Source organism: Meiothermus cerbereus, assembly GCF_051297115.1.
Taxonomy (GTDB): Bacteria; Deinococcota; Deinococci; order Deinococcales; family Thermaceae; genus Meiothermus; species Meiothermus cerbereus_A.
On sequence record NZ_JBEVAL010000005.1, the window covers coordinates 1 to 53,312 of the forward strand.

Here is a 53,312-nt window from a genome sequence, read left to right on the forward strand (position 1 = left end):
TCGCCACGGCGAGGCGGCCATCCCTGAAGGGGGTGGGTTTTATAGCTCCCCCACACCCCCTCGCTTCTATAACCTGCAAAGCAGCAGCCCCTCGAGCTGCCCTCATCCAATGCAGCATCCCACCTGCCGCACAGATGCTCAAGCCTGCATGGGTTTTTGGGAAGATTCCTCGCCCGGTTCTTCCCAGGCCAGCTCAATCAGATCGATCAGCTCCTCTACCGGAACGCTATAGCGGCGGGACATCCGGGTAATTTCATGCCCCAGCCGTTTCAACTGGCTCACATACTGCTGGGACACCTCACCCGGCTCGGCCTCGAGGTCTTCCACAATGCCGATGAGCCAGCCCAACAGCTCGCTGGCGTCTTCGTCAGAAAGCCCATCGGTTAGGGCTTCGTCCTCGAGGAGCAGTTCGGTTAGCCGTTCAAGCATATACGGCCTTCATACTATGCCGAACCGCGTTGGAATTGAATATAAGCGCCGCGCTTACATTTGCAATCAGAGGACTAGTTTGAAGGAGGGCTGGCAGGAAGCGTTTTCAGCAAAAGCAGCTCGTCCTTATGAACATAACCCATTTGGCGAACCAATCCTTCGCGGTAGCGCGGGTCAGCGGCAAGCTCCAGCTCTTCGCTCAGTTTTTGATTGCGCAGCTCGAGCTGCTCCAGGCGAACCCGGGCCTGCGAGATTTGATTGCGAATCTGCACATTGCGCTGAAGCTCCAGCGTAATCAAAACCAATAAATGCAGTGTCCCCAACGCAAATACCAGATGCAAAAAGCGATAAATTGGCTTCTCCACAGTACAATTAGTATATCATTTTCACGCCTTGCCTGCAGAATTTTATCCACCAAAACCCGGTCGCCTACCCTCAGGCTGTTTTGGTTGCATCGCACAGCTCAGAGCGGCCCAGAGCAGCGTCGCTATGCGATAAATATCGCAACAATGTATTTTTTCTATAAATGTTTTATAATATTGTAACCTGCGCGCGGGGGTAAAAATGGCAAAGACCAAAGAGCGGGAAAGCTATCGGTCGCGTCTAAAAGCGGTGGGATTGCGCCACACACTGCCCAGAGAACGAATCCTGGCCTATCTCGACCGCAAAAACACCCACCCGACACCCGAAGAGCTGTATCTGGGCCTGAAAAAAAAAGGTTACAACATAGGGCTTTCAACAGTCTATCTAAACCTTCAGGTGTTGCGTGAAGCTGGCTTATTGTGGGAATTCAAGGACCAAAAAGGCAACACCCGTTATGACGGTTTCAATGAACGTCACCACCATCTGTTTTGTTTGCAGTGTGGAAGCATTGAGGACTTGTCGGATACAGATTTGCCTGAATTCGACCAGGAGCCCATCAAAAAAGTCGTGGAAGCCAAGAACGGTTGGTTTGTAGAAGAAGCCCACCTGGAGCTGCGCGGAGTTTGCCCTAAGTGTCAGTAGTCCCTAGCTTTAAAACCCTCGCTACGGGGAAAGCCCGGGGTCATACGTTCGGGCCCCAGCCAGCGGGGCTACTTGATTACGATTTTTTCCAGACCAATCTGGGGCTGGGGGTACTGCATCCGGAGGCCCTCGAGGGTTTCTATCAGGATGCTGCTGACCAGCCAGTTGCGGTACCAGTTCTTGTTGGCCGGAATCACGTACCAGGGGGCATACTCACTGCTGGTTTCGCGGATAGCAACCTCGAAGGCTTCCTGGTACTGATCCCATAGCTGACGGTCCTCGAGGTCGCCCTTGCGAAACTTCCAGCGCTTCTCGGGGTTGTCCAGGCGTTCCTGCAGGCGTTTGCGCTGCTCTTCTTTGGAGATGTGCAGGAAGAACTTGAGAATGATGGTACCCTCATCGGCCAGCATGCGCTCGAACTCGCGGATGTGGTGGTAGCGCTTTTGCCAAACCTGCTGGGGCACCAGGTTTTTGACCCGCACCACCAGCACGTCCTCGTAATGGGAGCGGTTGAAGATGACCAGCTCGCCCTTGCGCGGCACCTGCTGGTGCACGCGCCAGAGGTAGTCGCGGGCCAGCTCGTGCTCGGTGGGTACGCCAAAGCTGGCTACCCGTACCCCGCTGGGATTTACCCCATCGAAAACCACCCGGATGGTGCCATCCTTGCCACCCGCATCCATGGCCTGCAACACCACCAGCACTTTATGCTTACCTTCCGCATAGAGCAGCTCTTGCAGCGTTTCCAGGCGCTTGTTGAGGCCGGCCAGGGCTTCCAGGGCTTCCTGTTTGCCGCCCTTGAAGGCGCTGGTCTCGTCCGGGTCAAAGTCCTTCAGGCGAAAAGAACCATTGGGCTGAATGCGGTATTTGTTCATGCAGGCTCCCGCTGGAATTCTATGCCAGGGCGCCAATCTCTGCCAAAGACCCCAGCCCGGCCTCACCTTTGCATTTTTGCAAAGTCCAGTAGTCTATAGCCGTGCACAGGTGGATTGGTTGGCTCGTATGTTTTTCGCTGGCGCTGGCCCAGCAGCCGCAGCAGCTTCTGGTGGGACATCGGGCGCCGGTGGGCGCAGTTGGCTTCGGCCCTGGGGGCATGCTGGCCCTGGGCGCCGATAGCTATATTCAGCTGTACCGCGCCGATGGGGTTTTTTTGCGTACCCTAAGTGGACACGCCGACACGGTGCGTGCGCTGGACTTCGCCCCGGATGGCACCCTGCTCAGCGCATCATCCGACACCACGCTGCGGCTGTGGAACCCCCAGAGCGGTCTGCTGAAGGGTGTGCTGCAAGGCCACCGCGACCAGGTCTGGTCGGCCCGCATCAGCCCAGATGGTCAGCAGGTGTTGAGCGGCAGCGCCGACGGTGAGTTGCGCCTGTGGGACGCCCAGGGCTCGAGCCAGTCCATCTATATGGGGCGCGGCTGGGTGTACAGCGTCGGGCCTGGCCCCAGGGAAAATCTGTGGGCTGCCGGTGGACAGGATGGGGTGCTTTTGTGGAACCCAAAATCCGGCTACCGGCTGCCGCTTTTGGGGCAGATCTCGGTGCGGACTGTGGCCTGGGGGCCGAAGGGGCAGCTGGCCAGCGGCGACCGCGACGGACAGATACAGCTTTGGGATGCTGAGGGGCGCTTTGTGCAGCAATGGAAAGCCCATCGCCTGGCGGTGGGGGCCCTGGTCTGGAGCGACGATGGACAGCTCATCAGCGGGGGACAGGACGGCCAGATTATTTTCTGGAATAGCAACAGACCCCTAAAAAGCCTGCAAACCGCCTCGGTGCTGAGCCTGGCGCTGGCCGGAAGCCAGCTCTTGAGCGGACACGACGATGGGCAGGCCCGGCTGTGGAGCCGGGAGGGGGAGCTGTTGCAAACCCTAGAGCCCCCCGCCGCCTCGGTCACCACCCTGGCCTACAGCCCCGATGGAAGCTGGCTGGCCAGTGGGGGCTGGGACGGCGAGGTCTGGCTCTGGAACCGCCAGGGCCAGCCGGTGCGCCGGCTCACCGAGGCCACGCTGGAGGTGACCGCCCTGGCCTTCAGCCCGGACGGGCGACATCTGGCCGCAGGCAGCCGCGACGGCCTGACCCGCATCTACCAAACGGCCAGCGGGCGGCGGGTACAGACCCTCGAGGCCCACGGCAACGGGGTGGGGGCCCTGGCCTTCGCCCCCAACGGGCGGGCCCTGGCCACCGGCGGGCGTGACCGGCTTATTCGGGTTTGGGACTGGGCCAAAGGCCAGAAGGCGCTCGAGTTCCGCGCCCACGAGTCGCACCTGACCGGCCTGGCCTGGAGCCCCGATGGCCGCACCCTTTACAGCAGCAGTGCCGACGAAAGCCTGGCCTGGTGGGGCCTGCGCCCCGAAGGGGTAAGGCTCGAGCGCCGCATGATGGCCCATTCCAGGGGCATCTATGGCCTGGCCCTGAGCCCCGGCGGGGGCCTCCTGGCTACTGCCAGCCACGACCAGACCCTCAAGCTCTGGGATGCCCGCTCTGGCAGCCTGCTGCGAACCCTGCAGGGCCATACCGAGGCCGCCCAGGCCCTGGCCTTCTCGCCCGACGAAAAGCGGCTGGCTAGCGTGGGCTGGGACAAGACCCTGCGCCTGTGGAGCGTCCAGGGGCAGCTTTTACAAACCACCTCCGGTTTTGTACGGCCCCTTTACGCAGTGGCCTGGGCCCGCGACGGCAGGCTGGCTGTGGGCGGCGGCACCCTGCGGCAAGCCGGAACGATTGCGCTGTTCAGGCCATAGTTTTTACCACCTCAGCGCGGGAGGGCCGCCAAGCGCCCCTTACTTGCCGCACCGGACAGGTTCCGGCTTCGCCGTAATCGCGTAAGCGACTTTGCCTTGGGCGCGTCCGAGGGGCTCTATATTTGCTTTTTTGGGTCAGCTTTGAGCAGATTCGGTCGGTGTTTCCTGCCAGACCCGCCCATACGGGCGTACCTCGCCCTGGGGAAAGGCTTGCTGTAAGCGCCCCTGTAAGAACTGCCCCGCTGCAGGAAACAGCCCGGCACAGCCCTGGTTCACGTACACAAACACATAGCGGGGGGGCCGGGGGGACTGGCTGAAAGCCAGCGTCCCGGCGTATTCGGGGAAGGCCGCATAGAACACGGCCAGAAGCGCCTCCAGCCGGGTTCTGGCCTCGGGCAGGGGTTCTTCGCCCAGGGGCCGCACCCAGAAGGTCACCACCTTGAGGGGGGTCATGTGCGGCCTCCCTGCTGCCAGACCGGCACCTGCCGCAGCAGATCGGCCAGCTTTTTGACCCCCTCGGCCAGGCGCGGCCCCGGACGGCCCAGGTAGGCTTCTTCCAGGGCAAACACCTGCTTGTGCTTGAGCGCAGGAATCTCCAGCTTGCGGCGCAAAACCACCTCCGGACGCAGTTTTTTCGCCCCACACCACGAGACCGTAATCAGGTCGGGCTGGGCTTCCTCCACCTCGGCGGGGGTCAGGGGCTTGGAGCGCACCTCGAGGTGGGCAAAGGCGTTCTGGGCCCCCAGGGCTTCCAGCATCTGCGTGACCCAACTGTGTTTTCCTGCGGCAATCATGGGTTTGGGCCACCACTCCACCATTACCCTGGGCGGGCGCAGCCAGTGCGGCAGCGAGCCTCTGGCCTGGGCGATCATCTGCTGCATGGCCCGCACCACCTGCTGGCCCTGGCGCTCCACCCCCAAAGCCCGTGCCACCCGATAAATGTCCTGGTAGACATCCTGCAAGGTTTGCGGGTCGAGCACCAGATGGGGAATCTGGCGCTTTGCCAAGCCCTCCACCACCCGCTCCATCCCCGGCACGCTCAGGCTGGCCAGCACCAGGTCGGGCTTCAGGGCCTGCACCCTGTCCAGGTCGATCTGGAGGTCGGGCCCTACTCTGGGCAACTGGGCCACCTGGGCGGGAAAGTCCGAGTTGCTGTCCACCCCTACCAGCCGGTCAAGGCAGCCCAGGGCCCAGAGGATCTCGGTGTTGGAGCAGGTCAGGCTAACCAGGCGCATATCAGGCCCCTTTTATCGGCGCTTTTTGACCAGCCATTTCTCCTCGGCGAACCCTTCGCGCTGGTTGACCACTCGAGCCAGCGTGAAGAGCAGATCCGAGAGGCGGTTCAGATAGCGCATGGCCTCGAGGTTCACCTCTTCGCTGCGCATCAGCTCGACCACCCGGCGCTCGGCCCGCCGCACGATGGTGCGGGCCAGGTGCAAAGCTGCCGCGGCGGGGTGGCCGCCGGGGTGGATAAAGCCGGTGAACGAGGGGGCTTCTTCCTGGTAGCGGTCGATCAGGGCCTCGAGCTTCTCCACGTCGCTGGCGTCCATGCGGGCCAGGTTGCGCTCGTAAGGGCCGCCGGGCCGGGTTGCGAGGTCGGCCCCCAGGTCGAAGAGGGCGTTCTGGATGTACTCGAGGTCGGCCTGCACATCGGCATGGGCCAGAGGTAAAGCCGCCCGGGCCAGCCCGATGGCGCTGTTGGCCTCGTCCACCGTGCCGTAGGCCTCCACCCGGGGGTGGTCTTTGCCCACCCGGTCGGCCCCGTAAAGGCCGGTCTCGCCTCTGTCGCCGGTTTTGGTGTAGATTTTCATGCCTCTATTTAACCGCACAACCGCCCCATCGAATTGGGTTCAGGAAGACACGGGAAGCCATCCATCCACGCTCAGGCCACGCCCAGGCCGCCTGCAACACCAGCCCTTGGGTATTGCAACAAGCCTAGCCGTTCTCCGAAATGAGGGTTATGTTCTCGAGGAAGTCGAAGTCGCGGCGGTTGTGGGTTACCAAAGGGATGTCCAGCGCCCTGGCGGTGGCGGCGATCCAAGCGTCGCCCGCACCAATGGGTCGGCCTTTGGTCAGGGCCTCGCTGCGAACCCTGGCCCAAGCGGTGCAGATCTCGTCGTCGGTGTGAACCACCACGAAGCTACTGAGCAAGACCTCGAGGCGGCGCCGCTTGCGCTCGCCCCAGTTCTTGAACAAAGCCCCGAAGCGCAACTCGGCCACGGACTGGGCGGCCACCAGCAGTTGCTGGCCTTCCAAAATCGGCTGATAAACGCTCCACAGGCTGTGTTCGTTGTAGGCGTAACTGATGATGTTGGTATCCACCAGCAGGTTCATCTGGACACCGCACCCTTCTTGCGGGGCTTTTGCGGTTCAAAAAGCTCGAGCAGCCGTCGGTCGCGCGCTTGGCTCAGCTCGAGGTCGGTCTTGCGGGCCTCCTCGAGCAACCGCATGAACGCCTCGTTCTCGGCCTTTTCTTCCGGAGTTAGGGGGGGCAGATCCCTCTGAACCTCCTTCCAACAGAAGGGCTTGGCATCCTTCAGCAGTCGGGCCAGCCGCTCCTGCTTGGAGGAAGGGCGCTTCTCGAGAATTTCGTCGAAGCGCACGGGCCTGCCCAGGAGCTGCTCGAGGCCTGCCATTAGCTTGTCGAGGGTCTGGAGTTCCACCGCCTTGGCCTTGTTGTTGACCAGGTTGTACACCGTCGTCTTGGACAGCCCGCTGACCTGGGCCAGCGCCAGGGGGGTTTTCTTGTGCTGGCGCAGCAGGGGCTCGAGCTTGAACTGGGTGGTTTCCATGGGTCAAATTTTACCAGAAGTCTGGGAAATTTGGCTATACTCTTCAGAAAAACGGACGCAAGTTGGCCCGAAAGGTGGGTCGTGGCAAGTCGTGTGTATCTCCAGGGCATGCCCCCTAAAACCCGGTAAATAGCATGCTGAACGACCCAGCCTGGTAAAAGCCAGGCTGTACTATGGTTCCATGCGCAGGGGAAGTGTGCTGGCTATCCTGGAAGAGCGCCTTCCGGGTCTGGCCGCACGTTACCAGATCAAGAGCCTGTACCTGTTCGGCTCCACCGCCCGCGACGAGGCCGACTCGAGCAGCGACGTGGATTTTCTGGTGCGTCTGGAGCAGCCCACCTTCGAAAACTACATCGGCCTCAAACACCACCTCGAGGACATGCTGGGCAGCCCCGTAGACCTGGTGAGCGCTAAAAAAGTGCCAGCCGATTTGCGTCCGCACATCGAGACCGATGCCGTGCAGTTGATTTGAAAGGGGCTTATGCGCCACGCCAACACCCCCAACCCCCACCTGCTCATGCGGGTGCACCTCGAGCAGATGCAAGAAGCTGCCCAGCGCATCCTGGACTACACCGCCGGGATGGACTTTGCCACCTTCAGCGCCGACCCCCGCACTCAGGATGCCGTGCGTTACAACCTGCACCGCATGGGCGTTGTGGCCGCCGCCCTGCACAAAAGCGAGCGCGAAGCGCTGTCCGAACTCCCCTGGAGAAGCATCCTGGATCTGCCCGACCTGGTAACCCACCTGCACTTTGGCATCCAGGACGAAATTCTCTGGGATTTAGTCACCCGCACCCTGCCCTACTGGCTGGTGGTGCTGGAAGAGACCCTGGAGCGAACCCCCTGACCACGACCTCGAGAATATGCTGCGCGGTATACCCAGCTTTTTGGCTTTTTTCATCCTTACGGGAGGGGCCTCGGCCCAGACCATCTGCGTACCCCCGCCGCAGGCGCCCCACCCCAGCCGTCCCGTCACCGGCCTGAACACACCCAGCCTCGAGCCCTACGACCGGGTCATGCAGCGGCTGATGGAGCGCTACCATATCCCCGGCGCGGCCCTGGCGGTAGCCAAGGATGGGCGGCTGGTGCTCTCCAGGGGCTACGGCTGGGCCGATCTGCGGGCCAAAGAACCCGTGCAACCGGGCTCTTTGTTTCGGCTGGCCAGCCTCACCAAGCCCATCACTGCGGTAGCGGTGTTGCGCCTGGGCGAGGGCCTGGTGCTTCGGGGCGTCTACCCCAACCTGAACACCTTCCTGAGCCAAAAAGCCTTCCAGATTGTCCAGATCAGGCCCTATGGCGGGCAGATTGCCGACCCCCGCCTCGAGCGCATCACCCTGCGCGACCTCTTGCAGCATTCGGGGGGCTGGCACCGGGGCTGGGCCGGCGACCCCATGTTCCGCCCCACCCTGAGCGATATTGCCAGGGCCATGCAGCGACCCGAAACCCTGAGCAGCCAGGAGCTTATTGGCTTCATGATGAGCCGCCCACTCCAGTTTGCCCCCGGCAGCCGCTCGGCCTACTCCAACCTGGGCTATGCCGTGCTGGGACAGGTGATTGAGCAATTGAGCGGCCAGAGCTACCAAAGCTATGTGCGGGCGATGCTGCAACCGGCGGGCATTTACAGCCTGCGGGCCGGTAAAACCCGCCTGCAAGACCGCCTGCCGGGCGAGGTGCGCTACTACGACTTTCCCAAAGCCCCCCTGGTTCGGTCGGTACTGGACGGCAGCCTGGTCAACCGCCCTTATGGCGAGTTTTACCTCGAGGCCCACAGCGCCAACGGGGGCCTGGTGGCCTCGGCCCCCGACCTGGTGCGCTTTGCCGTGGCGCTGGAAGGCCTGCGCCCGCCTGCCCTGCTCTCGCGCGAAACCCTGGCCGAGATGTTCCGCCGCCCCAGGCTGGCCCAGTACGAGAAAACCCCGCGCTACTACGCCCTGGGCTGGTGGGTACGGGTACCCCAGCCCCAGGCCCTCAACCCACCCCCGACCAGGGCCAGCGGACAGGGCAGCAGCGAACCCCCCACCCCAGCGGGCCAGCCTCCCCTGGTGCTCACCTTGCCGTGGGAACAGCTCGAGTGGAGCCACGACGGGGCTTTTGCCGGAAGCCGCAGCCTGCTGCTGCGCCTGCCGGGCGGGGTGGTGCTGGCGGCTTTGTTCAACAGCCGCCCCTGGAACGACTGGAGCTTTATCGCCGAGCTGCGGCGGGGGCTCGAGAATGCCACCAGGGCCGTGCAGCACTGGCCCGATTACAACTGCTTCTGATTGCAGTTCTCAACTGAAGCTCGCTACCCCAGACGCTCGATAAATCGCGCAGAGGTTCTGGCCCTCACCTCTTCCAGACTGGCCCCGGGCATCAGCTCAATCAAGGTAAGTTGACCTGCGTCGAACACAAAAACCGCCAGGTCGGTGATGACCATATCCACCACTCCCGCTGCCGTAAGCGGCAGATCGCACGCGGGGACAATCTTGCTCGAGCCATCGGGGTTGGTGTGGGTCATGGTGATGATGAGCTTGCGGGCCCCAGAGGCCAGGTCCATGGCCCCTCCTACACCCAACAGCGGCTTTCCCGGCACCGCCCAGTTGGCCAGGTTGGCGTGTTCATCTACCTGTAACCCTCCCATGATGGCCACGTCAATGTGCCCACCGCGGATCATGGCAAAGCTGTCCGCGCTGTCGAAGTAGCTGCTGCCGGGCAGTGCGGTAACAGGAATCTTGCCAGCATTGACCGGATACTCCAGCGCACCTCCCTCTTCCGGGGAAGGCCCCACCCCCAGCATCCCGTTTTCGGTGTGCAGGATAATCCCCATCGCTGGAGTAATCAGATCAGCCACCAGCGTTGGAATGCCGATTCCCAGGTTAACCACATCGCCGGGCTTGAGTTCTTGCAAAGCCCGCCGGGCCATGTTCAGGCGAGTCGGGTCTGCTTTTTTGCTGCCTACCGAAGCCGAAGAGCCCAGGTCTTCGGGGGCCATCTTGGCTTCCACCAGATAGTCCACATACAGGCCTGGGGTGTGGATCTGATTGGGGTCGAGGCTGCCTACCGGCACGATTTCCTCCACCTCGGCAATCACCAGGTCAGCAGCGGTAGCCATCGCCTTGTTGAAGTTCTGCTCGGTCATGCGGTACACCAGGTTACCTGCCGTATCGGCCTTCCAGGCCCGAATGAAGGCCACATTACCCCGAATGCCCTTTACGAACACATGCTGCTTTCCCTCGATGCAGCGGGTCTCGGCCTCCCTGGAAAGCGGGGTGCCAGCAGCCGTTGGGGTGTAAAAGCCAGCAATACCCGCACCGCCGGCCCGCAGGGCCTCGGCCAGACTGCCCTGGGGCAGGAGCTGCACCTCGATCTCCCCACGCTGGGCTGCGGCAACTGCTTCGGGGTTGGAGGTAAAGTACGAGCCAATGGCCTTCTTGATCTGCCCGTTGCGCAATAGACGGCCCCCACCCAGCCCTGGCTCGCCCACATTGTTGGCTACGTACGTCAGGTCTTGGGTAGCGGTCTGGGCCAGCGCGTGCAGCAGGTGCACCGGGTTTCCGGTCATGCCAAAGCCACCTACCAGCAACACATCGCCACTTTTGACCAAGCGAGCGGCTTCCTCCGGGGTAATCTGCGGTACTTGCTTCATCCTGCTTTTCCTCTCGAAGTCTTTGCATCGCCGGTTGCGGTAGGGTGGCTCAGCTCCTGCCGGGCCTGCTCGAGCACCACCTGGATAAAGTGCTGGGTCTGACCCAGGTAGTGTTCTTCGCTAAGAGCGGCCCAGTCGAGGGGAGCTTTGGTGCGGCTTCGCACCAGCTCAACCAGGTTGACCCCTTGCTGCAGAGCATCTCTGGCCGCCTGCTGCACTAAGGTCTTGGCCTCGGCGCGGCCCAGATAGGGGCTCAAGGCCAGACTCAAGGCCTCGGCCAGCAGCAAGCCCCCCGTGGCCCGCAGGTTAGCCTCCATGCGGGCCGCGCTGACCTCGAGGTTTTCCCCCAGATACAGCGCCCGGTTAAGCGCTGCCCCGCTCAGGGCCAGCATCTGCGGCAAACACAACCACTCCAACTGCCAGCCGTGGGTCGCCCGTTCGTGCTCCTGAATCAGGGCCTGGTGCATTGAAGCCAGCAAAGCCGCGTTCTGCCGGGCCGCCGCCACCACCAGTTCGCTCTGTACAGGATTGGATTTTTGCGGCATCGTCGAGGAGCCGCCCCGGCCCTCCTCGCGGGATTCGCGCACCTCGGCCACCTCGCTTTGGGCCAGGAGCACGATGTCCTGGGCCATCTTGGCCAGGCTGCCGCTGAGCAAGGACAGCCAGCCCGCCAGCTCGGCCAGGTTGTCGCGCTGGGTATGCCAGGGAAGCAGCGGCACCCCCAGCCCCAGCTCCTGGGCCAGCGCTTCGGCCACCTCCTGTCCCCGGTCTCCCAGCGAGGCCAGGGTACCCACGGCCCCCCCCAGCTGCACCACCAGCAAGCGCGGCCTGAGCTCCCGCAAGCGTTGCAGGTCACGCAGCAGGGGCGCCAGCCAGACCGCTGCCTTCAGGCCAAAGGTGAGGGGCAGGGCCTGCTGGCTGTGGGTGCGACCGATCATCAGGGTGTGGCGGTGCGACTCGGCCAGACCCGCCAGCAAGCCTACCAGCCGCCGCAGACGGGCCTCGAGCCAAGCAAGCGCCTCGCGAAGCTGCAAGACCAGGGCCGTATCGAGGATATCCTGGGTGGTAGCCCCCCAGTGCAGGTAGGTTGCAGCCTCCCCTTCCAGGGCTTTACGCAACTGCTGCAACAACCCCACCAGCGGAAAGCCGTCCCGCTCGGTATCCGCCTGGAGTTGCACCCAGTCCACGGCAAGACCGGTAGCTGCTCTTTGGATTTGTGCGCTGCACCCCTGGGGAACCAGGCCGAGGCGTTCCTGGGCCACCGCCAGTGCAACTTCGACCTCCAGCAGCCGGGCCAGGTAGGCCTCGTCGCTGAAGAGGCGGGCTAGCTCGAGATCACCCAGAAGGCCCCCAAAGAGTTTTGTGTCACCTGGGAAAAAAGCCATGGCCTCTTACCCGTGCAGGTCGAAGAAAACGGTCTCGTCCGGGCCCTGTAAGCGCACATCCCAGCAGTACACCACACCCCCCGGCGCCTCGGTACGCAAGGCCAGCAGGGTCTTCTGGCGCGCAGGCGCTACGGCGGCAAAAACCGGGTCGGCGGCGTTGTCGTGGTCGGAAAAGTACAGCCGGGTCACGGCGTGAACCAGCATCCCTCGGGCAAAAACCCGCACGTTGATGAAGGGCACTGCCGTTCCGGGGATGACCCCTGGCTTGATGGTTCTGAAAGCAAAGCCTGCCCCGGCAGTGCCGCTACGACCAAAGCCACGGAAGTTGGGATCGGCACGAAGGTGGTGGGGGTCGGCTGGGTGAGCAAAGTAGCCCTGGGCATCGGCCTGCCAGATCTCCAGCAAGGCATCGTCTACCGGCTCCCCATCCCCATCCAGCACCCGCCCCCTAATCCAGATGGGCTCGCCCCAGGTGGTCTCATCCGCAAGGATGTGGGCATCCCCATGCAGCAAGCCATAGTGGAAAAACGGCCCCACGGTCTGGCTGGGTGATTGCAGCTTCATCAGCACCCTCCTTCGAAGTAGGTCTGGTCACGCCCAGCCAGCACGATGTCAAAGCGGTACCCCAAGGCCCACTCCGGCCGGGTATGCTCGAGGTCGAAACAGGCAATCAGCCGCTCTTTGGCTTTGATGTTGGGGATACCGTTGTAGATGGGGTCGTACTGGAGCAGCGGATCGCCAGGAAAGTACATCTGGGTTACCAGGCGCTGGGTAAAGTTTTGCCCAATGAGGGAAAAGTGGATATGGGCAGGCCGCCAGGCATTGGGGTGGTTCTTCCAGGGATAGGCCCCAGGCCGGATGGTAATAAAGGTGTACTCGCCCCGCTCGTTGGTCAGTACCCGCCCGGCCCCAACGAAGTTGGGGTCGAGTGGGGCTTCGTGCCGGTCGTTTTTGTGGATGTAGCGGCCAGCGGCGTTGGCCTGCCAGATTTCGATCAGGGTTCGGGGCACAGGTCTTCCACTCTCGTCGAGCACCTGGCCATGCACGATGATTCGTTCCCCTACTGGCTCGCCGTTTTTGGCGGCGTTGCGGGTGAGGTCGTGGTCGAGGGGGCCAAGGTCTCCCTCGCCGTACACGGGGCCGGTCCGCTCCGCGAGCGAGCTGGCCAGGGGTATCAGGGGGTGATGGGGGGCCCGGCGCACCGTAGCCACATAGGGGGTGTGCAGGTAGGGGGGCTGGATGCTCCAGTCCAGTATGCTGGTCCGACTCATAACTCCTCCTTGGGGGGGTTCTGTATCTGGGTATAGGCCTGTTTGGCAACCAAAAAGGCCTGGTTGGCGGCGGGAAGGCCCGCATAAATCGCCACCTGGAGCAGTGCCTCACGCACCTCCTGCGGGCTCAAGCCGGTCTGGGCCGTAGCCCGGATGTGCATGCCCAGTTCGTGCTCCTTGCCCAAAGCGGCCAGGATGACGATGGTCAGCAGGTGGCGGGTCTTTCGCTCGAGGCCTTCGCGGGCCCAGACCCCGCCCCAGGCATACTCGGTGATAAATTGCTGGAAATCTGCATCGAAATCGGTTTTTTGGGCTTCAGCCTGATCCACATGGGCATCGCCCAGCACCGCCCGACGGACTTTCATTCCCTGTTCATAACGCGACATAACCCAACTCCTGCAAAAAAACTCGGATCTGCTGCCCCACTTGCTGAGGCTGCTCGATACAGGGCAGGTGGGCCGCCTCGGGAATCAGCTCGAGGCGAGCCCCCAGAGCTCGAGAAAGCTCCTCCGATAGCGCAAGCGGGGTGGACGGATCGGCCTCGCCACACAGCACCAGGCTGGGCTGCTGGACCTGAGAGATATAAGGACGCAGGTCGGCGTCGCGCAGGGCCATGCAGGTACCGATGTAGCCCTCGACCGGGGTACGGCTCAACATGTTGTAGTAACCCCTGGCCTCGGCTGGGCGTTGCTGAAAAAAAGCCCGGGTAAACCAGCGCTCGATCACGCCCAGGGCCACCTCGTCCAGGCCCTGGCTACGAATGGCCTCGATGCGGGCGTTCCAGGACTCCACTGTGCCAATACGGGCCCCGGTGTCGCAGAGCACCAGGGCAGCCACCTGCTCGGGGCGGCTGCGGGCCAGCTCGAGGGCAATCATGCCACCCACCGAGATGCCCACCAGCACCGCCGAAGCAACCCCCAGGTAATCCAGCAAGGCCCCGAGGTCGCTCGCGTGGTCCTGCAAGGTGTAGGGGGCTGGGGGTGCATCGGAAAGGCCGTGCCCGCGCTTGTCATAGCAGATCAGGTGATAGCCTTCCAGGAATGAAAGCACCCCCTCCCAGATGCGCATATCGCTCCCGAGCGAGTTGATAAACACCACTGGCTGGGCTTTGTCCTTTCCTGCACACTGGTAGTGCAGGGTCAGGTTATTCACGTGTGCAAACATCCCACCCATCCCTCCCTTGGGTTAGGGTTCATTGTGAAAAGGTAAGCCTCCCCTGAAAACAGGGGTATTCGAAATACACGAATGCCCCTTGTTCTTTCGTAGCCCAAAGCCCATGCCCAGCTATCAGGCAAGCTATCGCACGCTGCACAACAATCAAACTTGGTAAGGGGCTCAATGATTATGAAGAGTGCTCTAGCTTCTAACCAGCCGCTCCTGGCCCTGCACCAGGTGCCATCTGGGAAATGGCTGGCTGGGATCGTAGCCGATAGCCAAGGATACGTCCTGGGCAGAGCGCACCACGGCGTCCCGCAACGCCCACTTACGGCGGTGAAAATCTTCAGTAGCAACCCGCAGCCCCAGCGCTGCAATCACCTCGGCATTGTGGTTGCGAATCGGGGCAGCCACTGCACAAAAGCCTTTTTCCTGTTCCTCAATCTCATAGGCGTAGCCCTGGGCACGCACCCGCAGGATCTCTGAGCGCAGTTCCTCGGGGGCGGTAATGGTGCAGGGGGTTCGGGCTTGTAGGGGGAGCTCGAGCAGCCCTTCCAGGGCCTTGTCGGGTTTTCCAGCCAGCATCACCTTGCCCAAAGCACTGCAGTGCACCCCCCACCCAGCCGCTAGCGGGAAACCCATCGGGGCGGGGTTCTGCTCCAGGCAAATCAGGGCTCCCCCATCATAGGCGGCTAGCTGTACCACCGCACCAGTACAGGCATGCAGGCGCACCATCTCGCGGTGCGCCACATCCCGCCAGGGGGTGTTGACCAGAAGGGTCTGGGCCAGGCTCAGCAGGCGAAATCCTAGCTTGTAGCGGCCCGTACTCATCCGGTGCAACAGGCCAATCTGGGCCAGCGACGAAAGCAGTTCGTGGGCAGTGGTGCGCGAAATACCCAGCGCTTTGGCCGCCTCGCTCACCCCCCACTCGGGGCTCTCCTGGGTAAAAAGCCCCAGGACCCTGCCCACGCGCGCTACGGTTCCTAACAAACCCCACCTCCTACTCAACTCGCCGAGGCGCTGATCAGCAGGGACTTAATCCGGGTAATGTGCAGCTCAATCAGTTCCAGGGCCTCGGCTTTAGCCCCTTCGATTAGAAGCTCTACCAGGCGCTGATGCTCCGCAATGCTCTGCTCGCGCCGGGTCGGGTGTTTCTGATAAACGCGGTGGGCCACCCGGTAAAGCATGTCCTGCTGGCGCTCGAGGGCCTGGGTGATCTGGCGGTTGCCCAGTGTGCTGGCCAGTTGCCGGTGAAAGGCCATGTCGGCATAGACCAGGGTTTCCGAGATGGTTTTGGGGTTCTGAGCCAGGGTCTGCTGCTGGCGGATGTGTTCATGCAGGACTTTGGCCTGGCTGCGGCTCAGGCTGCCCGCCAGGCGCTTGACCACGTAGCCCTCCAGCGCCAGGCGAAAGTCGATGTGCTCCAACACCTCCTCAAAGCTCAAGGCCAGTACCACAATGCCCTGTTGGGGCGAGACCCGCACGAAGCCTTCGTTCTCCAAACGGGCAATAGCCAGGCGAACCGGGGTCTTGCTCATACCGAGTTGCTGGGCCAGGCCTCGCTCCGATAGAAAGCTATTGGGCGGCAGCTCCTCGTTGAGGATGAGGCGTTTGATGTGCAAGTACGCCTGCTCTCGCAAGGGTAGCTCGTCCACATCGCCAGGCTGGATCATGGGGGTAGTCTAGCAAGCCCTCAACTAAAACTCAACTGAGATGCCAGTTGAATCTTTCTACAATCTGTGTTAGATTATCCGCCGTCTCCAAAAGACACTGCTATACGTCGATGGTAGAGAAGGCTTGGAGGGAGGAGTCTACATGAAGAAGGTCTTTGGCGTGCTGGCTATTGTGGCCGTCCTGGCAGTCACCTTGGTAGCGCTGGGGCAACGGTACCCCATTCGTCCCATCACCATGATCGTGCCCTGGTCGCCGGGGGGCAGCACCGACCTGACCGCGCGTGCGCTGGCCCCGGTGTTGAGCAACATCCTGGGCCAGCCGGTACAGGTGGTCAACCGCACCGGAGGTGGGGGTGCCATCGGGCACGGGGCCATTGCCCAGGGCGACCCCAACGGCTACACCATCGGGATTATTACTCTGGAGGTGGTGCTGCCAGCCTGGGTCAATCAGACCAAAATCGATGCCAGCGCCTTTACCCCCATCGCGCTCCTGGTGCTGAACCCAGTGGCCATCGTGGTGCGCAAGGATGCCCCCTGGCGAACCGCCCAGGAGTTTATCGCGGACATCCGGGCCAACCCCGGCAAGTACAAAGCCTCCGGAACCGCTCGAGCGGGCTCCTACGACTATGCCCGGCTGGGCTTTTTGAAAAAGCTGGGCCTTAAGGATTCAGCGCTGCCCTGGGTGCCCGCCCAGGGGGCCGCGGCTGCGCTGCAGGAGCTGATCTCGGGCGGAATCAATGTGGCTTTCGTCTCCATCGGGGAGGGCAGTGCCCTGGTGAAAGCGGGCGAAGCCCGTTACCTGGCCTTCATGACCGACCGCCGCTTCCCCGCGTTCCCGGAGGTGCCTACCCTGAAGGAGCTGGGCGTTGACTGGACGTTCGCCTCGTTCCTGATGGCCGCCGCCCCCAAACACACCCTGCCCTCGGTGGCCCGCCAGCTCGACGCGGCATTTGCCAAAGCCGTACAGGATCCCGAGTTTGTCCGGTTCATGAACAACGCCAACCTGGTCATCAACCATCTTAATTTCGACCAGACCAAGGCTTTCCTGGCCGAACGTACCCGGGCCATGGCCGACCTGGCCGATGAGCTAAGGTAGTCTCCCAGCGGCAACCTTACCAACAAACGGCTGAACTGGGCAGACACACGGTCTGCCCAGTTGGCTGAAAGAAGCCTATCTCAGCAAAGGAACACGCGATGGTGAACCCTGCCCGTCCCTTCGAGATGGTTGTTTGTTTGCTTGCGCTGGCCCTGGGGCTTGCAGCCTGGTTTCCGAGCAATGCCTTTCCGCGCACCGCCGAGGGCTACTTGGGGCCTGCGCTGTTTCCCAAGCTGCTGGCGGTGGTTCTGGTGCTAGCCAGCCTAACCCTGCTGTACCGCAACCTGCGTCAGGCCGGGCTTGGGCCCTCCTTTGCACTGCTGGCCTGGCCCAATCTGCTGCGCATCGGCGGCATTCTGCTGGCCTTACTGCTGGCCCCCTGGGCTTTAGGAAAACTAGGCCTGCTGGGCTCGGCTGGGCTACTGGTACTGCTGTCGTGCTTGCTGCTGGGTGCGCGCTGGCTCGAGGCCCTGCTCACTGCGCTTTTCATGGTGGGCTTCGTTTATCTGGTCTTTGTGCAGATGCTCAAGGTGCCCCTATGAGCTTTTTCAGCCCGGAGTCCTTCATCGCCATGATGCTGGGGGCTTTGTATGGAGCCCTGTTTGGCTCGCTGCCAGGACTTACCGCCACCCTAGCCATCAGCCTGTTCATCCCCATTGCCCTTTTTCTAGAGCCTGCGGTGGCTTTTTCAGCCATCATTGGCATCACCGCCACGGCCATCTTCGCCGGGGATATTGGTGCAACCGCCATGCGCATTCCCGGCACCCCGGCCTCGGCAGCCTATACCAACGAAATCCACCAGATCGGGCGGGAGCGCTCACCCGGCTATGCGCTGGGCATCTCGGCCCTCAGTTCGGCCCTGGGCAGCCTGGTGGGGGTGGTAATCCTGATTGGCGGCTCGCTGGGGTTGGCCCAGTTTGCCAAGCAGTTTTCCTCCTTCGAGTACTTCTGGCTGGTGCTTCTGGGCATCATCAGCGGCGTTTTCGCCTCTCCCTCCATGCCCAGGGGCCTGATCGCCTTTGGGGTGGGCATGCTGATTGCGACCATCGGCTACGACCCGGCCCTGGGCACCCCCCGCTTCCACTTTGGCAACCCCAACCTGCTGGGAGGGCTTTCCTTCATTGTGGCCTTGATCGCTTTTTTTGGTGTGGCCGAGGTGCTGAACAACATCTACGGCTACCAGAAAACCCCTCGAGAAGCCCCCAAACCCAACCCGAACCGCTCGGTGTTTGGGGAGTATTTTGGCGCGGGCGGGCGGCTGGTCTGGAAGGAACGCCGGCTGCTGTTGCGCTCGAGCTTGCTGGGCACGTTTATCGGCTTTCTACCAGGAGCCGGCTCCGATCTGGCCGCCTGGATCAGCAGCAACTTCACCCGGCTGCGCGGGGGCAGCAAGGAGCAGGTCACCCTGAGCGGGGCCTCCTCCAACAATGCTGCCGTGGCGGGCACCTGGATTCCGGCCCTTTCGCTGGGGATCCCCGGCGACACCCTGACGGCCATTGTTCTGGGGCTGTTTCTGACTATGGGGATCACCCCCGGCCCCGACCTGTTCGCCAAGAACCTAGGCCTGGTGGTACAGCTATACCTGGCCTTCATCCTGGCCAGCTTGCTGATGATGCCGCTGGTGGGGTATCTGGGGGCGGCCATGATCAGTACCCTGCTGCGGATTCCTTTGCGGCTGCTGCTGGGCGCGGTGATGGGGCTGTGCCTGGTGGGCACTTATGCCATCAACCGTAATCCCTTCGACCTGTACTTGTTGGTGGGGCTGGGTCTGCTGGGTCTGCTGATGCAACGCGGCGGCTTCCCGGTAGGGCAGCTCATTTTGGGAATGGTGCTGGGCCCGCTGCTCGAGCAGTACCTGATGGTCAGCCTGATCAAAACCCAGTGGGATCTGACCGCCTTCTTGAGCCGCCCGGTGGCGGTGGCGCTAGCTATCTGCAACCTGCTGCTCATCGGCGGCATGCTCTGGCTGCGCTGGCGGCAAAGCCGTTTACAACAGCGTTTAGACGAGGTGGCCTGATGCATGCAGTGGTATTGGAAGACTTCGGACGGCTGGAACACCGCACCCTCGAGGTACCCCAGGGCGCAGGGGTTCTAATCGAGGTGGCTGCCTGCGGCATCTGTGGCAGCGACCTGAGCGTGTACAAGGGCGCCCCAGCCATGCGCGCGCGCTGGCAACCCCCGCTGGTACTGGGACACGAGATTGCCGGTACGGTGCTCGAGGGCCCCCCTGAGTGGCTGGGACAGCCCGTGGCGGTCAACCCGCTGGTGCCGTGCAACCAATGCGACCCCTGCCGGGCCGGCCTGAGCAACCTCTGCCACAACCGCAGCAACATCGGCTTTCACTACCGGGGTGGGTTTGCCGAGCAGATTCGCGTGCCCCAGGCCCAGCTTTACCGCCTGCCCAGGGGGGTTCCTTTATGGAAAGGGGCCCTGGCCGAGCCCCTGGCGGTGGCCCTGCGCGCGGTGGAGCTGGCCGGGGGGGTGCTGGGCCGACGGGTTCTGGTGCTGGGCGGCGGCGCCATTGGCACCCTGGCGGCCTGGCTTTTATACCGGGCTGGAGCCCAGGCTACGGTCAGTGAGCTAAACCCCTTGCGTCGGGCCTGGCTACAGGAGCTGGGCTTTATCGAGGAGGTACTGCCCGCACCCACCGCCACCTACGACTGCGTAATCGAGACGGTGGGGGCCCAGGCCACCCTGGCCCAGGCAGTCCATGCCGTGCAGCCGGGCGGGATGGTGGTGCTGGTGGGGCTGGCCGACCTCGAGGCCTCCCTGCCGCTGCAGCGCACCGTACTGCAGGAGGTTGGCCTGCGGGGCTCGTATGTGTTCACCCATGCCGACTTTGCCCGCGCCACCGAGATGCTGGCCCAGCTGCCCGATGCCGTAGCCATTCAGCGACCCATCTCGATGGCTCAGGCCAGCTTCGAGGAGCTATTAGCAGGCCAGCTGCCAGTAGCCAAGGTAGTGCTGCTACACGGGAGATAGCCATGCGTAGATCGATTGCCACCGTATGCTTAAGCGGCGATCTGAAGGGGAAGCTCGAGGCCATCGCGGCAGCAGGCTTCGAGGGCTTTGAGCTCTTTGAAAACGATCTGCTCAGCTTCGAAGGCACGGCCAGGGAGGTTCGTCAGATGGCCCAGGACCTGGGGCTCTCCATCGTAACCCTGCAACCCTTCCGCGATTTCGAAGGCCTGCCCGAACCCCAGCGCAGCCGGGCCCTGCTGCGGGCCGAACGCAAGATGGACGTCATGGAGCAGCTGGGCGCCGATCTATTTTTTGTCTGCTCGAGCACCTCACCCCACAGTTCGGGGAGTCTCGAGCGCATCGCCGAAGACCTCTATGAGCTGGGCCAGCGGGCCCAGCAGCGGGGCTTCCGGGTGGGCTACGAGGCCCTGGCCTGGTCGAAACACATCCACGACTACCGCGACGCCTGGGAGGTGGTGCGCCGGGCCAACCACCCCGCAGTGGGCATTATTCTAGACACCTTTCACATCCTTGCCAGAAACCTTGATCTCTCGGCCATCGCCAAAATTCCCAAAGAGAAAATCTTTCTGGTACAGGTGGCCGACGCCCCTTTGCTGGAGATGGGGGTGCTGCCCTGGAGCCGACACTTTCGCAGCTTTCCCGGACAGGGGCAGTTGCCTCTGGCTCGCTTTATGCAGGTACTGGGCGAAACCCGTTACGATGGCTGGCTTTCGCTCGAGGTCTTCAACGACCAGTTCCGCACCACCCCCCCCAAAGAAACCGCCCTCGACGGATACCGCTCACTGGTTTACCTGCAGGAAAACCCCCTGAACAAGCTGCCCATCCAGACCGGCGGCGTGGCCTTTGTGGAGTTTGCCGTCAGCGAGGAAATGGCCCCTACCCTGGGTCGGTTCTTCCAGGCCCTGGGCTTCCAGCAGACCGGACAGCATCGCTCCAAGGAGGTCGGCCTGTGGCAGCAGGGGCAGATCAACCTGATCCTGAATGCCGAGCCTGGCAGCTTCGCCCAGGCCTACAACCAGGTGCACGGCACCTCGGTCTGTGCGGTGGCTGTTCTGGTCGACGAGCTTGACCAGGTCTTGCAGCGGGCACAAACCTATAAAGCCCCTATCTTCTACAGCCCCACCGGTCCCGGCGAGCACCAGATCCCTGCCCTGCGCGGACTGGACGGAAGCCTGTTGTACCTGGTTGAGGCCCACCAGAACCTGCGGGATTTCTGGGCGGTGGATTTCGAGCTGGCCGAAAACGCACCCCCGGCCGCTTGTGGCTTGCAGCGCATTGACCACCTGGCCCAGGTGATGCCGGCGGCTCAGGTGCACTCCTGGGTGCTGTTTTATCGCACCATTTTAGGTCTACAAACCTCCAACCTGCTGGAGATTCCCGACCCCGGCGGCCTGATTCAGAGCCAGGTAGCCGAAAGCCCCGACAAGTCGCTGCGGCTGGTGCTTAACGCTTCCCAGGCAGGGGGCACCCTGGCCTCGCGCTTCCTGAACGAGTATTACGGGGGTGGGGTGCAGCACATCGCTTTTTCTACCTCGGACATCTTCGCAACCCTCGAGCAGCTCCAGCAAAACGGGCTGCGCCTTCTGCCTATCCCGCAAAATTATTACGACGACCTCGAGGCCCGCTATGGTTTAGAACCCGCTTTACTCAAGCGCTTGCAGGCCCTCAATATCCTCTACGACCAAAGCCCCGAGGGTGAGTTTTTCCATGCCTACACCCAAACCTTCGACGATCTGTTTTTCATAGAAATTGTCGAACGCCGTGGCTATGACGGCTACGGCGCTGTCAACGCTCCGATTCGCATCGCTGCCCAGACCCGACTGATCAAGACCTCCTTAAAATCACTGCTCAACAAAGCTTGAGTGTAAATCCTGGAGGTTTTGACCTGCCCTATCGTGGTCTTCGCTATTTTTCCGCTGCACGAAGAGGGGTTTTCCCAGCGGCAAAAAATACGCCCGAAACAGTCTTCTTCTTGATTGGGAGTCTACTATTCTCTCTGAAGTGGAATCGGTTCGGGTTTGCTGGGGAAAAGCGGAAAATGCCTGAGGTGTGGCTTACCCCCAGTTCACCCCCCAACCGTTAGACTGACCCCATGCGTTACGGCATTTTCACCTTCGTAACCCTATGTTCCCTGGCTTTTGCCCAGGCCACCCATATCGTTCAGCCCGGCGAGACGCTCTACCGGATTGCCCGGCAGTACAACACCACCGTGGAAGCCTTGCAGGTGCTCAACCACATCAGCGACCCCACCCAGCTGCGGGTGGGGCAGGTGCTGCGGGTAAGCGGACAGCCCAACACCGCCCTCAACCGGCGCACCCAGGCCCCGGCCCCCATCAAGGCCCTCGAGTGGCCCCGTCAGACTGTGCAGGGCTACCTGGCGGTGATCCGCATTACAGCCCCCGAGCCGGTGCAGGGTGAGGTGCGATTTCTGAACAACACCTACCCCATCCAGCAAAACCGCGTTCTCTTGCCCGTACCGGCCCTGCAAGCCCCTGGGGTCTACCCCGCCCTGCTGCGGGTGGGCCAGGATGTGGTTCGGCTCGAGGTTCGGGTGGTGGCCGGAAGCTTTGGGCGCTTTGTGCTGCAACTGCCCCCCGACCGCCGGGCTCTATTGGTACCCGAGCGGCTGCGGGCCGAGCGCCTACAGGTGGTGGGCTCCTGCGACTTCAACCGGCCCCAGCAGTGGCGCGGCCCCTTCCGCAAGCCCATCCAGACCAACCGCATCACCGACCCCTTCGGCACCCGCCGCAGTTACGACCAGGGGCGCACCTACTCCTACCACGAGGGGCTCGACTACGGCGTGCCCGAGGGCACCCCGGTCTATGCCCCGGCCCCCGGGGTGGTGGGCCTGGCCGAGACGCTTTTTGTGCGGGGGGGCGCGGTTACGCTCGACCACGGGCTGGGGGTCTGCAGCGGCTACTGGCACCTTTCGCGCATTGTGGTGAAGCCAGGCCAGATCGTGCGGGCCGGCGACCTGCTGGGCTACTCGGGCAACACCGGGCTTTCCAACGGGCCGCACCTGCATTTTGAAATCCGGGTGCGCGGCATCCCCACCAACCCTGCCCCCTGGTTCTTGAGCGTTCCGTAATACCCGCTTCACGGAGATGCTACTGGGCCCACCGGACGAACCCCCTGCTCGGTCGCCAGAAACTGCACCGGCAGGTCCCAGGGGTCGTGGGGTAGCTCCGGCACAAGCAGCGCCTCGGCCACCAGACCCACCGTCAGGGTGCGGGGGGGTAGCCTGGCTAAAAAGCGGTCGTAGAAGCCCTGCCCATACCCCAGCCGGTGGCCCCACGGGTCGAAGGCCAGCCCCGGCACCAACACCGCATCCAGGAGGTCGGGCTCCACCCGGGGTGTCTCGGCGGCAGGCTCCCAGAAACCGTATTTGTGTTTGACCAGCTTGCAGGGCAGGGGGTGTACCTCCAGCTGGTAGGCTCTCGCCCTGGGCAGATAGTAGGTGGCCGGGTAAAGGCCTTGTAGCCCGGCGGGGTCGAGCTCGGAGCCAAAAGCACTATAGAGCAAAATGTGCCCGGCCCGATGTTCCTGCAAAAAGCGCGCCAGGTGCCGGTTGAGCTCTTGCGAAAGCGCCCCAAACGGAAGGTTTTTGCGCACTTCCTTTGCCCAGCGCCGGAGTTCAGCCTTGTTCATAGCAGTCAGTATTTCACCAAAAGCGGGCCTGCCCGCCAACGAAAAGTTATTGGGGCCATAACCAAACGCTGGTTGACAGTCGCAGGTGTTGTCTGTCAAAATCCTACCGGTGAGGGAGGTGACCCCTCGAGACAAATTTGTCCCACAGGAGTCAGCTATGCCCAGATACGTTTACCAGAACCTCGAGACCGGCGAACAATACGAGTTTGAGCAGGGTTTTCACGACCCCGCCTACACCCACCACCCTGAAACCGGCGCACCCATCAAGCGCCTCATCTTTGCCCCGGCAGTGGTGTTTAAGGGCTCGGGCTGGTATGTCAAGGATTCCAAGGCCTCGACCGCTTCTTCCTCGTCTAATGCCGGCTCGAGCTGTGCCACGGGTGCTTGCAGCACGGCAGCAGATTGAAACAACTCCAAAGCCAGCATAAAGCCACAGGCGCTCCAGAAGGCTTGTGGCTTCTTTCCTCTTTCATAACAGGCGTTCAATGCACCATACTGAATGGCGTGTGGTGAAAGAGGTGAGGTGTGTATGTTTTTACTCATAGGCGTTGTAGTAGCTATCCTGGGAATCGTTTTGCTGGCTCAACCGGGTGGTCGGCGCGCCCTGGGGGTGCCGCTCCTGGTCGCTGGTCTGGCCATTGCAGCCATATCTCAAAGCTTTGTGGTGGTTCCGGCGGGCCACGTGGGGGTGGTGTTCAACGTGTTTGGCGGGGTGCAGTCTTCTCCCCTGGGTGAAGGTTTTCGCATTGTGATACCCGGCATTCAAAGCGTAATTCTCTACGACGCCCGCTTAAAGGAGGTAACCCTGGCTAAGGGGCCAGCCCCAGCCGGTGCCAGCAGCCCCGGCGAGGACGCCATCAATGCGCGGAGTAAGGAAGGGCTGGAAATCGGGGTAGACATCACGGTGCAGTACCGCATCAAGCGCGACGAGGCCCCGCAGCTTCACCGTAACCTGGGGCCAGGCTACCTGGATACCCTGATCGTGCCGCAGATCCGCAGCAAGGTGCGCGACGCAGTGGGCCTGTTCAACGCCGCCGAGCTGATCAGCACCCAAAGAACCCAGCTCGAGGCCGCCGTAACCAAAGAGCTGCGGGAAGACCTGGGCGCCCAGCATATCGAGCTCATCTCGGTGCTGTTGCGCCGAATTGATATCCCGCCTTCGGTGGCCAAGGTCATCGAGGAGAAGCAGACCGCCGAACAGCAGGTACAGGTTGAGATTAACCGCCGCCAGCAGGCCGAAATTGCTGCCCAGCGGGTCGTGGTACAGGCCAAGGGCGAGCGCGATGCCGCCATTTTGCGGGCCGAAGGCGAGGCCCAGGCCATCCGCCTGCGGGGTGAAGCCCTGCGGCAAAGCCCACAGGTCATCCAGCTTACGGTGGCCGAAAAACTGGCCCCCAACATCAACACCATCATGGTGCCCACCACCGGCAACTTCCTGCTGGACTTGCGCAGCCTGCAAAACCTCAGCCAACCAGCCCAGCCTGCGCGCTAGGGGACAGCCTCGAGCGGCCTTACGCGTACTATAGCGCCAGACCCAATCCGGTTCTGAGCAAACCAGCCCTGTTTTACCTCGAGCACCTGCCTGTAAACCACCCCCGGCACATAGCTAGGGCAGCCTCGGCCCTGGGAAGGCACGGGGCAAGGCTCAATGTCCAGGATGGTCAGGACTTTACCCCGGCTATCCAGAAAAGCCACCGAGACTGGCGTACTAAGGCCCAGCCCCGTCCAGTCACCATCGCGGGCCTGCACAAAGCTATACAGAATGCCCCGGTCGGTCTGCGGACTTTGCCGAGGCAAGGCAACCCCCCTGGGGTTGATCAGCCTGTACACCGGCAGCTCCAGGGTTCCGCCAGGGCTGGTGATGCGCGCCACTGCTTTGGGTGTGAGCGGCATGCCCTTTGGCGGGCGGTTCAGGATTTGACCGGCCAAAAAGTAGCCCGTTGTGGATAGCGCCACCGCCAGGGCCAAAAGCCCCAGGCCGTAGCCTCGCACACGCCCCAAGCGGCTCATGGGTTCGACACCACTTCAATCTCGAACAAAAAGGGCCATAGTTTGCCAGTTACAAAAATACGCTGGTTCTGGCTGTCATAGGCAATGCCATTGAGCACCGCGTCGGGGTGGGGGTTGCGGGCCTGGGCCAGCAGGGAAAGCCCGGTCAGGTCGAGCCAGGCTTCCACGCTACCGCTCTGCGGGTTAATGATGGCGATGCGGTTGGTCATCCAGACGTTGGCCCAGATGCGGCCCTGGATGTACTCGAGCTCGTTGAGGCGGGTTACCGGCTGCCCCCCTGCCCGCACCGTGAGGGTGCGCTCGGGCCGCAGGGTACGCGGATTCAGGAAAAAAAGCTGGGCCGAGCCATCCGACATAATCAGGCGCTGCCCGTCGTGGGTGAGGCCCCAGCCCTCGGTCTGGTAGGTAAAACGCCCTACGGGGTTAAAGTTCAGGTCGTAGATAAAACCTTCCTGGTTTTGCCAGGTAAGCTGGTACAGGCGGTTTTGAAACAGGGTAATGCCCTCGCCAAAATACTTCTGCGGCAACACCCGGCTTTGCAGCACCCGCCCGCTCTTGAGTTCAACTTTGCGCAGGCTGGACTGGCCATAAAGGCCGGTGCCCTCGTACAAAAAACCCTGGTGGTAGATGAGCCCCTGGGTAAAGGCCTGGGGGTCGTGGGGGTAGGTGTTGACAATGCGGAAACCCCAGACCGGAATCTGGGGCTGGGCCTGGGCCATCCCCAGCAGGGCCAGGAGGGTGAAGAACGCTCGAGCCACGTCTTTTACCTTACCGCAAGCCCATAAAGATGAATGAGACCGGGGTCAAGGATTATCTGGTCCCGCCCCGGCCAGCAGGTTTTGTAGATGGCCCTTTAGCTCTTCGAACAGGGCCTCGAGAGGCTGGGTGGCGTCCAGCACCACAAAGCGCTGGGGTTCGGCCCGGGCCAGCTCGAGGTAGCCCCGTCGCACCCGCCGGTGAAACTCCAAAGGTTCGCGCTCGAGGCGGTCACGTCCTTCGAACCGTCGCAAACCCACCTCGGGGGGCAAGTCGAACAAAAAGGTCTTGTGGGGCTTTATGCCCTGGGTCGCGCCCGAGGCCACCGCCCGCAGCCAGCCCAAGTCCAGGCCGCGCCCATAGCCCTGGTAGGCCAGCGAGGAGTCCAGCCAGCGGTCGCACAGCACCACCCTACCCCTCTCCAGAGCGGGTCGAATGAGGGTCTGCATGTGCTCGGCACGGTCGGCAGAGTAGAGCAGGTACTCGGCCTCGTAGCACATGTGCTCCTGGTGGAGCAGCAGCTCACGGATGTCCTGTCCCAGCCGGGTGCCACCTGGCTCACGGGTGAGCACCACCTCGTGGCCCTTTTCCCTCAGCCACTCCGCCAGCAGCCGGGCCTGGGTGGACTTACCCGCCCCCTCCGGGCCTTCAAAGGTGATAAACAAGCCTTTCATAGGCCGGTCGGATGCTCGAGGAAAACCCACGAAAGGCCAAACTCCTCCTCCAGCCGGGCCGCCAGGGCCTTTACCCCGAAGGTCTCGCTGTCGTAGTGGCCCGCATAAATCACGTTGATACCCAGCTCGAAGGGCTCGTGGTAGTGGGCGTGCGAGGGTTCTCCGGTGATGTAGAGGTCGCAGCCCAGGGCTTTGGCCAACCCCACATCGCCCGCCCCGCCACCCGAGACGATGCCCACCCGGCGCACCTCGTCCAGCCCAGCCCGAACCACCAGGGGCTGCATGCCGGTCAGTTCGCCGATGCGCTCTTCCACCAGGGCCAGGGGCTGTGGCTCGGCAAAGTGTCCCACCCAGCCGATGTTGCCGTACTTCGGGTGGGGAAATGGCTCCAGGGCCTGTAGCCCCAGCTCGCGGGCCAGGACGGCGTTGTTGCCCACTTCGGGATGGGCGTCGAGCGGGAGGTGGGCCGTGTAAAGGCTAATGCCCGCCGAGAAAAGCCGCTCCAGTCGCCTTTTCTGGTAGCCCACAAGGGCAAAGGGCTGCCCCCAAAAGAGCCCGTGGTGGGTAATCAGAAAATCCACCCCGGCCTCGGCGGCCTTATCGAAGGTGGCCTGGGCAGCGTCTACCGCGGCCCCCACGGTGCGAACCTCGGCCTTACCCTCGACCTGCAGGCCATTGAGGGAGGGGTCTTTGAACTCGCCTATTTTCAGATACGCATCCAGCCAGCGAACCAGGTCATCGCGCCGCATGGCTTTAGTCTAACGGGTGGTCTTTTACCGGGCATACCCGCGCAGGCTTTCGGGATGCTCATGGGCCAGGGGTTCAGATGTCTTTCTGGGGAATACCCGGCAAATAGCGTCAGGTGGCCTTTTGCTCCTGCAGGGCCCGCTCTACTTCTTCCACCTCGTTCCAGGGGATGGCCTCCAGGCCCCGCTCGAGCGTGCGCTCGTGGCCTTTGCCGCTAAAGAGCAAGGTATCACCCGGCTGGGCTTCCCGCACTGCATAGCGGATGGCCTCGCGCCGGTCGGGTATCAGGGCAAAGCGGTGGGGGTCGCCGTGGGCCTGGGCCATGGTCTCTAAAATGGCCTCCAGCGACTCGGTGCGGTGATCTTCCTCGGTGAAGACAGCAAAATCGGCCAGCTGAGCCGCCACCTGGCCGATGCCCACACGCCGGCTGGGGTCCTGGTTTCCGGCAGCCCCAATCACCACCAGCAGGCGGCCCTGGGTGGTGGGGCGCAGGGTTTTGAGGGCCACCTCGAGGCTGGCCCCGGTGTGGGCAAAGTCCACAATCACCCGAAAAGGCTCGCTCTGCACAAGCTGCATCCGGCCCGGTACGCCGGGGAAGCCGGCCAGGCCCGCCTGGATCTGCTCTACCGAGAGGCCCATCCGGGCCGCAGCCGCCATCGCGGCCAGGGCGTTGTCGGCATTAAAGCCCCCCACCATCGGCACCCGCACAGCAAAAGTTCCAATGGGTGAGGCCACCTCGAAGTGCAGGCCATCGCTTCTTTGCACCAGGTGGTGGGCCCGCCAGTCGCCCTCTGCGCCATACGTCCAGGTATCGGGGCGTCCCGCCAGCGGCTGCGTCCAGGGGTTATCGCTGTTGACGATGGCGAACCTCGAGCGCTCCAGCAGCTTCTTTTTCTCGGCAAAGTAGTTTTCCATGCTGCCGTGCAGGTCGAGGTGGTCTTCGTAAAGGTTGGTGAAGATGCCCACCGCATACTGAAGCCCCCGCACCCGCTCCAGCGCCAGGGCGTGGCTGCTCACCTCCAGCACGGCCCGCTTACAGCCTGCCGCCACAAAGCGGTGCAGCATCTCCTGTACCTGCGGCGCTTCGGGGGTGGTGAAATGACCGGGCAGGAAAAGCTCTTCGTCGCCAATTTTGATGCCCACCGTGGAAAGCCGCCCCACCGGTGGATGGGCCACTTGCAGCAGGTGGTGCAGCAAGACCGTAACGGTGGTTTTGCCCTTGGAGCCGGTGACCCCCAGCAGCTCCAGCTTTTGCGCCGGGTACCCCCAAAACGCCGCCGACAAATCGGCCAGGGCAGCCCGCGAATCCGCGACCTGCAGGTAGGGTACATTCAGGCGCAAGGCCCGCATCCCCACCACCGCCACCGCCCCGTTCTGGATGGCCTGGGGAATGTAGTCGTGCCCGTCGAACGGCTTGCGGCTAGGCAGGGGCACGCCGGGAACGGCCACGAACACAAAACCAGGCTGCACCAGGCGCGAGTCGTGGGTTATACCCAGAACCTCCTGGGCGGGGGCGCTCTGACCGAATAGTGCAAACAGCTCTTTGAGGGTAGGCATCCAGGCAGCTCCCGCCTATGTTTTACCGGAAGTCGCCCCCATAAGCTACCCTGGGGGATTTTGCCTTCGCGTTATGGGAACATTCCGCAAATCTACATAGAGGTAGCCCCTGGCCGCTTTTATACCCATGCTGTTGGTTTACTCATCTGGGGTTGCTAGATTGAAGTCGACATGCGTGCTCTGGTTTTGTTTCTTCCACTGCTCCTCTCGGCCTGTGTGGTGGGTGTCAGGCCCGAACCCGCTGTGCGGCCCGCCCCCGCGCCCCAGACCTCCAGTTTCGTGCTCAACGCCCGGCTGGGCCTGCCGCCCTACCCCGGCAGTGTGGCCCTCAAGCACGAGCAAAAGGGAGGCTCGAGCGAGGCCGAGTTCGAGACCCGCGACACCCTGGACCAGGTCTACGCTTTCTTCCACAACTGGCTGGTGAACCGGGGCTGGGTGCGCACACGCCTGGAGTACAAAGGCCCTGCAATCAAGGTCGAGGCTGTTTATCAGCGGGGTGCCGAACGCTTCAAGCTCGAGCTTGACCAGCAGGGCCGGAGCGGACGCTACAAGCTCGAGATCGATTTTTGAGCGGTTCGGGCAAGCTCGAGGGAAAACTCGGCACCTGAAGCCGCGGTAAGCCGTGGCTACAGGCGGGGTCAGAAAAAAATGGATCCCCCCAGGACGGGGGGTAAATATACCTGGGCAAAATGCAGGGGGGAATTTGGTGCCAGGTCAGGTGCTTGGCCCTGAGGGGTTCCAATGGGAACCTTATGAGCAGGGGTGACTCAGGGCCAAGCAACAGTAGCCTAGCAACAGGTTGTGCAAAAGATATTGAAGCCTGTTCAAACCACATAACGCCGAAAAAGTCTGTGGCATCCTGAAAGCAATGTACTGCGCCTACTCTACCTCCCACTGTGTGCTCGAGCTGCCCGAATACCACCCGTTCCCAAAATACAAGTACGCCGGGGTGGCCGAGGCCCTGCAAAGTCACCTCGAGGTTCGGCCAGCCCCAGCCATCAGCTGGGAGACCCTGGCCCTGGCCCACAGCCAGGACTACCTGCAAAAGCTTCGCCTGGAAGGGCTAAGCCGCCAGGAGTCGCACAAGGTCGGGCTGCCCTGGAGCCAGAGCCTGCTAACGCGGGCCCTGCACGCGGCTGGGGGCACCCTGGCCGCTACCCTGGATGCCCTGCAAACCGGGCTGGGCTTCAACCTGGCTGGAGGAACCCACCACGCCTATCCGGATCGGGCCGAGGGCTACTGCCTGTTCAACGATGTGGCGGTGGCCCTGGCCCACCTGCGGGCCCAGGGCTGGCAGGGCAAGGCTTTAATCGTAGACCTGGACGCCCATCAGGGCAATGGCACAGCGGCCTTTTTTCGCGGCGACCCCACAGTGTATACCCTTTCGTTGCACGCCGAGCGCAACTACCCGCTCAAAAAAGAGCAAAGCGACCTGGACGTGGGCCTGGATGACGCGACGGGCGATGCGACCTACCTCGAGGCCCTGGAGCCTGCGCTGGAACGGGCTTTTAGCCACCAGCCCGACCTGGTCTTCTTCAACGCGGGGGTGGATGTGCTGCAAAATGACCGCTTTGGCCGCCTGGGGCTTAGCCTGCAGGGGCTGGCCGAACGCGACCGGCGCGTTCTGGAAAAAACCCAGCAGGCCAATCTGCCTTTGGTCATCGTGATGGGCGGTGGCTACAACCGCGACCCCCAGACAACCATCGCAGGCCATGCCCAAACCTACCGGCTGGCGCTCGAGGTTCTAGGAAGGCGCTAGACCACTTCGCTTAAACTGCCCCTATGCAACCACCCCACAACATCCTCTCTATTCAAAGCCGGGTCGTCTACGGCCATGCTGGCAATGCCGCCGCCTGGTCAGCGTTTCCCTACCGAGAAGGTGGTCTGAGTGCCTCAAAAGCGTGCCTTTGACCGCATCCGGGTATCTGGCCTTTAACCGGGCTCCAGGGTTTGCCAAGTTAGTGTCAGCCTAATCGTAGAAGTAGGCCCAGCCCGCTACCCGCACGGCGCTGTAATAAGCATAGGCAGCCGAGTAGCAGGCCGCACGGCTCAGAAAGCTCTTGGGGCGGCAGATGCTGTTCATGTTGACCAGAAAGTTGTCGTCGGCCAGACCGCGTCCGGTTTCGTTGTAAAGGGTGGGAAAGCGGGGAAAGTTGGCATAGCCAAAGTCGTGCACATCGCATGCGGGCCGGAAGGTCTCACGGTAGCCCAGGCCCAAACCCTCTGGGGCCGAGCAGCCATTGCGGCTCCAGTCAAACTGCGGGTAGATGGTTCGCGCAGCGTAGTAACCATCGTAGTTGGCTATGCTACCCAAGGCAATTGCCTGTACTAGTTGTAGGTCGCCAGCGCTCAGGCTTTCTACTGCCTGGCGAGCAGCGCGCAGGCTTTCGAGCGAGGCCTCATAGGCTCTAATGGCCTCAGGCTCAACTCCTAGCTGACGCATGTCCTGCAAGATTTCTTGTTCGGTAGAGGTCTGCACCTGTGTGGTCTGGCCGCACCCAGCCAACACCAGCAGCAACACCAGCCACCCAAATTGCCTTAACGTCTGCATAAACGACCTCCTGAGCTGAGCATATTGAACACCAAGACCGGCTGTATGTCCACAAGGCAAGGCTTCCTCAAACACAGCAGCCATCAAGTCGTGCTTGGGAGCAGCATACGCCCAAATTAGCTGGGGCTTTCAGCTTTCGCTATTGACAAGGGGGGCGATGCCCAAGTGATGACCTGGACAACCATTTGAACCAGCGAGCACCGGACGATGCTCTTTTCGCCAAACGGAGTGAGGGGCTTGCACCAGGCTCCACAGCGATGCACCATCATTGAAGTGTGCCTGCGCGAAGCCGACATTCCCGCCTCCAGTTCAAACTGCTTTATAACCCGCTCGCAGGGTGGTTCAGGAACGCCCCGAAAAACTTTCCAGCAACTCGGCTAGCCGGTTTCGGTTAAGGTAGTGTTGTTCTGCACTCTGCTTGAGCAGCAGCAAATCCAGCTTGTTGTTGAGCCCCGCGTCTATCAGGGGCTGCAGGAAACGGCGATCCCCCACGCTGGCACACACGGCCTCGGCAAGTTCGCGCGTTTGCCGCAACACCTTCCGGGCGCGGGCATCCCCCATCGCAGCCATCTGGGTAACGGTTTCAGCCAGGCTCATGGTCTTGCTAATTTAGCCCCTGGTGATAAAAAGTGAATTAACGCCAGAGCAAAATACTGGACGGCATGGGCGTAGCCAGTCCCTTGTATTCAGAGCGCTCTTCACAGTTGAGCTGCTTATAACTTTATTGCTTTGTCCTGTACAGCACAGTTGACTCCCAGATGGGAGGCCCCGTCTGTGAAGAGTGCGATAAAATCTGTATTCGTGAACCTTTTGAACGAAGCCGAAGTGCGGGTACTGGGCACCCTGATCGAGAAGCAGTACGCCACCCCCGACCACTACCCCATGACCGAGAATGCCATCCGGCTGGGGGCCAACCAAAAAAACAACCGTAACCCTGTCACCCACTTGAGTGAAGCAGAGGTGCGCGAAGCCCTCGACTCGCTACAGCACAAGCGGCTGTGCGGCATGTTCCGCGAGCATGGCGCACGAGCACCCAAATACCGGCAGTTTTTGGATAGGGAGTTTAAGCTCGAGCCCCCCGCCACCATCCTGATGGCCCTGCTGATGCTGCGTGGTCCCCAGACCTTAGGCGAGCTGCGGGCCAGGGCCGAGAGCATGAACCACAGGTTTTCTTCGTTACAAGAGGTTGAAGCGGTGGTACAGTCCTTGGTAAGCCTGGCGCCCCACCCACTCGTAATCCAGCTCGAGCGCCAGCCGGGCGAGCGGGAAGTTCGCTACGCCCACCTTCTTGCCGGAGCAGCGGCCCCCATCATTCGGGTGGAAACCAGAAGCGAGCTCGAGCGTCGCCTCGAGGCTCTGGAGGTCGAAGTGCGCGACCTGCGCATCCAGCTGGAAGAGCTCAAAAAAGCCCTGGGCGGCTAAAAATCCGGCAGGTCTTGGGGGCGGTTGGCATTCAAGAACAAATGGGGGCCAAAACGGGCCTCGAGCGCCTTCTTATCCAGCACCACCAGGGGGATGCTGCGCAAAAGGGCCTGCATTTTGAGCTCCCCCACCTCGAGCCGGCGCAAAACCTCGGGCTCGAGCGACTTGTGATAGAAAGCCCCCAGCGGCTCGAAAAAACTGCCTGAAGCTGCCACCACCGCCTGGCTGTCGGGCCTGGCCTGGCTCAGCATGAACTGCCAGAAGTCCTGTGTTAGAAAAGGTTGGTCGCAGGCCGCAATCGCTACCCAGTCGTACCTGGCGTGGGCCAAAGCCGCGTGCAGACCCGACAGGGTATCCCCCCCCTGCCTGAGGTCTGGATACACCGTCCCCAAGCCAGGGTAAACCCGATTAGCAACCACAAAGGACTCCGAGGCCCCTGCCATAGATTGCAAAACCCAGGCAATAAGGGGTTTTCCCCGGTACACATACATGGCTTTGTCCTGCCCAAACCGGCTGGACGCCCCCCCTGCTAAAATGGCCCCACTCCACCGCATTTGCAGTTAGCATAACCGATGGTTGAATTTTCCGTTGGTCATGAGTTTTTTGTGGTATTCCTGACAGTATCCTGACATGGGGCTGACAAGCTATAGGCGTTCGTGGTGCTGAAGCGCATCACAAATCGAACAGGAGGCGTTAATGAAAAAACTGCTAATAGCCACCACTGCACTCTTGGGTCTGGCCAGCTCCGGTCTGGCCCAGGTGAGCTTGACCGGGGCTGGGGCAACCTTTCCCTTCCCGGTTCTCGCCAAATACTTTGACGAATACCTAAAAGTAACCAACGGCCAGGTGCGTGTTAACTACCAGTCCATCGGCTCGGGTGGGGGGCAGCGTCAGTTTATCGAACAAACCGTGCACTTCGGGGTTTCCGATAACCCCTTCAACGACCAGCAGATGGCCGACATTCGCAAGAACACCGGTTCACCTGCACTCAACATCCCGTTCGTGCTGGGGGCCGTGGTACCCACCTACAACCTTCCGGGTGTAACGCAGCGTCTCGTCTTTAATGGGGAGCTATTGGCCGACATCTTCCTGGGCAATATCAAGACCTGGAATGACCCCGCCATTGCTAAGCTGAACGAAGGTGTGCGGCTTCCCCCTCTGCCAATCACCGTAGTACACCGCTCCGACGGCTCGGGCACAACCTTTGTATTCACCGATTACCTAACCAAGGTTTCACCGGAGTGGGCTCAAAAGGTGGGTCGCGGCAACAGCGTCAACTGGCTTGCACCCAATAAGGTTGGTGGGCGCGGCAACGAAGGGGTGGCTGGCGTGGTGCGGCAAACCCCCGGTGCCATCGGCTACAACGAAGTGACCTATGCTGTGCAGAACCGCATTCAGTACGGTGCCGTGATTAACCGGGCTGGCCGGGCAATTGTGGCCGATCTGCCATCCATTACCGCTGCCGCAAACGTGGTGCTGCCTGGGGATGCCCGTATCTCACTAACTGATACACAAGCCCCTGACGGGTACCCAATTGCGAGCTTTGCCTACATGCTTGCCTACGAAAAGCTGGACAAGAACAAGGCCTTCAAAAGCGAAGCGGAGGCCCGCGCCTTTGTGCAGATGCTAAAGTGGGTTGTCACAGAGGGTCAAAAGTTCAACGAGCCCCTAACCTACGCCCGCATCACCGATGTGGCCCAAAGCCGTGCGCTTGCGCTGATCTCGCGCATCACCTACCAGGACAAACCCATCGGCAAGGAGATTGTAGGCCGCTAAATACATGCTGAAGGTGGGGGTCTCATGGGCTCCCACCTTTTTTGTAAACTAAAGGCGTGCACATGCAAGAAGTTCCTATACAATCTCCCCTTATCGAACGAAAGCCCTCGGCGATTTACCGAGTCCTGGGCGATCGTATTTTCCTGGTTTTGGTTCTGGCGCTGGCTTTGAGCATCGTTTTGCTCACCCTGGGTCTGGGTTACTACCTCTATCTGGGTGGGTCGCTGGCTATAAACAAAGAAGGGTTTTTTGGTTTCTTAACCGGAACCACCTGGGATCCGGCTTTGAAGCTCGAGTTTGGCATCTGGCCGTACGTTGTAGGAACGCTGGTAACCAGCCTTGCAGCCCTGGTTTTGTCTGTTCCGGTGGCCCTTGCAGCAGCCATTTTTACCGCCGAGTACGCTCCCCGCTGGCTGGCGGGCTTCATCAACTACCTGGTAGACCTGATGGCTGCTGTGCCAAGCGTGGTCTATGGCATCTGGGGTATCTTTGTTCTGGCCCCGTTTTTGCGAGAAATCTTTTATATGCCTGTTTTTTTGTGGGCTGCAGAAAACGCCCCCTGGTTGTCTCGCTATCTTGGTAACCCCTCTGGCTATGGCATGTTTACTGCCATCGTAATTTTGTCGAGCATGGTCATTCCCTTCACGGCCGCCCTCTCGCGCGATGCCATCAATCTGGTTCCTGCTACCCAGCGCGAGGGTGCCTATGCCCTGGGAGCCACCCGCTGGGAGGTCATGCAAATGGTAATCCTGCCTTACGCCCGGGGTGGCATTTTCGCTGGGGCCATGCTGGCGCTGGGCCGTGCCCTGGGTGAAACGATGGCGGTAGCGATGGTGATTGGCAACGGCAACATTCTGCCCTACACCCTCTTTGGCCCCGCTTCCACCATGCCAGCCGTAATTGCCCTCGAGCTGAAAGAAGCCGTGGAAGACCTGCACTACTCGGCCATTATTGGGGTGGGTTTTTACCTTTTTCTAGTCGCTTTTATCGTCAACGCAACTGCAAGCTACCTGCTCAACAAACTAAAAGTGGGGGAACAACGGGTTTAGAGGAAATCTTATGCGCAATCTTCAAGCACGCTATACCCGCGACCGCCTGATCCTCATCGTGGTCATCATCGGCACCATCCTAGCAGCCCTGCCGCTCACGTTGGTGCTGGGCCACGCACTGGTCAATGGCTTTTCTTCGCTCAACTGGGACTTTTTTACTAAAGGCCCTAAACCTCCAGGCGAACTCGGGGGTGGTATGGCCCCTGCCATCGTTGGTACGCTGCTTATCACCGGCGTGGGCTTGCTGATGGCAACCCCCTTCGGGGTTGGGGCTGGCATCTTGTTGGCCGAGTACCCCGACAACAAACTCAATCCCACCCTGCGCCTGCTCTCCGATACCTTGAATGGAATGCCAGCCATCCTGAAGGGGTTGCTGGCTTATGTGCTGGTAGTCAAGACCCAGGGCTCTTTTTCGGGCTTCTCCGGATCGCTGGCCATGGCTTTTATCATGATTCCCATCATCGCCAAAACCACCGAGAGCGTGCTCAAGCTGGTTCCCTGGAATATCCGCGAGGCGGGGCTAGCCCTGGGTTTACCCCGCTGGCGGGTAATTTTGTCCCTGGTCTTGCCCGCCGCCAGAGGTGGCGTTGTAACCGGGCTGTTGCTGGCAACTGCCCGGGCCGCAGGTGAAGCAGCCCCCCTCATCTTTACTGCCTTTGGCAATAGCCTTCTTACCTTCGACCTTTCAAAGCCTATGGACGCTCTTCCGCTGCGTTTGTACGCCTATGCCATCAGCCCCTACGAGGATTGGCACCGCCAGGCCTGGGCGGCTGCCGTGGTGCTGCTTGGGCTGGTTGTGCTAACCAGCCTGTTGGCCCGCTGGGCAACCCGCGGGCGTTAAGGGAGTAAAACATGCGTGAATTTAGTTCCTTGATCGAATCCGACCAAAATGGAGCCATGACCCTCGACCCCACCCTTAAGCCCCGCATCGAGGCCCGGCACGTAACCGTAATGTACGGTCAAAAATCAGGCGTTAAAGACGTAAGCATGCCCATCTACGCCAACAAGGTGACAGCCCTGATTGGCCCTTCGGGCTGCGGGAAAACCACTTTTCTTCGTGCCCTGAACCGGATGCACGACCTGACGCCCACCGCCCGCGTAACCGGCGAGGTTCTGCTGGATGGTGTCAATGTCTATGCCCCTGGTGTAGACCCGGTAGAGGTGCGACGCAAAATAGGAATGGTGTTCCAGAAGCCCAACCCCTTCCCTACCCTGTCCATCTATGGCAACGTGGTTGCAGGCTTGCGGTTGGTGGGCATACGCAAAAAATCTCTTCTGGACGAGGCTGTGGAGCGTGCGCTCAACCAAGCAGTTTTATGGGACGAGGTCAAAGACCGGCTTCATGCACCCAGCATGAGTCTCTCGGGGGGACAGCAGCAGCGTTTGTGCATTGCCAGGGCCCTGGCTGTGGAACCCGAGGTCTTGTTAATGGACGAGCCTACCAGTGCCCTCGACCCCATCTCGACCCAGTCCATCGAAGACCTGCTAACTGAGCTCAAAAATCACGTTACCATTACCATCGTGACCCACAACATGCAGCAAGCAGGCCGGGTTTCAGACTTCACCGGCTACTTCCTGAACGGCGATCTGGTGGAGTTTGGCCCCACCAGTTTGTTGTTCACCACCCCCAAAGACAAGCGCACCGAGGCCTACATTACCGGTCGCTTCGGATAAGCGCTCCCACAAACGGCTGGGCGGGGTCGAGAAGCCCCGCTGCTGGTTAAAGGTGGTCAGGTGGTCTGTTTGGGCTCGGTGGGTTTTGCTGGAGCAGCCAGGTTGAGGCCGTTGTATTTCTTTTGGCAAGCCTCAATACCTTCGGTCGCCCAGGTTTGCACCGCTTCGGCGGCAGTCTGAACCACCTTTTCCATCACCGCCGCTAGCTCGGGGTGAAAACTGGACAGCACCCAGCCCGCCCCCTGCTCTGGCCTGGGGGGCTTGCCAATTCCAATGCGAAGACGGTGGAAATCCCGGGTACCCAAATGGCTTGTAATGGATTCCAAGCCGTAATTGCCCGCGTTGCTTCCCCCTTTTTTAAAGCGCAGGCGCCCCGGCGGCAAATCTAGCTCGTCGTGAACTACCAGAATGCGCTCGGGTGGAATCTTGTAAAACCGGGCCAGCGGCCCTACAGCCTCTCCGGTAGCGTTGTAGAAGGTGGTGGGCTTGACCAGCAAGCCCGAAACCCACTCACCCGAGCCCTTCTGAAACCGTATTTCAGCAATAAGGGCACTGCCATTGGGGCGAAAATCCGAGCTGAGCCGATCCAGCACCCAAAACCCCACGTTGTGCTTGGTTCGGGCGTACTGGGCTCCAGGATTCCCTTGTCCGACAATCAAGAGCATACAAATAAAAAGGGCCGAAAGCCTTAGAAAACGGCAGCCTTCGGCCCCAAGCCTGGGTAGTGGGCTTACTTCTCCTCTTCGGTCTTGCCCTTCTTGATAACTTCTACTTCGGCAGGTGTGGCTGCCGCCTCGGCAGTGAGCTTATCAGCATCCTCGGGTGGCACGATGGCCACAACGGTATCACGGGGGTTCATGGCAAGCTTGACGCCTGGGGGAAGGCTCAGTTCATCGGCGTGAATGCTATCGCCAATCCGCAGGCTGCTAACGTTTAGCTCGATGTAGGGTGGAATGGCCTTGGGCGAAACCTTGACCTGGATGTCGTTGTTGACCAGCTGGAGCACACCCCCCTCACGCACGCCTTGAGCCGTGCCCACAATCTTGACCGGAATCCACATCAGCACAGGCTCATCTGAGAGGGCGTAGAAGTCTACGTGTTCGGGGCGACGGCGGCGTTTGTCAAGGTTAATCTGACGCACCAGGGTGTCTACGGTTTTCCCGTTGTCGAGCTCGAGGGTAATCACATGGTGAATCCCCGCCGCCATGAAGACCTTGTTGAACTCTTTGAGATCCACCACGACCTTGTAGTTTTCACTACGGTTGTAGACCACCCCGGGCAGTTTGCCGGCATCGCGCAGGGCCGCAGGTTTTTCGTTCCCACGGGTTTGGGCTTTTATGCGGTATTCCATTCCCTTCCTCCAAAACTTTTCCGTTGCCAGGCTATTACCAGCACTGGATTTTTTATTTGCTCACACCACCCCAATAGGAGGGGTTCAAAACACAAGCCTTCAAAGTCTACCATAACCACCAGTCACTCGAAAAGCCTTCGACAAGACAAGCGACGAAGCGCATTGGAGAATATCCACACTAAAGGAGGCTCCTGCTTACGGGCAAATTCGGTTCAGCCCTCTTGGGTACTTCCGCACTCCCCCTACTTTCTGTTTTATTCATAATCTCTAGATCGTTGCCGCAATGCGGTTTTGACTTGCGAACCCGACACTCGGACAAATGCACGTTCTAGACGTACTTTTTGTGCTTGTTTGTAGGCACTAGACAAAACCGAGATTATGTTGTACCCTTACAGCATCCGATTTGGCACAAAACCAAACGGGGGAAAGGACCAAAACGCACAAGAACTGAAGACCAGACCGTAACGCACTACTCACGAGCCGCCCGAAACCTCAAAACTCTAGCAAGCGCGCCGGTATGGCGCAGACCGAAACGGAAGTGACAGATGAATAAGCTCGAGACCCCCCCACACCCCCGCCCCAACTTTCCTGGCCTTGCCTCACTGTTGGTTTGAACAGGCCGTTGATCCTGCTTTTACAGGTCGATTGGTTTGCGAAAGCATCACCTATTTGAGTGCCTGCCAGGCGAGCCCAGGCCACCCATCAGCTCAAAGACCCTTCACCCCTCAAGTAAACCTGACCGTAACGTACTAGGAGAACAAACATGTCCACCAACCTCGTCCTTATTAGTGGCGTCCTCAGCAAGCACGAACTTCGCTACACCCCCAAAGGCACCCCGGTGTTCGAGGTTGCCCTTATTGGCAAGCGGGCCATCGGCGATAACCACCTTTTCACCCGGGCCGACCTGACCTTCTATGGCAAGGTAGCCGAACGCTGGGCCGATCAGCTGGCAGAAGGGCAGGCCTACCAGGCCATGGGCCGTCTGGTCTACGAGTCCTGGACAGCCGATGGGCTAAAGGGTTCTCGCCTACGCATCGTGGGCGAGGATTTGTTCAGGCTGGAAAACGCCGACGTGCGCCAGGAGGAAAAAGGCCCGGTGCTCTACGGGGCCGAAAACCGGGTGATCCTGACGGGTGGCCTGACCGCCGACCCCGAAATCCGCCTGACCTCGCTCAAAACCCCGGTCGCCAGGGCCAGCCTGGGCTTCTCGAGCTGGGATGCCTCGGCTGGGCAGGCTCGAAGCCACTATATCGAGCTAGAAGCCTGGCGTGACCTGGCGGTGCAGTTTGCCGAGCTTAAGAAGGGCACACCGGTACTCCTGGAAGGCTCCCTCAAAACCGAAATCTGGGAGGACAAGGAAACCAAAACCAAGCGCTACAAGCGTGTGCTCGAGGTCCAGCGGGTAACCCCCCTGGCCCGCATTCACAGCACCGAGCGCAAGCCAGTAAAAACCCCTGCGACCAGGAAGCCCAAAAGCAAGAGCAAAGCCGCGTAGGCTGCACGGCCACCAAGCAGCATTGAGGCGCACGAGCTGTGCGCCTCAGTCTTGTTCACTTATCGCACTCTTCACAGGCGTGGCCTCCCATCCGGGAGGCCACTGTGCCGTGCAGGACGCAGTAATAATGTTGGCGAGATGCTCAAGGACTATGAAGAGCGCTTTATCGCGGTCTTCGCCATTTTTGCTGCTGCACGCAAACGAGAAGTGGACGATCCCGGTGGGATTCGTATGAGCAGGTTCAGCCCAGTCGCTCGTAAGCAGGCAGGGTCAGGAACTCCTTGAACTCAGGTTGCAGTACCAGTTCGTCCAGAAGCTGTGCGGCCTCTTCCAGGTTTTTCATGCCGGCAAGCTTGGCCATCTCTTCTTGTTTGAGCTGGGTGTACAACTCCTGGGTAAAAATGCGCCCATCGTCCAATCGGGCTCCCTTGCGCAGCCACTGCCACAGTTGCGAACGGGAGATTTCCGCAGTAGCGGCGTCTTCCATAAGGTTGAAGATAGCCACCGCGCCACTCCCGCCCAGCCAGGCTGCCAGGTATTGCAGCCCTACACTAATGTTGTTGCGAATTCCGGCCTCGGTAATCTTGCCGCCCGGGACATTAAAGTCGACCAGGTGTTCGGCTTTTATCTTGCCATCGACATCTTCCCGCAAGCGGTCTTTTTGGTTGGGTTTGTCGCCCAGCACCTTGTCGAAGACCGCCATCGCCACCGGCACCAGGTCGGGGTGGGCCACCCAGGTACCGTCGAAGCCATCACCCGATTCACGCTCTTTGTCCTTGGTGACCTGCTCGATGGCCTTGGCGTTGACCTCGGGGTCCTTGCGACTGGGAATGAAGGCCGACATCCCCCCTATGGCATGGGCTCCACGCTTGTGGCAGGTGCGTACCAGTAACTCGGTGTAGGCCCGCATAAAGGGCACCGTCATGGTGACCTGGGCCCGGTCGGGGAACAGCACCTCGTGGGTGGCGAACTTCTTGATGCAGCTAAAGATGTAGTCCCAGCGCCCTGCGTTAAGGCCGGCGGCATGCTCCCGCAGCTCATAGAGGATTTCCTCCATCTCGAAGGCGGCCAGGATGGTCTCGATGAGCACCGTGGCCCGAATGGTGCCCTGGGGTATGCCCAGGTAGCTCTGAGCAAACTTGAAGACGTCGTTCCAGAGGCGGGCCTCGAGGTGGCTCTCAAGCTTGGGCAGGTAAAAGTAGGGGCCGCTACCGCGCTTCAAGAGTTCGTGGGCGTTGTGAAAAAAGTACAGCCCAAAATCGAAGAGGCTGGCGGACATGGGTTCGCCATCCACCAGCATGTGGCGCTCCAAAAGGTGCCAACCTCGAGGGCGCACCACCAGGGTGGCGATTTTCTCTCCCAGCCTGTACTCCTTCTCGGGGGTACTGAGGCTAATGGTACGGCGCACTGCGTCCATCAGGTTTTGCTGCCCCTGCACCACGTTCTCCCAGGTAGGCGAAAGGGAGTCTTCACAGTCGGCCATGAAGACCCTGGCCCCAGAGTTGAGGGCGTTGATCATCATTTTGCGCTCGGTAGGGCCGGTAATCTCGACCCGACGGTCGTTGAGGTCAGGCGGAGCCGGGGCCACCTTCCAGTCGCCTTCGCGCATAAACCGTGTGTGCTCCAAAAAGTTGGGCTTTTCGCCAGCCTGGATGTGCTGGGCCACTTCCGCCCGACGCTGCAACAAACCCTTGCGCACGGCGTTAAACTCGCGCTGCAAACCAGCCAGAAAAGCCAGGGCCTCAGGGGTGAGCACCGTATCGGAAGCGGGTAGTTTGGGGCCAATTATCTGCACGCCTTTGGGCATCTCGCTCATAGCAGTCTCCTGTGGGATGGCTGGGGCACAGGCCGCTGGCCCCACAACCAGGACAAAGCCTAGCCCCTGCAAAATAGATTTGTCAATCTATGAGATCGTTTTCCATTTGTTGAAAAAATACTCGAGGCCCCCTATGCTAAAGCCATGGATACCAAACGTCGCCCAGGGCGCAGCCGTTCTGCCGAGGTGGGTGAGGTGCGGACGCTCGAGCGCGGCCTGCACCTGCTGGAGGTGCTATCTGAAGCCGAAACCCTCTCTCTCTCGGAACTGGCCCGCAAAACCGACCTCTCGCCCAGTACCGCCTACCGACTCCTGGAAACCCTTCGCCGACGGGGTTTTACCGACTGGGACGAAACCAAAGGCCTCTGGAAGGTGGGGCTCAGGGCCTATCAGGTGGGTTCGGCCTTCCTTACGCGGGGAGGGCTGATCGAGGCAGCTACCCCGGAGATGGAAAAGCTGGTAGACGAGCTCAACGAAACCGTTAACCTGGCCGTGCTGGACGGCAACGAGGTAATCTACATCGCCCAGGTGGAGGGGCGGCAGCTCATCCGCATGTTTACCCGCATCGGGGCCCGGGCGCCCATCTACTGCACCGGAGTTGGCAAAGCCCTGTTGCTGGAGCACAGTGAGTCGGAGGTGCGCCGAATTGTAGGTACAGGGCCTTTCAAACCCTACACCGCCAAGACCATCACCACCCTGGATGGTTTCTTGCAAACCCTGCAAGAAGCCCGCCAGCGTCGCTACGTGCTGGATGACGAAGAGCGGGAGGACGGGGTGCGTTGCATCGCGGCCCCCATCCACGACAACCGGGGCAAGGTAGTGGCCTCCATGTCGCTTTCGGCCCCTGCGACACGGGTTCCCGACGAACGGCTGCCCGAGCTTGGCGCACGGGTTCGTCAGGCTGCCGATGCGGTCTCGGCACGGCTGGGTTGGCCGGGGTAGCGTCCCACCCAGCAAAATAACTGTTCCCATGTGTCCAAAAAAAGCCGGGAATCCTCCCGGCCTTAGCTTACCCATACTGGGAGTCTACAGCTATCCAATACGGGCTTCGAGGTACTCCCGCTCCCCTGCTGCAATTCGCCGGGCAAGCTCAATGTCCTTGGGGTACTCCTTGCCCCGGTTGATGAGGTAGGTCTCGTAGCGGCCAATCTCGAAATGCTCCACCACGCGCTTGAGGGCCTTCCCAAGGTCAAATTCCTTACAGGAGAAGATGTCTACGCTTATAAAGCGCTCGCTGGGGAAGGTGTGTATGGCGATGTGGCTTTCAGCAATAATCACCACGCCTGTAATACCTTCCGCATGGCCTGGCAAGGCCGGGTAACGCTGCACCACCGGCGGCAGCACCTTGGTCATCTCCATCTCTTCAGGAAGCTGATCCAGTACCTGCCGAATAAGCTCAAAGTCGGCGAGTTTCTCAGCGTTTGCGTGGTAGCCGTCAATCATTAGGTGCGGGCCAAAACCGAACAGTTCCAACCTCGTATCCTCCAGAAGCTTGCGGCTTTCAAGCAGCAGGCCCTGCCTTTTGCCTTGTCCGCAGCTCTTTGTTAGACGGCCACCCAAGGGTCGTCTTAACAGCCAACAATTATGGGGTCGAAGGCCCAGCGTGTCAATCGTCGGGCCGCAAACCTCGCCTCCAACAGGCTGCCGGGCAGGTTGGCCTTGTATAGATTGGAATAAATGTTATTAATTACACCAGTGCTGTTTTAGGGTCAATGTGGCCTGTCGAGGTTTCCACACTTGCACACAAACAAGTATAGTTTAGGGGAAATGAGCACGAAACCTGTTTCAGGTACAGAATCTCGGCAAAACGATCGGCAGGACGCCTGGTGGATCGAGCCCCTTTTCACGGTGCTGAGCCTGGGCTTGTTTGGGGTGTACGCTTTTTGGGTGGCTTTGAACCGTCAACACTATGAGTTCGGGCCCTACCTATCGCCGTTCTACTCCATACCCATTCCCGGAGTTCACGCCAAAGACCTGGACTGGATGGCCATCTCGCCGGCCTTCCTGGTACTGTGGATTCCCCTGGGCTTCCGCGCCACTTGCTACTACTACCGCAAAGCCTACTACCGGGCCTTCTTCTGGGATCCTCCAGCTTGCGCCGTACCCGAGCTGCGCAAAGCATACAAAGGCGAACGGGCTTTCCCCTTTGTGCTCAACAACCTGCACCGCTACTTCTGGTATCTCTCGGTGCCGGTGGTGGCCTTCTTGTGGTACGACGCCATCCGGGCCTTTTTCTTTGAGGATGGCTTTGGGGTAGGTGTTGGCAGTCTAGTCATGCTGGGCAACGTGATTTTGCTGTCTTACTACACCTTCTCCTGCCATGCCTGGCGGCACCTGGCTGGCGGCTGCCTCAACTGCATGTCCAAGCACAAAACACGTTACACGCTGTGGCAGCGCATCACCCGCATCAACGAGAGCCACGGCTTCTGGGGTGTAACCAGCATGCTCTCGGTGTGGTTTACCGATGTCTACATCCGCCTGTGCTCGATGGGCACCATCACCGACATTCGCCTGTTCTAGAGGAGCCGATTATGGAATCCTACACAATACATGACTACGACGTACTTGTAATTGGCGCCGGGGGCGCCGGTCTACGGGCTGCCATCGCGGCTATCGAGCAAGGAGCCAGGGTGGGGGTGGTCACCAAGAGCCTGCTGGGCAAAGCCCACACCGTAATGGCCGAAGGCGGTATGGCCGCTGCAATGGGCAATGTGCGTTCCGAGGACAACTGGAAGGTACACTTCCGCGACACCCTCAAGGGCGGCGGGATGCTCAACAACTGGAAGATGGTGGAGAACTACACCAAGGAAGCCCCCGACCGGGTGCGCGAGCTCGAGCAGTGGGGCGCCGTCTTCGACCGTACCCCCGATGGCAGAATCAATCAGCGCAACTTTGGGGGGCACTCCTACCCCCGCCTGGCCCACGTGGGCGACCGCACCGGGCTCGAGCTCATCCGCACCCTGCAGGACCATGCCGTAAAGATGGGCATCCATGCCCACATGGAAACCACCATCTACCGCCTCCTGACCGATGCGGGCCGGGTGGTAGGGGCGCTGGGTTTCAACCGTCAGACGGGCGAATTCCTGGTTTTCCGGGCCAAAGCTGTGGTGCTGGCCACCGGCGGTTTGGGCCGCATCTACCAGATCACCTCGAACTCCTGGGAGTGCACCGGCGATGGCTTCTCGCTGGCCAGCATGGTGGGTGCCGAGCTGATTGACATGGAGTTTATCCAGTTCCATCCCACCGGCATGGTTTGGCCTCCCAGCGTAATGGGCATCCTGGTTACCGAAGGCGTGCGGGGTGAGGGCGGCGTACTTAAGAACAGCGAAGGCAAGCGCTTTATGTTCGACAACGTGCCCGAACGCTATAAGGGCGAGTTCGCCGAGACCGAGGAAGAGGCCGAGCGCTGGCTCCAAGGCGACCGCAGCGCCCGCCGCCCACCGGAACTGCTAACCCGCGATGTGGTCGCGAGGGCCATTCGAAAAGAAGTCAACGAAGGGCGGGGAAGCCCCCACGGCGGTGCCTACCTGGATATCGCCAGCCGCCGCCCTGCCGACTACATCAAGAAGAAGCTTCCCAGCATGTACCACCAGTTCTTGAAGCTGGGCAACCTGGACATCACCAAAGAGCCCATGGAGGTAGGCCCAACCTGCCATTACGTGATGGGCGGGGTACGGGTGGACCCCGATACCCAGGCCACCAATGTGCCAGGGCTGTACGCTGCGGGTGAGGTGGCCGGTGGGCTCCACGGGGCCAACCGCCTTGGCGGCAACTCGCTGTCCGACCTGGTGGTTTTTGGACGTCGAGCCGGCATGGCCGCAGCTGAGTTTGCAGCAAAGCAAACAGCCCCTTATCAGGTCGACGAAGCCCAGGTGCGGGCCTACATTGCCGAAGCCCTGCAACCCTTCAACAACCCCCACGGTGAAAACCCCTTTGCGCTCATGAAGGAGCTTCGCGCCACCATGCAGAAAAACGCGGGCATTATGCGCGAAGAAAGCGAACTAAAAGCGCAGCTCGAGATTCTGGACAATCTCAGAAAGCGGGCCTGGAATACCTCGGTCTCGGGAAGTCGGGCCTATAACCCAGGCTGGCACACAGCCCTGGATATGCGCTTGATGGTGGAGATTTCCGAGGCGGTGGTGCTCGCCGCCCTGGCCCGGAAGGAAAGCCGGGGCGGCCACGCTCGCCTCGATTACCCTGACCCCGACCCCGGTTTTGCCAGAATCAACCACATTATCCGCCGCAGCAGCGATGGAACCCTTACAGTGGTGGCCGAGCCACTGCCCGAGATGCCTGATGAGTTGCGCAAAGTAGCTGAAGCCAAAGACCTCAAAGAACTCAGTGACAAGGTAGGTGCCTGATCATGTCAACCGTCACCTTCAAAGTTTTCCGAGGGGATCGAAACGGCGGGGAATTAAAGGATTACACCGTCGAGGTGGAAGAAGGCATGGTGGTGCTTGACGCAATCCACCAGATTCAGGCCGAACAAGCCCCCGATCTGGCCTGTCGTTGGAACTGCAAAGCTGGCAAGTGCGGCTCGTGTGGGGCTGAGGTCAATGGGAAGCCAACTTTGATGTGCATGACCCGGCTGGATACCATCGACACCAGCAAGCCCGTCACAATACGGCCTATGAAAACCTTCCCGGTGATCCGCGACCTGGCCACCGATGTGAAGTGGAACTACGAGGCCAACAAAAAAATCAAGCCCTTCACCCCAGCCCCTGGCACCGACTGGATTATGTTCCAGGAGGATGTGGATCGGGTGCAGGAGTTCAGAAAGTGCATCGAGTGTTTCTTGTGCCAGAATGTCTGCCACGTGCTGCGTGAGCACGACGAAAAAACCGGCTTTATCGGGCCTCGCTTACTGGTACGCACCGCAAGCCTCGAGATGCACCCCCTCGATGTCGAAAACCGCCTGGATATGCTGCAAAATGAAGGCGGCATCGGCTACTGCAACATCACCAAGTGCTGCACAGAAGTCTGCCCTGAGCACATCCACATTACCGACAACGCCATCATCCCACTTAAGGAACGGGTTGTAGATGAGTACTACGACCCAATTCTGGGCTTCTTCCGGCGTTTGTTCGGTAGCAAGAAGCAGGCTCAGTCTACCGGGGCAGCCGACGACTAGGATAAAACAAACAGAATATAGCCCCCACAAACACTTGCCAGACCTGGCAAGTGTTTTTTATCGTAGCGACGCTGGATAGGCAGCTTTCAATCAAGCCAGACCGCTGACCTCGAGGATAAATAGCGCGTACATTACCAAAAACAGCATCCCCTCCCAGCTCGAGATACGCCGATCCTGCACCAGCAAATAAAACAGGAGCGAAGCACCTATCACAAAGGGCAGGGCAAACCCGGTCAGTTCGGGCGGCGCCTTGACGGTCCTGTAGACGGCTCCCGCACCCACCACCACCAGCGCATTAAACACGCAGGAGCCCAGAATATTCCCCACCGCCAAAGAGGCTTTGCCCTGCCGGGCCGCGGTGATACTCACCACCAGCTCGGGCAGGGTAGTACCCAGGGCCAAAACCGTAACCGCCACAATGGCAGTAGGCACACCCAGCCCACCCGCAAGCCCCTGCAAGCTAGCCACCGTCCATTCGGCGCCAAAATAGATGCCCACCGGGCTAAGGGCCACCAGGAGCAGGTCGCGTGGGGCGATGGGGGGGCGGGTTCCGCCGCTTTGTCCGCTGCTGCCTTCCTGGAGCAAATACGCCACATAGACCCCATAAACGGCCAGCAAAAAAAGCCCCTCCACACGGCCCACCACCCCGTCAAACATCACCACCCCCAGCACAAAGGCCGAGCCCACCAGAAAGTGCAGGTCAATGGCGATATAGGCCTCGCCCAGGTATACCGGACGCAATACCGAGAAAACCGTGCTCACCCCCAGGATCAGGAGCAGGTTGGAAACGTTGGCCCCCAGCACGTTGCCGCTGACAATCTGGGAAACCCCCTGGCTCACCGAAAAGAGCCCGGTGATGAGCTCCGGCAACGAGGTGCCCACCCCCACGATGATCACGCCCACCATAAAGCTGGACAAACCCAAAGCCAGCCCAATGCGCTCGGCAGCCCCGGTAAACAAGCGCGCCGACACCAGCAGCACGGCCAGGCTGCCCACAAAAGCCAGAAACAATAGCAGCATGGCAGCACCATACCCAAAAACCTCGAGCAGGCGCAATCTCACCTGGCCCGTAAAAAAAGTTGCATGCGGCAGGCCGATACCGTACGCATTAGGCAGTTTCTGGTTCGAGTTTCAGCGGCCTAAAGCGGCCAGGGTTTCCCATTGGTTATGCAGGGGCCGGGCAATAAACCCACCCCCTAAGAGCCTGTCCCCCTGGTACAGCACCACCGACTGGCCGGAGGTAACGGCGAACTGGGGTTCTCGGAGGCGAATGGTCATCCGGCCAGGGCCTATCTCTTCCACTAAAGCCGGCACGGGCCGGGTGCGGTAGCGCACCTGCACCTCGAGCTCTGTGGGTAAGTCCTGGGGTTCGACCAGCAGGTTGACCTCGCGGGCCTCGAGGCCCCCCCACATACAGGCCTCCTTGGGCCCCACCACCACTTCGTTGGTGGCGGTGTTGATCTGCACCACGTAGCGCTCGAGGTGGCTCTTCCACAGCCCCAGACCCTTCTTCTGGCCCACGGTGTAAAACTGCGCCCCGCTGTGCTCGCCGATCTGCTGGCCGGTCTGTAGATCAATGAGCGGCCCCGGGCGGGCCGAGAGGTGCTGGGCCAGAAACTCCTTCAGGTCACCCTGCACAAAGCAGATGTTCTGGCTCTCGGGCTTCTTGGCTGTAGGCAGGCCAAACTGCTCGGCCAGCGCCCGCACCTGGGGCTTCTCCAGGTGCCCTACCGGGAAGAGCATGTGGGGGATGGCCTCTTTGGGCGTACCCCAGAGGAAGTAGGTCTGGTCTTTCTTGGGGTCGCCCCGGTACAGCCCCCCCTCGCGGTTGATGACGTAGTGGCCGGTAGCCACGTAGTCGCAGCCCAGCATCCGGGCCTTTTTTAGAAGCGAGTCAAACTTGACTCGGGTGTTGCAGTTCACACAGGGGTTGGGGGTCTCGCCCGCCTGGTAGCCGGCAATAAAGGGGTCGATGATTTTTTCCTGAAACTCCTCGCGGTAGTCCAGCAGGTAGAAGGGAATGCCGATGATGTCCGCAACCCGCCGGGCCTCATAAGCAGCGTCGGGCGAGCAGCAGGTCTCGAAGCAGTCGTCCTTTTTGTTATCGGGCCAGAAGCGCATCATGGCCCCGATCACTTCGTAGCCCTGGGCTTTGAGCAAAGCCGCACTCACGGAGGAGTCTACCCCCCCGCTCATGGCTGCCAGCACACGCTTACCCATAGCACCCCGGCGAAGCCTAATGGCTCCCAGAGATTAAGTGTACCCGATGCTTTTAGGAGTCAGGGCACACTTCCGTTTAGTCGCAGTTGACCCACCCCACCCCCAGGGCGTAGCATGGCGGGTGGGAGTCATCCCGCACCTTTAACCCGATCCTGCGAGGTCGGAAAGGAGATCAGGTGAAGCAGATCGAAACCCCTAAACCAAAGGCGTGCGCCCGTTCTGGGCGCATTTTTTTGTTGCCCCACAAACGGGGTAGTCTGGGTGAGGAGGAGCAACCATGACCTTCAAATCCAAACTCCTGAATGAAGACGAAGTGCGCCGGGCCCTCACCCGCATCGCCCACGAGGTTATCGAAAAAAACAAGGGCACCGACAACCTCTGCTTTGTGGGGATTCACACCCGTGGCATCAGCCTGGCCAAAAGGCTGGTGGACCTGGTGGAAAAGTTCGAGGGCAAGCGGGTGCCCATGGGCATTCTGGACATCACCCTCTACCGCGACGACCTGACGGAGATTGGCCTGCAGCCCAGGGTGCGCGAGACCCGCATCCCCTTCGACCTGAACGGCAAGGCCGTGGTGCTGGTAGACGACGTGCTCTACACCGGCCGTACCGCGCGGGCCGCGCTGGATGCCCTGATTGACCAGGGCCGCCCCAACCGCATCTACCTGGCGGTGCTGGTAGACCGGGGCCACCGCGAGCTGCCCATCCGGGCCGACTTTGTGGGCAAGAACCTGCCCACCTCCAAAAACGAAGTGGTGAAGGTAAAAACCCAGGAAGACGACGGCGAGGACGCCGTAGAGCTATGGGAAATGGAGGAATCATGAGCGAAAGCGCGGTTCCAGGCTTCCCCAAGCACCTGCTCGACTTTCGCGACTGGAGCCCTGCCCAGGTTGAAAGCCTGCTGGAAACGGCCCAGATGATGCAGGAGGTGCTCGCACGCCCGGTCAAGAAGGTGCCAGCCCTTACCGGCTTTACCGTGGCCACGGTTTTCTTTGAGCCTTCTACCCGCACCCGTATCTCCTTCGAGCTGGCCGCAAGGCGCATGTCGGCCGATGTGGTGAGCTTTGCGGGCGCGGTCAGCTCCACCAGCAAAGGCGAGACCTACCGCGACACCCTGCGCACCCTGGACCAGATGGGCATTGATGCCTACATCCTGCGTACCGATGCGGCCGGGGTGCCCCACCAGGCCCACGGCTGGCTGAAAAAGCCCGTCATCAATGCGGGGGATGGCTGGCGCGCCCACCCCACCCAGGCCCTGCTGGACGCTTTTACCCTGCGCGAGAAGCTGGGCAGCCTCGAGGGCAAAAAAATTGCCATTGTGGGGGACATCCTGCATTCGCGGGTGGCCCGCTCCAACGCCGAACTGTTGCCCATGCTGGGGGCCCGCGTGGTGGCCTGTGGCCCCGCTACCTTGCTCCCGGCCCAGTTGCCCGGTGCCACCCTTACCACCAGCCTCAAGGAGGCCTTGCAGGAAGCCGATGCGGTAATGGTTCTGCGCCTGCAAAAAGAGCGCATGGACAAGGGTCTCTTGCCCTCGCTGCCGGAGTACATCGCGGCCTACCAGATCACCCAAGAGCGCCTGGGCTGGGCCAGACCCGAAGCCCCCCTGCTCCACCCCGGCCCCATGAACCGCGATGTGGAGCTCGAGGGCACCCTGGCCGACTCCCCCCAGAGCCTGGTCGAACGCCAGGTAGCCAACGGACAGGCCGTGCGGATGGCCGTGCTTTATCACGTACTGGTGGGGAAAAGAAACTGATGACGTCCGGAGCAAGGAGCCATATGAAAGGCGAAATTCTACTTAAGAACGCAAAGCTGGTAGATGGGCGAGGAGAACACGGCCAGGCCGATGTGTTGATTGGTGAGGGGCGCATTCTTTCGTTGTCGGGGGGCGAGGCTCACTGGGTGCTGGACGTGGCCGGGATGGTCTTGTCGCCTGGGTTTGTGGATCCCCACGCCCACCTGCGCGAACCAGGACAGGAAGTTAAAGAGGACCTGCAAAGCGGCCTTACAGCGGCAGCTCGAGGTGGCTATACCGATGTGGTCTCGATGCCCAACACCACCCCGGTGGTGGACAGCGCCGAGGTGGTGGCGGCCCTGAAGAAGAAAGCCCAGGCCATCCAGCAGGCCCGGCTGCATCCGGCAGCTGCCCTGACCCAGGGACAGGAAGGCAAAACCCTGAGTGAGGCCAGGCTGCTCCGGGAAGCTGGAGCGGCCATGCTTACCGATGACGGACGCACCAACGAGGATGCTGGGGTGCTGGCTTTAGGCCTGCGCTACGCGGCCTCCTGGGGGATCCCGGTGGCGGTACATGCTGAGGATGCCGGCCTGCGGCGGGGTGGGGTGATGCACGAGGGGGAGGTCTCGTACCGCCTGGGGCTGCCGGGCAACCCCGGGTATGCCGAGAGCGCCCGCATCGCACGGGACCTGGAAGTGCTGCGCTACGTAACCGAAGGGCTGGCCGCCAGAGCCCACCTGCACATTCAGCACCTGAGCACCAAGCGGGGCCTCGAGCTCGTCCGCCAGGCCCGGCGCGATGGGCTTAGGGTCAGCACCGAGGTCACCCCCCACCACCTGACCCTCACCCACGAGCACTTGGAAAGCCTGAGCCCCCTCTACAAAGTGGCCCCACCCCTGCGCACACAGGCCGACCTGGAGGCACTCGCGGAGGGGCTTTTGGATGGCAGCATCGAGTGCATCGGCACCGACCACGCCCCCCACACTGCCGATGAGAAAGAGCTGGACTTGCTGCGGGCGCCTTTTGGTATCCCCAACCTCGAGGTCTGCTGGCCGCTTCTGTATACCGAGCTGGTGGAAAAGCGGGGCTTTCCGCTGGCCGTCCTGGTTGAGCGCTTCACCGACGGCCCCCGGCGCATCCTGGGCCTTTCCCCCATTCACCTGGAAGAAGGGGCCGAGGCCAGCCTGGTGCTGTGGAACCCCTCCCAAGAAGGCCCGGTAGACCCCACCCGCTTTGTCTCCAAGGCCAGGTTCAGCCCCTGGGCGGGCTGGGTACTGCGGGGCTGGCCCGCCCTCACCCTGGTGGAGGGGCGGGTGGTGTTTGGGTCGGCCCACGCACTGGGCGGGGAGCCCAGGCCCATCTAAACACCGCGCTCATGCCAGGCTGGTTTAGACTCGAGGAGCCATGCGTTCGATTGTGCTACTACTGGTCGGTCTTCTGTTTGGCTGTAGCAATGCGCCGCTAAGCGTGTCCCTGCACGACTTCGATGTGGATGTGGTGGCCTTCCAAAACAACAGTATTGTGTTTGTGAAGCAAGACTTCGCCAAGCCCCCCTTC

General features: G+C 61.1%; 60 protein-coding genes (1 of these 60 running past the window's edge). 29 read left to right on the plus strand and 31 right to left on the minus strand.

The genetic code is table 11. From position 1 onward, the window contains the following. Nucleotides 1-138 precede the first annotated feature (138 nt). Together ABWU19_RS01840 and ABWU19_RS01845 are read right to left on the minus strand one after the other, a co-directional pair. Nucleotides 139-429, minus strand: coding sequence for a hypothetical protein (locus ABWU19_RS01840; protein WP_435900065.1), 291 nt, complete (start codon nucleotides 427-429; stop codon nucleotides 139-141). 74 nt (nucleotides 430-503) lie between these two features. Continuing rightward, nucleotides 504-794 carry a hypothetical protein gene (locus ABWU19_RS01845; RefSeq protein ID WP_435900066.1) on the minus strand — a complete coding sequence of 97 codons (291 nt, stop codon included), beginning with the start codon at nucleotides 792-794 and terminating at the stop codon, nucleotides 504-506. A 199-nt stretch (nucleotides 795-993) separates the two neighbouring features. On the opposite strand from ABWU19_RS01845, the gene ABWU19_RS01850 reads away from it, so the two are divergent. After that, the gene (locus ABWU19_RS01850; RefSeq protein WP_435900067.1) at nucleotides 994-1,434 is read left to right on the plus strand and encodes a Fur family transcriptional regulator; all 441 of its coding nucleotides are present in this window, start codon (nucleotides 994-996) and stop codon (nucleotides 1,432-1,434) included. 68 nt (nucleotides 1,435-1,502) lie between these two features. Here the strand turns inward: ABWU19_RS01850 and ABWU19_RS01855 are convergent, their stop codons facing one another. Beyond that, nucleotides 1,503-2,306 (minus strand): AMP/ADP-polyphosphate phosphotransferase, encoded by an 804-nt coding sequence (locus ABWU19_RS01855; RefSeq protein WP_435900068.1) that lies wholly within the window; start codon nucleotides 2,304-2,306, stop codon nucleotides 1,503-1,505. 101 nt (nucleotides 2,307-2,407) lie between these two features. Between ABWU19_RS01855 and ABWU19_RS01860 the strand changes: the two genes are divergently transcribed. Continuing rightward, nucleotides 2,408-4,168 (plus strand): WD40 repeat domain-containing protein, encoded by a 1,761-nt coding sequence (locus tag ABWU19_RS01860; RefSeq protein WP_435900069.1) that lies wholly within the window; start codon nucleotides 2,408-2,410, stop codon nucleotides 4,166-4,168. A gap of 135 nt (nucleotides 4,169-4,303) precedes the next feature. Here ABWU19_RS01860 and ABWU19_RS01865 read toward each other — a convergent pair whose 3' ends face one another. From ABWU19_RS01865 to ABWU19_RS01885, 5 genes are all read right to left on the minus strand, one after another. Further along, nucleotides 4,304-4,621 (minus strand): hypothetical protein, encoded by a 318-nt coding sequence (locus tag ABWU19_RS01865; RefSeq protein ID WP_435900070.1) that lies wholly within the window; start codon nucleotides 4,619-4,621, stop codon nucleotides 4,304-4,306. Next, entirely contained in the window at nucleotides 4,618-5,403 is a 786-nt protein-coding gene (locus ABWU19_RS01870; RefSeq protein WP_435900071.1) for a cobalamin-binding protein, read from the minus strand. The genes ABWU19_RS01865 and ABWU19_RS01870 overlap by 4 nt, the downstream gene beginning before the upstream one ends. Before the next feature lie 12 nt (nucleotides 5,404-5,415). Then, entirely contained in the window at nucleotides 5,416-5,979 is a 564-nt protein-coding gene (locus tag ABWU19_RS01875; protein ID WP_435900072.1) for a cob(I)yrinic acid a,c-diamide adenosyltransferase, read from the minus strand. A 124-nt stretch (nucleotides 5,980-6,103) separates the two neighbouring features. Beyond that, a complete protein-coding gene (locus ABWU19_RS01880) occupies nucleotides 6,104-6,502 on the minus strand; it encodes a type II toxin-antitoxin system VapC family toxin (protein ID WP_435900073.1) in 399 nt (132 codons plus the stop codon). Then, complete coding sequence (locus ABWU19_RS01885) at nucleotides 6,499-6,960, minus strand: helix-turn-helix domain-containing protein (RefSeq protein ID WP_435900074.1); 462 nt, start codon at nucleotides 6,958-6,960, stop codon at nucleotides 6,499-6,501. The genes ABWU19_RS01880 and ABWU19_RS01885 overlap by 4 nt, the downstream gene beginning before the upstream one ends. A gap of 181 nt (nucleotides 6,961-7,141) precedes the next feature. On the opposite strand from ABWU19_RS01885, the gene ABWU19_RS01890 reads away from it, so the two are divergent. Genes ABWU19_RS01890 through ABWU19_RS01900 form a run of 3 tightly spaced genes read left to right on the plus strand, consistent with a single transcriptional unit; the run spans nucleotide 7,142 to nucleotide 9,218 of the window. Beyond that, nucleotides 7,142-7,432 (plus strand): nucleotidyltransferase family protein, encoded by a 291-nt coding sequence (locus ABWU19_RS01890; RefSeq protein WP_435900075.1) that lies wholly within the window; start codon nucleotides 7,142-7,144, stop codon nucleotides 7,430-7,432. Between the two features lie 9 nt (nucleotides 7,433-7,441). Then, the gene (locus ABWU19_RS01895; RefSeq protein ID WP_435900076.1) at nucleotides 7,442-7,807 is read left to right on the plus strand and encodes a HepT-like ribonuclease domain-containing protein; all 366 of its coding nucleotides are present in this window, start codon (nucleotides 7,442-7,444) and stop codon (nucleotides 7,805-7,807) included. A gap of 16 nt (nucleotides 7,808-7,823) precedes the next feature. Continuing rightward, nucleotides 7,824-9,218: a serine hydrolase domain-containing protein gene (locus ABWU19_RS01900; protein ID WP_435900077.1), complete on the plus strand. Its 1,395-nt coding sequence runs from the start codon at nucleotides 7,824-7,826 to the stop codon at nucleotides 9,216-9,218. A 23-nt stretch (nucleotides 9,219-9,241) separates the two neighbouring features. Here ABWU19_RS01900 and ABWU19_RS01905 read toward each other — a convergent pair whose 3' ends face one another. From ABWU19_RS01905 to ABWU19_RS01940, 8 genes are all read right to left on the minus strand, one after another. Continuing rightward, nucleotides 9,242-10,582 (minus strand): 3-oxoacid CoA-transferase, encoded by a 1,341-nt coding sequence (locus ABWU19_RS01905; RefSeq protein WP_435900078.1) that lies wholly within the window; start codon nucleotides 10,580-10,582, stop codon nucleotides 9,242-9,244. Beyond that, the gene (gene pcaB / locus ABWU19_RS01910) at nucleotides 10,579-11,967 is read right to left on the minus strand and encodes a 3-carboxy-cis,cis-muconate cycloisomerase (RefSeq protein ID WP_435900079.1); all 1,389 of its coding nucleotides are present in this window, start codon (nucleotides 11,965-11,967) and stop codon (nucleotides 10,579-10,581) included. The genes ABWU19_RS01905 and pcaB overlap by 4 nt, the downstream gene beginning before the upstream one ends. A 6-nt stretch (nucleotides 11,968-11,973) precedes the next feature. Further along, entirely contained in the window at nucleotides 11,974-12,531 is a 558-nt protein-coding gene (gene pcaG / locus ABWU19_RS01915) for a protocatechuate 3,4-dioxygenase subunit alpha (RefSeq protein ID WP_435900080.1), read from the minus strand. Further along, nucleotides 12,531-13,238: a protocatechuate 3,4-dioxygenase subunit beta gene (pcaH, locus tag ABWU19_RS01920; RefSeq protein ID WP_435900081.1), complete on the minus strand. Its 708-nt coding sequence runs from the start codon at nucleotides 13,236-13,238 to the stop codon at nucleotides 12,531-12,533. The genes pcaG and pcaH overlap by 1 nt, the downstream gene beginning before the upstream one ends. Beyond that, complete coding sequence (pcaC, locus tag ABWU19_RS01925) at nucleotides 13,235-13,624, minus strand: 4-carboxymuconolactone decarboxylase (RefSeq protein WP_435900082.1); 390 nt, start codon at nucleotides 13,622-13,624, stop codon at nucleotides 13,235-13,237. Before pcaC ends, pcaH begins: the two co-directional genes overlap by 4 nt. Beyond that, on the minus strand, nucleotides 13,611-14,411 hold the full coding sequence (gene pcaD / locus ABWU19_RS01930; protein ID WP_435900083.1) for a 3-oxoadipate enol-lactonase: 801 nt from the start codon (nucleotides 14,409-14,411) through the stop codon (nucleotides 13,611-13,613). Before pcaD ends, pcaC begins: the two co-directional genes overlap by 14 nt. Nucleotides 14,412-14,594: 183 nt before the next feature. Beyond that, nucleotides 14,595-15,383, minus strand: a complete 789-nt coding sequence (locus tag ABWU19_RS01935) for an IclR family transcriptional regulator (RefSeq protein WP_435900084.1) — start codon at nucleotides 15,381-15,383, stop codon at nucleotides 14,595-14,597. Between the two features lie 14 nt (nucleotides 15,384-15,397). After that, nucleotides 15,398-16,066, minus strand: a complete 669-nt coding sequence (locus ABWU19_RS01940) for a GntR family transcriptional regulator (RefSeq protein WP_435900085.1) — start codon at nucleotides 16,064-16,066, stop codon at nucleotides 15,398-15,400. A 142-nt stretch (nucleotides 16,067-16,208) separates the two neighbouring features. Here ABWU19_RS01940 and ABWU19_RS01945 point away from each other — a divergent pair, with 142 nt between their 5' ends. The 6 genes from ABWU19_RS01945 to ABWU19_RS01970 all read left to right on the plus strand — a co-directional run bounded on the left by ABWU19_RS01945 (nucleotide 16,209) and on the right by ABWU19_RS01970 (nucleotide 23,232). Beyond that, a complete protein-coding gene (locus ABWU19_RS01945) occupies nucleotides 16,209-17,162 on the plus strand; it encodes a tripartite tricarboxylate transporter substrate binding protein (RefSeq protein ID WP_435900086.1) in 954 nt (317 codons plus the stop codon). Nucleotides 17,163-17,260: 98 nt separating this feature from the next. Continuing rightward, entirely contained in the window at nucleotides 17,261-17,704 is a 444-nt protein-coding gene (locus ABWU19_RS01950) for a tripartite tricarboxylate transporter TctB family protein (protein WP_435900087.1), read from the plus strand. Then, nucleotides 17,701-19,179 (plus strand): tripartite tricarboxylate transporter permease, encoded by a 1,479-nt coding sequence (locus ABWU19_RS01955; protein ID WP_435900088.1) that lies wholly within the window; start codon nucleotides 17,701-17,703, stop codon nucleotides 19,177-19,179. Before ABWU19_RS01950 ends, ABWU19_RS01955 begins: the two co-directional genes overlap by 4 nt. After that, entirely contained in the window at nucleotides 19,179-20,144 is a 966-nt protein-coding gene (locus ABWU19_RS01960) for a zinc-dependent alcohol dehydrogenase (protein ID WP_435900089.1), read from the plus strand. The genes ABWU19_RS01955 and ABWU19_RS01960 overlap by 1 nt, the downstream gene beginning before the upstream one ends. Before the next feature lie 2 nt (nucleotides 20,145-20,146). Beyond that, nucleotides 20,147-22,006 (plus strand): bifunctional sugar phosphate isomerase/epimerase/4-hydroxyphenylpyruvate dioxygenase family protein, encoded by a 1,860-nt coding sequence (locus ABWU19_RS01965; protein WP_435900090.1) that lies wholly within the window; start codon nucleotides 20,147-20,149, stop codon nucleotides 22,004-22,006. Nucleotides 22,007-22,236: 230 nt separating this feature from the next. Continuing rightward, the gene (locus ABWU19_RS01970) at nucleotides 22,237-23,232 is read left to right on the plus strand and encodes a LysM peptidoglycan-binding domain-containing M23 family metallopeptidase (RefSeq protein WP_435900091.1); all 996 of its coding nucleotides are present in this window, start codon (nucleotides 22,237-22,239) and stop codon (nucleotides 23,230-23,232) included. An 8-nt stretch (nucleotides 23,233-23,240) separates the two neighbouring features. Here ABWU19_RS01970 and ABWU19_RS01975 read toward each other — a convergent pair whose 3' ends face one another. Further along, on the minus strand, nucleotides 23,241-23,792 hold the full coding sequence (locus ABWU19_RS01975) for a 5-formyltetrahydrofolate cyclo-ligase (RefSeq protein WP_435900092.1): 552 nt from the start codon (nucleotides 23,790-23,792) through the stop codon (nucleotides 23,241-23,243). A 157-nt stretch (nucleotides 23,793-23,949) separates the two neighbouring features. On the opposite strand from ABWU19_RS01975, the gene ABWU19_RS01980 reads away from it, so the two are divergent. Both ABWU19_RS01980 and ABWU19_RS01985 read left to right on the plus strand, forming a co-directional pair. Further along, nucleotides 23,950-24,198: an FmdB family zinc ribbon protein gene (locus tag ABWU19_RS01980; protein WP_435900093.1), complete on the plus strand. Its 249-nt coding sequence runs from the start codon at nucleotides 23,950-23,952 to the stop codon at nucleotides 24,196-24,198. A 123-nt stretch (nucleotides 24,199-24,321) separates the two neighbouring features. Beyond that, complete coding sequence (locus tag ABWU19_RS01985; protein ID WP_435900094.1) at nucleotides 24,322-25,284, plus strand: prohibitin family protein; 963 nt, start codon at nucleotides 24,322-24,324, stop codon at nucleotides 25,282-25,284. Here ABWU19_RS01985 and ABWU19_RS01990 read toward each other — a convergent pair. The 5 genes from ABWU19_RS01990 to ABWU19_RS02010 all read right to left on the minus strand — a co-directional run bounded on the left by ABWU19_RS01990 (nucleotide 25,281) and on the right by ABWU19_RS02010 (nucleotide 29,536). Further along, the gene (locus tag ABWU19_RS01990; protein WP_435900095.1) at nucleotides 25,281-25,802 is read right to left on the minus strand and encodes a DUF192 domain-containing protein; all 522 of its coding nucleotides are present in this window, start codon (nucleotides 25,800-25,802) and stop codon (nucleotides 25,281-25,283) included. The genes ABWU19_RS01985 and ABWU19_RS01990 overlap by 4 nt on opposite strands. After that, a complete protein-coding gene (locus tag ABWU19_RS01995; RefSeq protein WP_435900096.1) occupies nucleotides 25,799-26,560 on the minus strand; it encodes a glutaminyl-peptide cyclotransferase in 762 nt (253 codons plus the stop codon). Before ABWU19_RS01995 ends, ABWU19_RS01990 begins: the two co-directional genes overlap by 4 nt. A 45-nt stretch (nucleotides 26,561-26,605) precedes the next feature. Further along, complete coding sequence (gene tmk, locus ABWU19_RS02000; protein ID WP_435900097.1) at nucleotides 26,606-27,232, minus strand: dTMP kinase; 627 nt, start codon at nucleotides 27,230-27,232, stop codon at nucleotides 26,606-26,608. Continuing rightward, nucleotides 27,229-27,981 carry a Nif3-like dinuclear metal center hexameric protein gene (locus ABWU19_RS02005; RefSeq protein ID WP_435900098.1) on the minus strand — a complete coding sequence of 251 codons (753 nt, stop codon included), beginning with the start codon at nucleotides 27,979-27,981 and terminating at the stop codon, nucleotides 27,229-27,231. The genes tmk and ABWU19_RS02005 overlap by 4 nt, the downstream gene beginning before the upstream one ends. A 109-nt stretch (nucleotides 27,982-28,090) precedes the next feature. After that, complete coding sequence (locus tag ABWU19_RS02010; protein WP_435900099.1) at nucleotides 28,091-29,536, minus strand: UDP-N-acetylmuramoyl-L-alanyl-D-glutamate--2,6-diaminopimelate ligase; 1,446 nt, start codon at nucleotides 29,534-29,536, stop codon at nucleotides 28,091-28,093. 171 nt (nucleotides 29,537-29,707) lie between these two features. On the opposite strand from ABWU19_RS02010, the gene ABWU19_RS02015 reads away from it, so the two are divergent. Both ABWU19_RS02015 and ABWU19_RS02020 read left to right on the plus strand, forming a co-directional pair. After that, entirely contained in the window at nucleotides 29,708-30,106 is a 399-nt protein-coding gene (locus ABWU19_RS02015) for a hypothetical protein (protein ID WP_435900100.1), read from the plus strand. A 298-nt stretch (nucleotides 30,107-30,404) separates the two neighbouring features. Next, entirely contained in the window at nucleotides 30,405-31,295 is an 891-nt protein-coding gene (locus ABWU19_RS02020) for a histone deacetylase family protein (RefSeq protein ID WP_435900101.1), read from the plus strand. Between the two features lie 210 nt (nucleotides 31,296-31,505). On the opposite strand, the gene ABWU19_RS02025 is transcribed toward ABWU19_RS02020, so the two are convergent. Together ABWU19_RS02025 and ABWU19_RS02030 are read right to left on the minus strand one after the other, a co-directional pair. Further along, nucleotides 31,506-32,087 (minus strand): phospholipase A2, encoded by a 582-nt coding sequence (locus ABWU19_RS02025; RefSeq protein WP_435900102.1) that lies wholly within the window; start codon nucleotides 32,085-32,087, stop codon nucleotides 31,506-31,508. A 342-nt stretch (nucleotides 32,088-32,429) separates the two neighbouring features. Continuing rightward, a complete protein-coding gene (locus tag ABWU19_RS02030) occupies nucleotides 32,430-32,684 on the minus strand; it encodes a hypothetical protein (RefSeq protein WP_027877011.1) in 255 nt (84 codons plus the stop codon). A gap of 204 nt (nucleotides 32,685-32,888) precedes the next feature. On the opposite strand from ABWU19_RS02030, the gene ABWU19_RS02035 reads away from it, so the two are divergent. After that, entirely contained in the window at nucleotides 32,889-33,509 is a 621-nt protein-coding gene (locus ABWU19_RS02035; RefSeq protein WP_435900103.1) for a YceH family protein, read from the plus strand. Here ABWU19_RS02035 and mobA read toward each other — a convergent pair. Next, the gene (gene mobA, locus ABWU19_RS02040) at nucleotides 33,506-34,063 is read right to left on the minus strand and encodes a molybdenum cofactor guanylyltransferase (RefSeq protein WP_435900104.1); all 558 of its coding nucleotides are present in this window, start codon (nucleotides 34,061-34,063) and stop codon (nucleotides 33,506-33,508) included. The two genes, ABWU19_RS02035 and mobA, sit on opposite strands and share 4 nt — an antisense overlap. Before the next feature lie 142 nt (nucleotides 34,064-34,205). Here mobA and pstS point away from each other — a divergent pair, with 142 nt between their 5' ends. From pstS to pstB, 4 genes are all read left to right on the plus strand, one after another. Further along, a complete protein-coding gene (gene pstS / locus ABWU19_RS02045) occupies nucleotides 34,206-35,285 on the plus strand; it encodes a phosphate ABC transporter substrate-binding protein PstS (protein WP_435900105.1) in 1,080 nt (359 codons plus the stop codon). 62 nt (nucleotides 35,286-35,347) lie between these two features. Beyond that, nucleotides 35,348-36,334 carry a phosphate ABC transporter permease subunit PstC gene (gene pstC / locus ABWU19_RS02050; RefSeq protein WP_435900106.1) on the plus strand — a complete coding sequence of 329 codons (987 nt, stop codon included), beginning with the start codon at nucleotides 35,348-35,350 and terminating at the stop codon, nucleotides 36,332-36,334. A gap of 10 nt (nucleotides 36,335-36,344) precedes the next feature. Beyond that, entirely contained in the window at nucleotides 36,345-37,175 is an 831-nt protein-coding gene (gene pstA, locus ABWU19_RS02055; RefSeq protein ID WP_435900107.1) for a phosphate ABC transporter permease PstA, read from the plus strand. Nucleotides 37,176-37,231: 56 nt separating this feature from the next. Further along, entirely contained in the window at nucleotides 37,232-38,008 is a 777-nt protein-coding gene (gene pstB, locus ABWU19_RS02060; RefSeq protein ID WP_435900136.1) for a phosphate ABC transporter ATP-binding protein PstB, read from the plus strand. Between the two features lie 56 nt (nucleotides 38,009-38,064). Here the strand turns inward: pstB and pth are convergent, their stop codons facing one another. Next, entirely contained in the window at nucleotides 38,065-38,673 is a 609-nt protein-coding gene (pth, locus tag ABWU19_RS02065) for an aminoacyl-tRNA hydrolase (protein ID WP_435900108.1), read from the minus strand. 65 nt (nucleotides 38,674-38,738) lie between these two features. After that, nucleotides 38,739-39,359 carry a 50S ribosomal protein L25 gene (locus ABWU19_RS02070; RefSeq protein WP_435900109.1) on the minus strand — a complete coding sequence of 207 codons (621 nt, stop codon included), beginning with the start codon at nucleotides 39,357-39,359 and terminating at the stop codon, nucleotides 38,739-38,741. A 763-nt stretch (nucleotides 39,360-40,122) separates the two neighbouring features. Between ABWU19_RS02070 and ABWU19_RS02075 the strand changes: the two genes are divergently transcribed. Further along, nucleotides 40,123-40,854, plus strand: a complete 732-nt coding sequence (locus ABWU19_RS02075; protein ID WP_435900110.1) for a single-stranded DNA-binding protein — start codon at nucleotides 40,123-40,125, stop codon at nucleotides 40,852-40,854. A gap of 241 nt (nucleotides 40,855-41,095) precedes the next feature. Here the strand turns inward: ABWU19_RS02075 and aceB are convergent, their stop codons facing one another. Then, entirely contained in the window at nucleotides 41,096-42,670 is a 1,575-nt protein-coding gene (aceB, locus tag ABWU19_RS02080; protein WP_435900111.1) for a malate synthase A, read from the minus strand. Between the two features lie 144 nt (nucleotides 42,671-42,814). On the opposite strand from aceB, the gene ABWU19_RS02085 reads away from it, so the two are divergent. Next, the gene (locus ABWU19_RS02085; RefSeq protein WP_435900112.1) at nucleotides 42,815-43,612 is read left to right on the plus strand and encodes an IclR family transcriptional regulator; all 798 of its coding nucleotides are present in this window, start codon (nucleotides 42,815-42,817) and stop codon (nucleotides 43,610-43,612) included. A 90-nt stretch (nucleotides 43,613-43,702) separates the two neighbouring features. Here ABWU19_RS02085 and speD read toward each other — a convergent pair whose 3' ends face one another. Beyond that, the gene (speD, locus tag ABWU19_RS02090; RefSeq protein WP_435900113.1) at nucleotides 43,703-44,143 is read right to left on the minus strand and encodes an adenosylmethionine decarboxylase; all 441 of its coding nucleotides are present in this window, start codon (nucleotides 44,141-44,143) and stop codon (nucleotides 43,703-43,705) included. Between the two features lie 294 nt (nucleotides 44,144-44,437). On the opposite strand from speD, the gene ABWU19_RS02095 reads away from it, so the two are divergent. The 3 genes from ABWU19_RS02095 to ABWU19_RS02105 are packed head-to-tail and all read left to right on the plus strand — an operon-like array spanning nucleotide 44,438 to nucleotide 47,801. Then, complete coding sequence (locus ABWU19_RS02095; protein ID WP_435900114.1) at nucleotides 44,438-45,190, plus strand: succinate dehydrogenase; 753 nt, start codon at nucleotides 44,438-44,440, stop codon at nucleotides 45,188-45,190. Between the two features lie 11 nt (nucleotides 45,191-45,201). After that, nucleotides 45,202-47,031, plus strand: a complete 1,830-nt coding sequence (locus ABWU19_RS02100; RefSeq protein ID WP_435900115.1) for a fumarate reductase/succinate dehydrogenase flavoprotein subunit — start codon at nucleotides 45,202-45,204, stop codon at nucleotides 47,029-47,031. Between the two features lie 2 nt (nucleotides 47,032-47,033). Continuing rightward, nucleotides 47,034-47,801 carry a succinate dehydrogenase/fumarate reductase iron-sulfur subunit gene (locus ABWU19_RS02105; protein WP_435900116.1) on the plus strand — a complete coding sequence of 256 codons (768 nt, stop codon included), beginning with the start codon at nucleotides 47,034-47,036 and terminating at the stop codon, nucleotides 47,799-47,801. 90 nt (nucleotides 47,802-47,891) lie between these two features. Here ABWU19_RS02105 and ABWU19_RS02110 read toward each other — a convergent pair whose 3' ends face one another. Both ABWU19_RS02110 and mnmA read right to left on the minus strand, forming a co-directional pair. Further along, nucleotides 47,892-48,821, minus strand: coding sequence for a sodium:calcium antiporter (locus tag ABWU19_RS02110; protein ID WP_435900117.1), 930 nt, complete (start codon nucleotides 48,819-48,821; stop codon nucleotides 47,892-47,894). Between the two features lie 111 nt (nucleotides 48,822-48,932). Then, nucleotides 48,933-50,021, minus strand: a complete 1,089-nt coding sequence (gene mnmA, locus ABWU19_RS02115) for a tRNA 2-thiouridine(34) synthase MnmA (RefSeq protein ID WP_435900118.1) — start codon at nucleotides 50,019-50,021, stop codon at nucleotides 48,933-48,935. A gap of 277 nt (nucleotides 50,022-50,298) precedes the next feature. Between mnmA and pyrR the strand changes: the two genes are divergently transcribed. The 4 genes in view from pyrR to ABWU19_RS02135 are tightly spaced (at most 40 nt apart) and all read left to right on the plus strand, a layout consistent with a single transcriptional unit that may run on beyond the window. Further along, a complete protein-coding gene (gene pyrR, locus ABWU19_RS02120) occupies nucleotides 50,299-50,844 on the plus strand; it encodes a bifunctional pyr operon transcriptional regulator/uracil phosphoribosyltransferase PyrR (protein ID WP_435900119.1) in 546 nt (181 codons plus the stop codon). Continuing rightward, the gene (locus ABWU19_RS02125; RefSeq protein ID WP_435900120.1) at nucleotides 50,841-51,776 is read left to right on the plus strand and encodes an aspartate carbamoyltransferase catalytic subunit; all 936 of its coding nucleotides are present in this window, start codon (nucleotides 50,841-50,843) and stop codon (nucleotides 51,774-51,776) included. Before pyrR ends, ABWU19_RS02125 begins: the two co-directional genes overlap by 4 nt. A gap of 23 nt (nucleotides 51,777-51,799) precedes the next feature. Further along, a complete protein-coding gene (locus tag ABWU19_RS02130) occupies nucleotides 51,800-53,119 on the plus strand; it encodes a dihydroorotase (protein ID WP_435900121.1) in 1,320 nt (439 codons plus the stop codon). A 40-nt stretch (nucleotides 53,120-53,159) separates the two neighbouring features. Continuing rightward, nucleotides 53,160-53,312, plus strand: partial view of a hypothetical protein gene (locus ABWU19_RS02135; RefSeq protein ID WP_435900122.1) — the start only. It continues 321 nt past the right edge of the window; only the first 153 of its 474 coding nucleotides appear in the window; the start codon lies at nucleotides 53,160-53,162; its stop codon lies off the right edge, out of view.

Coding starts and splice junctions, on each gene's coding strand:
- ABWU19_RS02015 (WP_435900100.1), top strand. CDS start 29,708: ATGCGTGCTCTGGTTTTGTTTCTTCCACTGCTCCTCTCGGCCTGTGTG.
- pyrR (WP_435900119.1), top strand. CDS start 50,299: ATGACCTTCAAATCCAAACTCCTGAATGAAGACGAAGTGCGCCGGGCC.
- pcaG (WP_435900080.1), bottom strand. CDS start 12,531: ATGAAGCTGCAATCACCCAGCCAGACCGTGGGGCCGTTTTTCCACTAT.
- tmk (WP_435900097.1), bottom strand. CDS start 27,232: ATGAAAGGCTTGTTTATCACCTTTGAAGGCCCGGAGGGGGCGGGTAAG.
- ABWU19_RS01950 (WP_435900087.1), top strand. CDS start 17,261: ATGGTGAACCCTGCCCGTCCCTTCGAGATGGTTGTTTGTTTGCTTGCG.
- pth (WP_435900108.1), bottom strand. CDS start 38,673: ATGCTCTTGATTGTCGGACAAGGGAATCCTGGAGCCCAGTACGCCCGA.
- ABWU19_RS02085 (WP_435900112.1), top strand. CDS start 42,815: ATGGATACCAAACGTCGCCCAGGGCGCAGCCGTTCTGCCGAGGTGGGT.
- aceB (WP_435900111.1), bottom strand. CDS start 42,670: ATGAGCGAGATGCCCAAAGGCGTGCAGATAATTGGCCCCAAACTACCC.
- ABWU19_RS01965 (WP_435900090.1), top strand. CDS start 20,147: ATGCGTAGATCGATTGCCACCGTATGCTTAAGCGGCGATCTGAAGGGG.
- ABWU19_RS01960 (WP_435900089.1), top strand. CDS start 19,179: ATGCATGCAGTGGTATTGGAAGACTTCGGACGGCTGGAACACCGCACC.
- ABWU19_RS01905 (WP_435900078.1), bottom strand. CDS start 10,582: ATGAAGCAAGTACCGCAGATTACCCCGGAGGAAGCCGCTCGCTTGGTC.
- pstS (WP_435900105.1), top strand. CDS start 34,206: ATGAAAAAACTGCTAATAGCCACCACTGCACTCTTGGGTCTGGCCAGC.
- ABWU19_RS02075 (WP_435900110.1), top strand. CDS start 40,123: ATGTCCACCAACCTCGTCCTTATTAGTGGCGTCCTCAGCAAGCACGAA.
- ABWU19_RS02110 (WP_435900117.1), bottom strand. CDS start 48,821: ATGCTGCTATTGTTTCTGGCTTTTGTGGGCAGCCTGGCCGTGCTGCTG.
- ABWU19_RS01955 (WP_435900088.1), top strand. CDS start 17,701: ATGAGCTTTTTCAGCCCGGAGTCCTTCATCGCCATGATGCTGGGGGCT.
- ABWU19_RS02005 (WP_435900098.1), bottom strand. CDS start 27,981: ATGCGGCGCGATGACCTGGTTCGCTGGCTGGATGCGTATCTGAAAATA.
- mnmA (WP_435900118.1), bottom strand. CDS start 50,021: ATGGGTAAGCGTGTGCTGGCAGCCATGAGCGGGGGGGTAGACTCCTCC.
- ABWU19_RS01895 (WP_435900076.1), top strand. CDS start 7,442: ATGCGCCACGCCAACACCCCCAACCCCCACCTGCTCATGCGGGTGCAC.
- pstB (WP_435900136.1), top strand. CDS start 37,232: ATGACCCTCGACCCCACCCTTAAGCCCCGCATCGAGGCCCGGCACGTA.
- ABWU19_RS02095 (WP_435900114.1), top strand. CDS start 44,438: ATGAGCACGAAACCTGTTTCAGGTACAGAATCTCGGCAAAACGATCGG.
- ABWU19_RS01840 (WP_435900065.1), bottom strand. CDS start 429: ATGCTTGAACGGCTAACCGAACTGCTCCTCGAGGACGAAGCCCTAACC.
- ABWU19_RS01990 (WP_435900095.1), bottom strand. CDS start 25,802: ATGAGCCGCTTGGGGCGTGTGCGAGGCTACGGCCTGGGGCTTTTGGCC.
- ABWU19_RS01985 (WP_435900094.1), top strand. CDS start 24,322: ATGTTTTTACTCATAGGCGTTGTAGTAGCTATCCTGGGAATCGTTTTG.
- ABWU19_RS01940 (WP_435900085.1), bottom strand. CDS start 16,066: ATGATCCAGCCTGGCGATGTGGACGAGCTACCCTTGCGAGAGCAGGCG.
- ABWU19_RS01970 (WP_435900091.1), top strand. CDS start 22,237: ATGCGTTACGGCATTTTCACCTTCGTAACCCTATGTTCCCTGGCTTTT.
- ABWU19_RS01900 (WP_435900077.1), top strand. CDS start 7,824: ATGCTGCGCGGTATACCCAGCTTTTTGGCTTTTTTCATCCTTACGGGA.
- ABWU19_RS01875 (WP_435900072.1), bottom strand. CDS start 5,979: ATGAAAATCTACACCAAAACCGGCGACAGAGGCGAGACCGGCCTTTAC.
- ABWU19_RS01945 (WP_435900086.1), top strand. CDS start 16,209: ATGAAGAAGGTCTTTGGCGTGCTGGCTATTGTGGCCGTCCTGGCAGTC.
- mobA (WP_435900104.1), bottom strand. CDS start 34,063: ATGCGGTGGAGTGGGGCCATTTTAGCAGGGGGGGCGTCCAGCCGGTTT.
- ABWU19_RS01975 (WP_435900092.1), bottom strand. CDS start 23,792: ATGAACAAGGCTGAACTCCGGCGCTGGGCAAAGGAAGTGCGCAAAAAC.
- ABWU19_RS02020 (WP_435900101.1), top strand. CDS start 30,405: ATGTACTGCGCCTACTCTACCTCCCACTGTGTGCTCGAGCTGCCCGAA.
- ABWU19_RS01855 (WP_435900068.1), bottom strand. CDS start 2,306: ATGAACAAATACCGCATTCAGCCCAATGGTTCTTTTCGCCTGAAGGAC.
- ABWU19_RS02105 (WP_435900116.1), top strand. CDS start 47,034: ATGTCAACCGTCACCTTCAAAGTTTTCCGAGGGGATCGAAACGGCGGG.
- pcaD (WP_435900083.1), bottom strand. CDS start 14,411: ATGGGTGGGATGTTTGCACACGTGAATAACCTGACCCTGCACTACCAG.
- ABWU19_RS01880 (WP_435900073.1), bottom strand. CDS start 6,502: ATGAACCTGCTGGTGGATACCAACATCATCAGTTACGCCTACAACGAA.
- pstC (WP_435900106.1), top strand. CDS start 35,348: ATGCAAGAAGTTCCTATACAATCTCCCCTTATCGAACGAAAGCCCTCG.
- ABWU19_RS02100 (WP_435900115.1), top strand. CDS start 45,202: ATGGAATCCTACACAATACATGACTACGACGTACTTGTAATTGGCGCC.
- pstA (WP_435900107.1), top strand. CDS start 36,345: ATGCGCAATCTTCAAGCACGCTATACCCGCGACCGCCTGATCCTCATC.
- ABWU19_RS01850 (WP_435900067.1), top strand. CDS start 994: ATGGCAAAGACCAAAGAGCGGGAAAGCTATCGGTCGCGTCTAAAAGCG.
- ABWU19_RS01980 (WP_435900093.1), top strand. CDS start 23,950: ATGCCCAGATACGTTTACCAGAACCTCGAGACCGGCGAACAATACGAG.
- ABWU19_RS02010 (WP_435900099.1), bottom strand. CDS start 29,536: ATGCCTACCCTCAAAGAGCTGTTTGCACTATTCGGTCAGAGCGCCCCC.
- pcaC (WP_435900082.1), bottom strand. CDS start 13,624: ATGTCGCGTTATGAACAGGGAATGAAAGTCCGTCGGGCGGTGCTGGGC.
- ABWU19_RS02130 (WP_435900121.1), top strand. CDS start 51,800: ATGAAAGGCGAAATTCTACTTAAGAACGCAAAGCTGGTAGATGGGCGA.
- pcaB (WP_435900079.1), bottom strand. CDS start 11,967: ATGGCTTTTTTCCCAGGTGACACAAAACTCTTTGGGGGCCTTCTGGGT.
- ABWU19_RS01890 (WP_435900075.1), top strand. CDS start 7,142: ATGCGCAGGGGAAGTGTGCTGGCTATCCTGGAAGAGCGCCTTCCGGGT.
- ABWU19_RS01870 (WP_435900071.1), bottom strand. CDS start 5,403: ATGCGCCTGGTTAGCCTGACCTGCTCCAACACCGAGATCCTCTGGGCC.
- ABWU19_RS02070 (WP_435900109.1), bottom strand. CDS start 39,359: ATGGAATACCGCATAAAAGCCCAAACCCGTGGGAACGAAAAACCTGCG.
- ABWU19_RS02025 (WP_435900102.1), bottom strand. CDS start 32,087: ATGCAGACGTTAAGGCAATTTGGGTGGCTGGTGTTGCTGCTGGTGTTG.
- pcaH (WP_435900081.1), bottom strand. CDS start 13,238: ATGAGTCGGACCAGCATACTGGACTGGAGCATCCAGCCCCCCTACCTG.
- ABWU19_RS01885 (WP_435900074.1), bottom strand. CDS start 6,960: ATGGAAACCACCCAGTTCAAGCTCGAGCCCCTGCTGCGCCAGCACAAG.
- ABWU19_RS02125 (WP_435900120.1), top strand. CDS start 50,841: ATGAGCGAAAGCGCGGTTCCAGGCTTCCCCAAGCACCTGCTCGACTTT.
- ABWU19_RS01865 (WP_435900070.1), bottom strand. CDS start 4,621: ATGACCCCCCTCAAGGTGGTGACCTTCTGGGTGCGGCCCCTGGGCGAA.
- ABWU19_RS02030 (WP_027877011.1), bottom strand. CDS start 32,684: ATGAGCCTGGCTGAAACCGTTACCCAGATGGCTGCGATGGGGGATGCC.